General features: G+C 70.1%; 42 protein-coding genes (1 of these 42 only partly in view). 19 read left to right on the top strand and 23 right to left on the bottom strand.

The genetic code is table 11. The features are described 5' to 3' along the window. Window positions 1-440: 440 nt before the first annotated feature. The gene (locus ABT001_RS19875; RefSeq protein ID WP_351279056.1) at window positions 441-1,079 is read right to left on the bottom strand and encodes a DNA-3-methyladenine glycosylase; all 639 of its coding nucleotides are present in this window, start codon (window positions 1,077-1,079) and stop codon (window positions 441-443) included. Window positions 1,080-1,166: 87 nt separating this feature from the next. On the opposite strand from ABT001_RS19875, the gene ABT001_RS19870 reads away from it, so the two are divergent. From ABT001_RS19870 to ABT001_RS19860, 3 genes are all read left to right on the top strand, one after another. After that, window positions 1,167-1,949 (top strand): sporulation protein, encoded by a 783-nt coding sequence (locus tag ABT001_RS19870; protein ID WP_351279054.1) that lies wholly within the window; start codon window positions 1,167-1,169, stop codon window positions 1,947-1,949. Window positions 1,950-2,004: 55 nt separating this feature from the next. Next, a complete protein-coding gene (locus ABT001_RS19865) occupies window positions 2,005-2,538 on the top strand; it encodes a YbhB/YbcL family Raf kinase inhibitor-like protein (RefSeq protein ID WP_351279051.1) in 534 nt (177 codons plus the stop codon). A gap of 141 nt (window positions 2,539-2,679) precedes the next feature. After that, window positions 2,680-3,186 (top strand): HNH endonuclease, encoded by a 507-nt coding sequence (locus ABT001_RS19860; protein WP_351279048.1) that lies wholly within the window; start codon window positions 2,680-2,682, stop codon window positions 3,184-3,186. A gap of 60 nt (window positions 3,187-3,246) precedes the next feature. On the opposite strand, the gene ABT001_RS19855 is transcribed toward ABT001_RS19860, so the two are convergent. The 4 genes from ABT001_RS19855 to ABT001_RS19840 all read right to left on the bottom strand — a co-directional run bounded on the left by ABT001_RS19855 (window position 3,247) and on the right by ABT001_RS19840 (window position 6,493). Next, complete coding sequence (locus tag ABT001_RS19855) at window positions 3,247-4,020, bottom strand: sulfite exporter TauE/SafE family protein (RefSeq protein ID WP_351279045.1); 774 nt, start codon at window positions 4,018-4,020, stop codon at window positions 3,247-3,249. Between the two features lie 78 nt (window positions 4,021-4,098). Then, window positions 4,099-5,061 carry an SPFH domain-containing protein gene (locus ABT001_RS19850; RefSeq protein WP_351279042.1) on the bottom strand — a complete coding sequence of 321 codons (963 nt, stop codon included), beginning with the start codon at window positions 5,059-5,061 and terminating at the stop codon, window positions 4,099-4,101. A 137-nt stretch (window positions 5,062-5,198) separates the two neighbouring features. After that, complete coding sequence (locus tag ABT001_RS19845; RefSeq protein WP_351279040.1) at window positions 5,199-5,627, bottom strand: NfeD family protein; 429 nt, start codon at window positions 5,625-5,627, stop codon at window positions 5,199-5,201. 65 nt (window positions 5,628-5,692) lie between these two features. Further along, complete coding sequence (locus tag ABT001_RS19840; RefSeq protein ID WP_351279037.1) at window positions 5,693-6,493, bottom strand: ABC transporter ATP-binding protein; 801 nt, start codon at window positions 6,491-6,493, stop codon at window positions 5,693-5,695. A gap of 120 nt (window positions 6,494-6,613) precedes the next feature. Here ABT001_RS19840 and ABT001_RS19835 point away from each other — a divergent pair, with 120 nt between their 5' ends. Further along, entirely contained in the window at window positions 6,614-7,393 is a 780-nt protein-coding gene (locus tag ABT001_RS19835; RefSeq protein ID WP_351279035.1) for an Rv1486c family protein, read from the top strand. A gap of 135 nt (window positions 7,394-7,528) precedes the next feature. On the opposite strand, the gene ABT001_RS19830 is transcribed toward ABT001_RS19835, so the two are convergent. The 3 genes from ABT001_RS19830 to ABT001_RS19820 form a co-directional block, all read right to left on the bottom strand. After that, window positions 7,529-7,780, bottom strand: coding sequence for a chaplin family protein (locus ABT001_RS19830; protein ID WP_351279032.1), 252 nt, complete (start codon window positions 7,778-7,780; stop codon window positions 7,529-7,531). A gap of 166 nt (window positions 7,781-7,946) precedes the next feature. Further along, entirely contained in the window at window positions 7,947-8,591 is a 645-nt protein-coding gene (locus ABT001_RS19825; protein WP_351279030.1) for a response regulator, read from the bottom strand. Next, window positions 8,584-9,729, bottom strand: a complete 1,146-nt coding sequence (locus tag ABT001_RS19820; RefSeq protein WP_351279027.1) for a GAF domain-containing sensor histidine kinase — start codon at window positions 9,727-9,729, stop codon at window positions 8,584-8,586. Before ABT001_RS19820 ends, ABT001_RS19825 begins: the two co-directional genes overlap by 8 nt. Window positions 9,730-10,152: 423 nt before the next feature. Between ABT001_RS19820 and ABT001_RS19815 the strand changes: the two genes are divergently transcribed. Continuing rightward, window positions 10,153-10,875 carry a transglycosylase SLT domain-containing protein gene (locus tag ABT001_RS19815; RefSeq protein ID WP_351279025.1) on the top strand — a complete coding sequence of 241 codons (723 nt, stop codon included), beginning with the start codon at window positions 10,153-10,155 and terminating at the stop codon, window positions 10,873-10,875. Window positions 10,876-11,009: 134 nt separating this feature from the next. Here the strand turns inward: ABT001_RS19815 and ABT001_RS19810 are convergent, their stop codons facing one another. Then, window positions 11,010-13,592: an ABC transporter ATP-binding protein/permease gene (locus ABT001_RS19810; RefSeq protein WP_351279022.1), complete on the bottom strand. Its 2,583-nt coding sequence runs from the start codon at window positions 13,590-13,592 to the stop codon at window positions 11,010-11,012. A gap of 278 nt (window positions 13,593-13,870) precedes the next feature. Between ABT001_RS19810 and serB the strand changes: the two genes are divergently transcribed. Further along, a complete protein-coding gene (serB, locus tag ABT001_RS19805; RefSeq protein ID WP_351279019.1) occupies window positions 13,871-15,127 on the top strand; it encodes a phosphoserine phosphatase SerB in 1,257 nt (418 codons plus the stop codon). A gap of 69 nt (window positions 15,128-15,196) precedes the next feature. On the opposite strand, the gene ABT001_RS19800 is transcribed toward serB, so the two are convergent. The 4 genes from ABT001_RS19800 to ABT001_RS19785 all read right to left on the bottom strand — a co-directional run bounded on the left by ABT001_RS19800 (window position 15,197) and on the right by ABT001_RS19785 (window position 17,555). After that, window positions 15,197-15,715: a SixA phosphatase family protein gene (locus ABT001_RS19800; RefSeq protein ID WP_351279016.1), complete on the bottom strand. Its 519-nt coding sequence runs from the start codon at window positions 15,713-15,715 to the stop codon at window positions 15,197-15,199. A 99-nt stretch (window positions 15,716-15,814) separates the two neighbouring features. Beyond that, window positions 15,815-16,021 (bottom strand): hypothetical protein, encoded by a 207-nt coding sequence (locus ABT001_RS19795; protein WP_351279013.1) that lies wholly within the window; start codon window positions 16,019-16,021, stop codon window positions 15,815-15,817. A 137-nt stretch (window positions 16,022-16,158) separates the two neighbouring features. Continuing rightward, window positions 16,159-16,275: an SGM_5486 family transporter-associated protein gene (locus tag ABT001_RS19790; protein ID WP_351279011.1), complete on the bottom strand. Its 117-nt coding sequence runs from the start codon at window positions 16,273-16,275 to the stop codon at window positions 16,159-16,161. A gap of 17 nt (window positions 16,276-16,292) precedes the next feature. After that, entirely contained in the window at window positions 16,293-17,555 is a 1,263-nt protein-coding gene (locus tag ABT001_RS19785; RefSeq protein ID WP_351279008.1) for a CynX/NimT family MFS transporter, read from the bottom strand. A gap of 154 nt (window positions 17,556-17,709) precedes the next feature. Between ABT001_RS19785 and ABT001_RS19780 the strand changes: the two genes are divergently transcribed. Next, complete coding sequence (locus tag ABT001_RS19780; RefSeq protein ID WP_351279005.1) at window positions 17,710-18,384, top strand: FadR/GntR family transcriptional regulator; 675 nt, start codon at window positions 17,710-17,712, stop codon at window positions 18,382-18,384. A gap of 8 nt (window positions 18,385-18,392) precedes the next feature. Here the strand turns inward: ABT001_RS19780 and ABT001_RS19775 are convergent, their stop codons facing one another. The 3 genes from ABT001_RS19775 to fabG form a co-directional block, all read right to left on the bottom strand. Continuing rightward, window positions 18,393-18,758 carry a hypothetical protein gene (locus ABT001_RS19775; RefSeq protein ID WP_351279003.1) on the bottom strand — a complete coding sequence of 122 codons (366 nt, stop codon included), beginning with the start codon at window positions 18,756-18,758 and terminating at the stop codon, window positions 18,393-18,395. A gap of 151 nt (window positions 18,759-18,909) precedes the next feature. Then, window positions 18,910-19,677: an enoyl-ACP reductase FabI gene (gene fabI, locus ABT001_RS19770; protein ID WP_351279000.1), complete on the bottom strand. Its 768-nt coding sequence runs from the start codon at window positions 19,675-19,677 to the stop codon at window positions 18,910-18,912. 5 nt (window positions 19,678-19,682) lie between these two features. After that, on the bottom strand, window positions 19,683-20,402 hold the full coding sequence (fabG, locus tag ABT001_RS19765; protein WP_351278997.1) for a 3-oxoacyl-[acyl-carrier-protein] reductase: 720 nt from the start codon (window positions 20,400-20,402) through the stop codon (window positions 19,683-19,685). Between the two features lie 403 nt (window positions 20,403-20,805). Here fabG and ABT001_RS19760 point away from each other — a divergent pair, with 403 nt between their 5' ends. The 3 genes from ABT001_RS19760 to tyrS are packed head-to-tail and all read left to right on the top strand — an operon-like array spanning window position 20,806 to window position 25,042. Further along, window positions 20,806-22,329 (top strand): TldD/PmbA family protein, encoded by a 1,524-nt coding sequence (locus ABT001_RS19760; protein ID WP_351278994.1) that lies wholly within the window; start codon window positions 20,806-20,808, stop codon window positions 22,327-22,329. Further along, the gene (locus ABT001_RS19755; protein ID WP_351278991.1) at window positions 22,326-23,720 is read left to right on the top strand and encodes a metallopeptidase TldD-related protein; all 1,395 of its coding nucleotides are present in this window, start codon (window positions 22,326-22,328) and stop codon (window positions 23,718-23,720) included. Before ABT001_RS19760 ends, ABT001_RS19755 begins: the two co-directional genes overlap by 4 nt. Window positions 23,721-23,773: 53 nt before the next feature. Further along, window positions 23,774-25,042 (top strand): tyrosine--tRNA ligase, encoded by a 1,269-nt coding sequence (gene tyrS / locus ABT001_RS19750; RefSeq protein WP_351278989.1) that lies wholly within the window; start codon window positions 23,774-23,776, stop codon window positions 25,040-25,042. A 112-nt stretch (window positions 25,043-25,154) separates the two neighbouring features. Here tyrS and ABT001_RS19745 read toward each other — a convergent pair whose 3' ends face one another. Next, window positions 25,155-25,439: a GlsB/YeaQ/YmgE family stress response membrane protein gene (locus ABT001_RS19745; RefSeq protein WP_351278987.1), complete on the bottom strand. Its 285-nt coding sequence runs from the start codon at window positions 25,437-25,439 to the stop codon at window positions 25,155-25,157. 213 nt (window positions 25,440-25,652) lie between these two features. Here ABT001_RS19745 and ABT001_RS19740 point away from each other — a divergent pair, with 213 nt between their 5' ends. Beyond that, window positions 25,653-26,039 carry a DUF3099 domain-containing protein gene (locus tag ABT001_RS19740; RefSeq protein WP_351278985.1) on the top strand — a complete coding sequence of 129 codons (387 nt, stop codon included), beginning with the start codon at window positions 25,653-25,655 and terminating at the stop codon, window positions 26,037-26,039. Window positions 26,040-26,258: 219 nt separating this feature from the next. Then, complete coding sequence (locus ABT001_RS19735; RefSeq protein ID WP_351278982.1) at window positions 26,259-26,507, top strand: hypothetical protein; 249 nt, start codon at window positions 26,259-26,261, stop codon at window positions 26,505-26,507. Here the strand turns inward: ABT001_RS19735 and moaA are convergent. The 3 genes from moaA to ABT001_RS19720 form a co-directional block, all read right to left on the bottom strand. Further along, window positions 26,490-27,479: a GTP 3',8-cyclase MoaA gene (moaA, locus tag ABT001_RS19730; protein WP_351278980.1), complete on the bottom strand. Its 990-nt coding sequence runs from the start codon at window positions 27,477-27,479 to the stop codon at window positions 26,490-26,492. The genes ABT001_RS19735 and moaA overlap by 18 nt on opposite strands. Window positions 27,480-27,635: 156 nt before the next feature. Continuing rightward, window positions 27,636-29,276 (bottom strand): monocarboxylic acid transporter, encoded by a 1,641-nt coding sequence (locus tag ABT001_RS19725; protein ID WP_351278978.1) that lies wholly within the window; start codon window positions 29,274-29,276, stop codon window positions 27,636-27,638. Next, window positions 29,273-29,638 (bottom strand): DUF485 domain-containing protein, encoded by a 366-nt coding sequence (locus ABT001_RS19720; protein ID WP_147962052.1) that lies wholly within the window; start codon window positions 29,636-29,638, stop codon window positions 29,273-29,275. The genes ABT001_RS19725 and ABT001_RS19720 overlap by 4 nt, the downstream gene beginning before the upstream one ends. A 311-nt stretch (window positions 29,639-29,949) precedes the next feature. Here ABT001_RS19720 and ABT001_RS19715 point away from each other — a divergent pair, with 311 nt between their 5' ends. Continuing rightward, window positions 29,950-31,482 (top strand): S8 family peptidase, encoded by a 1,533-nt coding sequence (locus ABT001_RS19715; RefSeq protein WP_351278975.1) that lies wholly within the window; start codon window positions 29,950-29,952, stop codon window positions 31,480-31,482. Between the two features lie 98 nt (window positions 31,483-31,580). Here ABT001_RS19715 and ABT001_RS19710 read toward each other — a convergent pair whose 3' ends face one another. Genes ABT001_RS19710 through ABT001_RS19700 form a run of 3 tightly spaced genes read right to left on the bottom strand, consistent with a single transcriptional unit; the run spans window position 31,581 to window position 34,204 of the window. Then, window positions 31,581-32,624 (bottom strand): zinc-dependent alcohol dehydrogenase family protein, encoded by a 1,044-nt coding sequence (locus ABT001_RS19710; protein WP_351278972.1) that lies wholly within the window; start codon window positions 32,622-32,624, stop codon window positions 31,581-31,583. Window positions 32,625-32,645: 21 nt separating this feature from the next. Next, window positions 32,646-33,326 carry a lysoplasmalogenase gene (locus ABT001_RS19705; RefSeq protein ID WP_351278969.1) on the bottom strand — a complete coding sequence of 227 codons (681 nt, stop codon included), beginning with the start codon at window positions 33,324-33,326 and terminating at the stop codon, window positions 32,646-32,648. Further along, complete coding sequence (locus tag ABT001_RS19700) at window positions 33,323-34,204, bottom strand: sterol desaturase family protein (protein WP_351278966.1); 882 nt, start codon at window positions 34,202-34,204, stop codon at window positions 33,323-33,325. Before ABT001_RS19700 ends, ABT001_RS19705 begins: the two co-directional genes overlap by 4 nt. A gap of 150 nt (window positions 34,205-34,354) precedes the next feature. Here ABT001_RS19700 and ABT001_RS19695 point away from each other — a divergent pair, with 150 nt between their 5' ends. The 6 genes from ABT001_RS19695 to ABT001_RS19670 form a co-directional block, all read left to right on the top strand. Further along, window positions 34,355-37,450 (top strand): NACHT domain-containing protein, encoded by a 3,096-nt coding sequence (locus ABT001_RS19695; RefSeq protein ID WP_351278964.1) that lies wholly within the window; start codon window positions 34,355-34,357, stop codon window positions 37,448-37,450. A gap of 176 nt (window positions 37,451-37,626) precedes the next feature. Continuing rightward, window positions 37,627-38,640: a DEDDh family exonuclease gene (locus ABT001_RS19690; protein ID WP_351278961.1), complete on the top strand. Its 1,014-nt coding sequence runs from the start codon at window positions 37,627-37,629 to the stop codon at window positions 38,638-38,640. Between the two features lie 63 nt (window positions 38,641-38,703). After that, complete coding sequence (locus ABT001_RS19685) at window positions 38,704-38,937, top strand: metallothionein (RefSeq protein ID WP_351278959.1); 234 nt, start codon at window positions 38,704-38,706, stop codon at window positions 38,935-38,937. A gap of 68 nt (window positions 38,938-39,005) precedes the next feature. Next, on the top strand, window positions 39,006-39,800 hold the full coding sequence (locus ABT001_RS19680) for an SURF1 family cytochrome oxidase biogenesis protein (RefSeq protein ID WP_351278957.1): 795 nt from the start codon (window positions 39,006-39,008) through the stop codon (window positions 39,798-39,800). 34 nt (window positions 39,801-39,834) lie between these two features. Further along, window positions 39,835-41,628 carry a glycoside hydrolase family 15 protein gene (locus ABT001_RS19675; RefSeq protein WP_351278954.1) on the top strand — a complete coding sequence of 598 codons (1,794 nt, stop codon included), beginning with the start codon at window positions 39,835-39,837 and terminating at the stop codon, window positions 41,626-41,628. 4 nt (window positions 41,629-41,632) lie between these two features. Continuing rightward, a protein-coding gene (locus ABT001_RS19670; RefSeq protein WP_351278951.1) for an SDR family oxidoreductase crosses the window boundary here: on the top strand, window positions 41,633-42,359 show its 5' portion. The gene runs 29 nt beyond the window's last position; only the first 727 of its 756 coding nucleotides appear in the window; its start codon is at window positions 41,633-41,635; the stop codon falls past the right edge of the window.

The raw sequence follows: 42,359 nt of genomic DNA, 5'->3' as shown, positions 1-42,359 counted from the left end.
ACCGGGGCCCTCCGGGCGCTTCCCTTCGTTCTTGCGTTTCCGACTCTATCAGACTCTTTCGTGTCCGATTCCCGGCCGAAGCGGGTTCCTGCTCGGCAGTTAATTCACTGCCGCGCTTTCCAGTTCTTCGCTTTCGCGTTTCCCTTTCGGCGTGGTCACTACATTAGCCGATTTCCTCCGCGACTCATAATCGAGTCGACCGGGACAAATTCGGCATGCCGAAATTGCACCCGCCAGGGGTGAATCGTAGGTAGTGGTTGGCCCTCTCACGATGCTTCGGCCCGATCCGATGGACCGTGCCAAGAACAACTGCATCCGTTCAAGCGGCTCGGACTACATTAGGGAAACAGCAGGGGCAAGTCAAGTTGCGTCGCGGCGAGGCGCCTGAGCCCACCTCTGCGCCGGCTCACCGACGGGCCGTGAGTAAGGCGCACGGCGGCTCAGGCTCCGGCGGACGGCTTGGCTCTCGGGCTCAGTCGGTATGCCGAGACCGTTGGATCACCGCGGAGGTAGAAGCGGTGCTGCCAGTCGTGGGCCTTGCTCACGCCTACCCGAGGACCAGCCTGGACGAGCGCGGCAGGTACCGGCTCCCCCGCGGACAGCATGACCGAGGTACCCGCCAGGAGGTCCGCGCCATCGTGCTCCGCCGTGATGCCGAGTGCCTGGCAGAAATTCCCCGGGCCTCGGGCGAGCCGTGGACTCTCCACCCTCTCCCCTCGCCGCCCGCGTGCCAGGTCTTCCCCCTCGATGACCCTGCCTGCCCGGATGAGGACAGCAGAGGCGACGCCGTCCGTCCCGGTGACGACGTTGGCGCACCAGTGGAGTCCGTGGGACCGGTAGACGTACAGGCGTCCCGCGGGTCCGAACATGACGGCGTTACGGGGCGTCCGACCTCGGTAGGCATGGGAAGCCGGGTCGGCCGAACCGGAGTACGCCTCGGTCTCCGTGATGGCGATGCTCACGGTCCCCTCGGGGGCCCTGCGGGTGATGACGCTCCCGAGAAGCTCGGGGGCGACTTCTTCGGCGGGCCTGTCGAAGAAGTCCCGCGTCAGCGGCGTGCGGTCCGTGCCCTCGTTCATGGCGTCCGAGGGTACCGGCCTGGGCGGGCTGGGAACCGGCTACGGTCATGGCGCGTATGTAGAGGTCAGGACCAAGGGAGGAAAGACATGGGCTTCAAGCGGTTGCTCGCGAGCATGGGTGCCGGCGGTGCTTCGGTCGAGACCGAGCTCACCGAACTCAACGTCGTCCCGGGCGGAGTCGTCCAGGGCGAGGTGCGGATCCAGGGCGGATCCGTGGACCAGCAGATCGAGGGCCTCTCGGTCGGTCTGCAGGCACGGGTGGAGGTCGAGGGTGGGGACCAGGAGACCAAGCAGGACATCGAGTTCACCAAGCTGCGCCTGGGCGGTGCCTTCGCGGTGCAGGCCGGAGCGGTGCACGTCGTTCCCTTCGGGCTGGAGATCCCCTGGGAGACGCCGATCACGATGTTCGCCGGGCAGCAGCTGCGCGGCATGAACATCGGGGTCACCACGGAGCTGGAGATCGCCCGTGCCGTGGACTCGGGTGACCTCGACGCGATCAACGTGCACCCGCTGCCCGCGCAGCAGGCGATCCTGGACGCCTTCGGGCAGCTGGGCTTCGGTTTCCGCAGCGCCGACATGGAGCGCGGCCACATCCGCGGCACCCGCCAGCGCCTGCCGTTCTACCAGGAGATCGAGTTCGTCCCGCCGCAGCAGTACCGGGGGCTGAACCAGGTCGAGCTGACGTTCGTGGCGGACGACCGCGAGATGGACGTCATCCTGGAGATGGACAAGAAGCCGGGGCTCTTCAGCGAGGGCAGCGACTCCTACCGCGCCTTCAAGGTGGGTCTCACCGACTTCCAGGGCACGGACTGGGCCGCATACCTCAACCAGTGGCTCGCCCAGGTCGGTGGCCAGCGCAACTGGCTCTGACGCCCCTTAGGGTCGGTGGGAAGACACCGCACAGCCGATCATGAGAGGTGCTGACGTGACCGAGCCGAAGAGGGCGCCGCTGCCGCACGACTTCCATCCCGAGGTTCCCTCGTTCACCGTGGTGAGCGAGGACCTCGCGCCGGGCGCCGTACTGGCGGACGCCCAGGTGTTCGCGGCGGGGAACACCTCGCCTCAGCTGCGGTGGGAAGGGTTCCCCGCGGAGACGAAGAGCTTCGCCGTGACGTGCTTCGACCCGGACGCCCCCACCGGCAGCGGGTTCTGGCACTGGGTGCTCTTCGACATCCCCGCGTCCGTCACCGAGCTCCCCGCCGGTGCGGGCAGCGGGTCGTTCGCCGGACTGCCGGAGGGTGCGGTACAGGCGCGCAACGACTACGGCGCGAAGGAGTTCGGCGGCGCCGCGCCTCCTGCCGGGGAGAACCACCGCTACGTCTTCACCGTGTACGCGGTGGACACGGAGAAGCTCGGTCCGGACAGCGACGCCTCACCCGCCGTGGTCGGGTTCAATCTGCGGTTCCACACGCTGGGCCGCGCCCAGCTGATCGGGGAGTACGCCGCCCCCGAAAGCTGAAGGTTCGCCTGCCGTTTGCCCTGCCCTGGTCTTGGAGAGATCAGGGCAGGGCACTTTTTATTGCGTTGTCCGTCACGGCTCACCCGGACAGAGTTGATCCGGGCCCGCCGACAGACGGGCGGCACAGGGGAGGTGGGCGGGATGCGGGACACGCTTGTACTCAACGCGAGCTTCGAGCCACTGTCGACGGTGACTCTCAACCGTGCGGTGATTCTGGTCCTTCAGGACAAGGCCGTCGTCGAGCAGTCGCATCCCGAGCTCCGTATGCGGGGTGCCGCCGTGGACATCCCGGTCCCGAGGGTGATCAGGCTCTGCAGGTACGTACGGGTGCCGTTCCGAAGACACGCGCCCTGGTCCAGAAGGGGTGTGCTCATACGGGACCAGCACCGGTGCGCGTACTGCGGGCGGCGGGCGAGCACCGTGGACCATGTGGTGCCGCGGGCCCAGGGCGGCCAGGACACCTGGCTGAACACCGTGGCCTCGTGCGCGGAGGACAACCACCGCAAGGCGGCCCGTACGCCGGAGCAGGCGGGCATGCCGCTGCTGCGTCAGCCGTTCGTGCCCTCGCCGGCGGACGCGATGCTGCTCGCGCTGGGGGCCGGAGACCGGTCGGCGCTGCCGGAGTGGCTGGCGCGCTCCGCCGCGTGACATCCGTGGGCACGGCCGCGAGCCCGCTCCCCCGCACCGGAGGGAGCGGGCTCGTGGCCGTCAGCGCAGCAGCAGTTGGACGATGGCCGCGGTGCCGACGACCACGATCAGGATGCGCAGGAAGCCCGGGCTGAGCCGGCGGCCGACCTTGGCCCCTATCTGGCCGCCGATCGCCGAACCCACCGCGATGAGCACGACGGCCGTCCAGTCGAAGTCCGCCACGAAGAGGAAGAAGAGCGCGGCGACGCTGTTGACGACGGCGGCGAGGACGTTCTTGACGGCGTTGAGGCGCTGCATCGTGTCGTCGAGCAGCATGCCCATCAGGGAGAGGTAGATGATGCCCTGGGCCGCCGTGAAGTAGCCGCCGTAGACGCTGGCGAGCATCAGGCCGGTGAACAGGAGCGGCCCGCCGTCGGCTCTGGCGGGGGTGCCGGTGCGCTCGCGGCGGCGCTGGACCGCTCTGCTGATGCGGGGCTGCAGAATCACCAGTACGAGCGCGAGGGCCACCAGGACGGGGACGATCGTCTCGAACGCCGTCGAGGGCAGGGCGAGCAGGAGGGTGGCCCCGGCCAGCCCGCCGATCAGTGCGCCGACGCTCAGTTTGAGTATGCGGCGGCGCTGGCCGGCGAGTTCCTTGCGGTAGCCGATGGCTCCGCTGATGGAACCCGGGATCAGACCGAGCGCGTTGGACACGGTGGCGGTGACCGGCGGCAGGCCGGTGGCGAGCAGCACGGGAAAGGTGATCAACGTGCCGGAGCCGACGATGGTGTTGATCGTGCCCGCGCCGACCCCGGCCGCGAAGACCGCGAGAATCTCCCAGATGGACAAGGCCATCTCCTTCGATGGTCAGTGATGCCTCCCCGCCATGAAGGTCGAGGGGCCTCACTGATCATGCCCGAAGGTGTGTTCCGGTCAGTCGAGCGGGGGCTGTTCCCGGCGCTCCACGTTGTTGCCGGCGTTGCCGTTGTTGCCGTTGTTTCCGGTGTTGAAGCCGGGGACGCCACCGCCGAGGTTGCCGAAGGCGCCGCTGAGGCCCTTGAGGGCGTCGCCGATCTCGCTGGGCACGATCCAGAGCTTGTTGGCGTCGCCCTCGGCGATCTTGGGGAGCATCTGGAGGTACTGGTACGAGAGGAGCTTCTGGTCCGGGTCTCCGGCGTGGATGGACTCGAAGACCGTACGGATGGCCTGTGCCTCACCCTCGGCGCGCAGGGCGGATGCCTTCGCCTCACCCTCGGCGCGCAGGATCGCGGACTGCTTCTCGCCCTCGGCGGTGAGGATCGCGGACTGCCTGATGCCCTCCGCGGTGAGGATGGCGGCGCGCTTGTCACGGTCGGCGCGCATCTGCTTCTCCATCGAGTCCTGGATGGAGGTGGGCGGCTCGATGGCCTTGAGCTCGACGCGGTTGACGCGGATGCCCCACTTGCCGGTGGCCTCGTCGAGGACTCCGCGGAGCGCGGCGTTGATCTCCTCGCGGGAGGTCAGGGTCCGCTCGAGGTCCATGCCGCCGATGATGTTGCGGAGCGTGGTGACGGTGAGCTGCTCGATCGCCTGGATGTAGCTGGCGACCTCGTAGGTCGCGGCGCGGGCATCGGTCACCTGGTAGTAGATGACGGTGTCGATGTTGACGACGAGGTTGTCCTGGGTGATCACCGGCTGCGGCGGGAAGGGGACGACCTGTTCGCGGAGGTCGATGCGGTTACGGATCGAGTCGATGAACGGGACGACGATGTTCAGCCCGGCGTTGAGCGTGCGGGTGTAGCGGCCGAAGCGCTCCACGATGGCGGCACTGGCCTGCGGGATGACCTGGATCGTCTTGATCAGGGCGATGAAGACGAGCACCACCAGAATGATCAGGACGATGATGATCGGTTGCATCGTGTGCCTCGTGCCCTTCGGTTGCCGGCGGATCGCGGTGATCGAGGTCTAACTTCCGTGGGGGTCACGGCCGTTGCGCTCTCATGATGATCGACTTCGAGTGTGTCAGACTGCGGGCTGCCCCGTAACCGGTTCGCTCACATGACCACGGCCGTCGCACCGTCGATGTCGACGACGTCCACCTGTCGGCCGGGTTCGAAGACCAGGTCGCCGTCGAGCGCGCGGGCGGACCAGACCTCGCCGGCGAGCTTGATGCGCCCGCCACTGCCGTCCACCCGTTCCAGCACGACGGCCTGACGGCCCTTCAACGCCTCGATGCCGGTGGCCTCCCCCGGCCGGCTCGCACGGTGTCTGGCCGCGATCGGGCGGACGACGGCGATCAGCGCCACCGACACCACGACGAAGACCAGGACCTGTGCGACGATGCCACCGCCGAGGGCCGCGACGACGGCAGCGGCCACCGCCCCCACGGCGAACATCCCGAATTCGGGCATCGCGGTCAGGACGAGGGGAATACCCAGTCCCACCGCTCCGATCAGCCACCACACCCACGCGTCGATGTCCACGGGGTCATCGTAGGACCGCGAGTGCACTCCCCGACAGGGCGCCGGAGAGGTTGGCCGTGGTCCGACTATCCACCGAGGGGCAGTCCGCGGGCGGTGTAGCGGTCGCCGTGGTGCTCGACGACGAGCGGCAGACCGAAGCAGAGGGAGAGATTCCGGGAGCTGAGCTCGGTCTCCATGGGACCGGCTGCGAGCACCTTGCCCTGACGGATCATCAGGACGTGGGTGAAGCCGGGCGCGATCTCCTCGACGTGGTGGGTGACCATGACCATGGAGGGGGCGTACGGGTCACGGGCCAGCCTGCCGAGGCGGCGCACCAGGTCCTCACGTCCGCCGAGGTCGAGCCCTGCGGCGGGCTCGTCGAGGAGGAGCAGCTCGGGGTCGGTCATCATGGCGCGGGCGATGAGGGTGCGCTTGCGCTCACCCTCGGAGAGCGTGCCGAACTTCCGGTCGAGGAACCCGGTCATGCCGAGACGGTCGAGGAAGGCGCGGGCGCGCTCCTCGTCGACGGCTTCGTAGTCCTCGTGCCAGGTGGCGGTCATGCCGTACGCGGCGGTGAGCACCGTCTGCAGCACGGTCTGGCGCTTGGGGAGCTTTTCGGCCATGGCCACACCGGCGATGCCGATGCGGGGCCGGAGCTCGAAGACGTCGGTGCCGACCCCGCCGAGCCGCTCGCCGAGGACCGTGGCCGTACCGGTGCTCGGGAAGAGGTAGCTGGAGGCGAGGTTGAGGAGGGTGGTCTTGCCCGCGCCGTTCGGCCCGAGGATGACCCAGCGCTCCCCCTCCTTGACCGACCAGGAGACGTCGTCCACCAGAGCGCGTCCGTCGCGGACCACGGATACGTCCACCAGCTCCAGTACATCGCTCATGGCGCGTTGTCTCCCCATACAGTGTCGAGATCGTCGCGTGCCTGTGGGCACAGCTCCCGGATAAAACCTACGCCACCCGAGGAGTGCTCAGGCCCTGGGGCCGTTCCCTAGGCTGTTCCCATGCTTTCGGAACCACGCTCAGGGCGGCTTGCCGCATGGGGAAACGCGCTTTTGGCCGGACATGTGTCACCGGACGACGCGGCGCTCGCGATCGTCGGCGAGGACGCGGTGCACCGCGTCGAAGGGTTGCCGGGTGAGGCGGGGCCCGTCGGGCTGACGCTGGCGCTCGGCCGGTTGAGGGGTCTCGGTGCGACCGGCTACCGGGTCGCGCTGCCGGTACCCGGGCATCCGCTGGGGCTCAGCGGGCCGCCGGGCTTCAACGCCCGGGCGTTGGAGGCCGAGGAGGCGGTGATCACGTCCGGGGCGCCGTACGGGCTCGTACCGGAGGTGAGTGAGGTGGGGCCCGGCGGTGATCTGCATGTCGAGGTGGTCTGGCGCTGCCTGCCTGTCCGGGAGGCGCCTCCGGCCGATGTGCCGTCGCTGGGCGAGGCGGAGCGGGAGCTCGCCGAGGCCTTGCGGGACGCGACGGCGGTGCTGTCGCGGCTGGACGTCGCCGGGTCCGGGCCGGTCGCGGAGGCCGCGGTGGATGCCTACCGGGCGCGGGCGGAGCGGGGACGGGAGGTGCTTGCGCCGGGCTATCCCCCGAGGGCGGTCCGGGTGCTGGAGCTCGCCCAGCGGGTGGGGCTGCTGGTGTCGGTGGCCCATGAGAACGGCCACGGCGGCGCGGTGAGCGCTTCCGAGATCGCGGCCAGGAGCGAGGCGCTGCGGCCGGTGGAGCGGGTGGCCCGGCGGGCGCAGGTCGCGGCGTACAACGCGTACGTGGAGGAGCGGGGGCGGTGAATCCCCGGTCGCCGGTCCCCCTCGGCTGATCCCCGGAGGTGGGGTCCCGGTCGGCTGGTTCACCCGGCCGGTTGGTCCACCCGGCCGCCGGAGGGCTCGCGGGAGCCCGCCCGGCGGCGAGGTACGAGGCGTGGGTCAGCCGTTCAGGCCGAGGTTGCCGAAGGCCGGGTTGAGCAGGCCGACCACGTCGACCGTGTTGCCGACCACGTTCACCGGGACGTTCACCGGGACCTGTACGACGTTGCCCGAGACGACGCCCGGGGAGCCGACGGCCGTGCCGTGGGCACCGGCGCCGCCGTGTCCCGTGGCTGAGGCGGCTCCGGCACCGGCGGCGATGATTCCGCCCGCGATCATGGTGACGGCTGCGGCCTTCTTCAGGTTCTTCACTTCAGGATCCTCCTCGCGTCGCTGCGGCCGACCGCCGCAGCACGCATGGAGAACGCCGGTACGCCGTCGAGGATGCGCCGTACGGGTGACATCCACCCGACAGTATGAATCTCGGACTGGAGTGAACCCATCCGCTTGTCCTACAAGCACCCCGTCCGGCGGCCTGTCAGCCCGCCGCTCCGTGCCGGACCGCCCACAGCGCGGCCTGGGTCCTGTCGGACAGGTCGAGCTTCATGAGGATGTTCGAGACATGGGTCTTCACGGTCTTCTCCGACAGGACGAGCGCCCGGGCGATCTCCCGGTTGGAGCGGCCGTCCGCGATCAGCCCGAGGACCTCCCGCTCCCGCTCGGTCAGAGTGCTCCCCCGCCCGGTGCCGTTGCCCGTGTCGTCCTGGGCGAGCAGTGCGCCGGCGACCTCCGGCTGGAGCAGGACGTGGCCCGCGTGGACCGAGCGGATGGCGCCGGCCAGGGCGTCCGGGTCCACGTCCTTGTAGACGTAGCCCGAGGCACCCGCGCGCAGGGCGGGCACGACCGTGCGCTGCTCGGTGAAGCTGGTGACGATCAGGACCTTGGCCGGATTCTCCAGTTCCCTCAGCCTGCGCAGCGCCTCGATGCCGTCCGTGCCCGGCATCTTGATGTCCATCAGGACCACGTCGGGCCTCAGCTCCTCGGTCCTGGCGACACCCTCGGCCCCGTCGGACGCCTCGCCGACGACCTCTATGTCGTCCTGGACCTCGAGGAACGTACGCAGCCCCCGGCGGACCACTTGGTGGTCGTCGACGAGAAGCACCTTGATGATCTTGTCAGCCACTGGGGATCTCCATCTGGATGGTGGTGCCCTTGCCGGGCTCCGAAGCGACGGTGAGCCGGCCACCGACGCCACCGGCACGGTGCCGCATGGAGACGAGGCCCAGATGGCGTCCGGCGCGGCGGACGGCGTGGGCGTCGAAGCCGCAGCCGTCGTCGGTGATGCGCAGCACCGTCGTGGTGGTCTGCCTGGCGAGCGTGACGGCGACCTCTCCGGCGCCGGAGTGGCGCAGGGCGTTGTGCAGGGCTTCCTGGGTGACCCGGAGCATCGCCTCCTCCTGGGCGGCGGGCAGGGCTCTCACCCCCGCGCTCTCGAAGGTGACCCGGGCGCTGTGGGCGCGGTCCAGGACCTGGATCTGGGTACGGAGGGTCGCGACGAGGCCGTCCTCGTCCAGGGCCGCGGGGCGCAGTTCGACGACGGCCGCCCGCAGCTCGTCCACGGCTTCCCCGGCCAGGGCGGCGACCTGCTGGAGCTCTCCCTTGGCGCGCGCCGGGTCGCGGTCTACGAGGGCCGCGGCGGCCTGGGCGGTGAGCCGGAGCGAGAAGAGCTTCTGGCTGACGGCGTCGTGCAGCTCATGGGCGAGCCGTGAGCGTTCCTCGGCGATGGTGAGCTCACGGCTGCGTTCGTAGAGCCGGGCGTTGGTGAGGGCGATGGCCGCGTGCTGGGCGAGGATCCCCAGGAGTGCCTCGTCCTCCTCCGTGAAGTTGCAGCCGCCCGACGGCCTGGGACCGCGCTTGTTGGCGAGGAACAGGGCGCCGATGGTCTCGTCCCCGTCCTGGATGGGCAGGCCGAGGAAGTCGGACATGTCGGGGTGGGCGTCGGGCCACCCCTCGAAGCGGGGGTCCTCGCGGACGTCGGCGAGCCGCTGGGGCTTCGCCTCGTGGAGCATCGCCGCGAGGATCCCGTGCTGGCGGGGCAGCGGCCCGATGGCCTTCCACTGCTCGTCGCTGACCCCGTCGACGACGAACTGGGCGAAGCCCCCGTGATCGTCCGGCACGCCCAGTGCGGCGTACTCGGCGTCCAGCAGTTCGCGGGCCGAGGACACGATCGTCTTGAGGACGTCCCTCATCTCGAGGTGCCGGCTCATGGCGAGCAGCGCGGCGCTTACCGCGGCGAGACCCGACGGTGGGGGATGGCTCATGCGCTCACCGTACCGGCGGGGGTGTCGCCGCCGTATCGGGCTGTGGGCCGCTGCCGCATGGGGCCCGAGTCCTAGGGCTCGGCGTTCCGGGGAGGCCCGCCCCCTGCCCGGAAAGCCCCTTACGCTCCGCATTACAGGAGCAACTTTTCGTGAGCGTGAAGCGCGTCCCGTGTGAGCCCAGGCATAGGACTCACGTCACTTACGAAGAGGGATAGTTGACTCAAAACGGGCAACTCGGCGTGCCCCAAACCGGACAAGAGGGAAGGAACAAGACCCCCGCCCACTATCTGGCTTCGTACGTCACACCTTTGCCAGGCCATTTTGCTGGCGCTAAGAATTGCATCTGTCCCCGACGGAGATGCCTCGGCTCTTCCGTCTGCGTCCTCGCCGAGGACCCCCTGCAATTCGAAGAGGTACGACTGTATGTCCGTGTCCCGAATCTCCAGCCGTAGCCGTCGCCTGAACAAGGCGCAGAAGCTCTCCGTCGCGGGGGTCTCCGCCCTGACAGCCGCCGCTCTCGCCTTCTCGCTCGCCCCCGACGACGCCGCGGCCACGGCCGAGCCGCAGGCCGCCTCGGCCGCCGCACCGGTCGCGTTCACCGGCTCGCAGACGAAGAGCATCCAGGCCAGTGGCATCGAGCAGAACTCGACGGCCGAGCAGCTCGTGAAGGCCGCCGACGCCGCGAAGGCCAAGGAGGCCGACGCGAAGAAGAAGGCCGCCGCCAAGGCCGAGGCGAAGGCCAAGGCCGTCGCCGAGGCCAAGGCCGACGCGAAGAAGCGTTCCGCCAAGAAGGCCAGCCGCGCGGCCGACCGCAAGCCGGTCTACGCCAACAACCTGGACGGCTGGATCCGTGAGGCTCTCGCCATCATGGACAAGAAGAACATCCCCGGCACGTACGAGGGCCTGCACCGCAACATCATCCGTGAGTCCAGCGGTAACCCGCGCGCCATCAACAACTGGGACATCAACGCGATCAACGGCGTCCCGTCGAAGGGCCTGCTGCAGGTCATCAAGCCGACCTTCGACTTCTACCACGTCAAGGGCACCAAGAAGGACCAGTACGACCCGGTCGCCAACATCACCGCTGCCGCCAACTACGCCGCGGACAAGTACGGCTCGATCGACAACGTCGACAGCGCGTACTGAGCCACGCACCGAGCAGAACCCGGCGGAGCCGGTCCGCAGCGTCGCGTGACCGGCCGGCACATGCCGAAGGGCGGCACCCCACGGGGTTGCCGCCCTCGGGCGTTTCCGGGTCCGGTGCGGCCCCGGGGGGCGCGCTACTTGCGCATCACCTCGGGCTCGTGGCGGCGCAGCATCCGCGAGACCGCGAAGAAGAGCACGGCGCTCATGACGAGCATCACCGTGATGTTGACCCCCCACTGCCCGGTCGAGTGCTCCCAGAGCGGATCCAGGTCGGTCGGGTGCTCCGGGTCCCACGGCGGCATGAGATGGGCGAGGTCCAGCGTGGTGCCCGCCGCGGCCACCGCCCAGCGCGACGGCATCAGCCAGGCGAACTGCTCCAGGCCCGGGGACCCGTAGACCTGGAAGAGCACGCCGGTGAAGACGACCTGGACGATGGCGAACATGACGAGCAGCGGCATGGTCTTCTCGGCGGTCTTCACCAGTGCGGAGATCAGCAGGCCGACCATCATCGAGGTGAAGCCGAGCACGGTGATCGACAGGCACATCTCCACGGCGGGGGGCATGAACAGACCCTCCTCCGGCAGCCGGCGGGTGGAGAAGCCGATCCCGCAGATGATCACGCCCTGGAAGGCCGTGATCACGCCGAGGACGATCACCTTGGACAGCAGGTAGGCGGAACGGGAGAGACCGGTGGCCCGTTCCCGCTCGTAGATCACCCGTTCCTTGATCAGCTCTCGTACGGAGTTGGCCGCGGCGGCGAAGCACATACCGACCGCGAGGATCAGCATGATGGTTCCGGCCTTGGCGTTGAACTGCTTGTTGGGTACATCGGGTTTCGCCAGGCCGAACTCCGCCGGGATGACCACGCTGACCACGCCGAGCACCGCCGGAAGGATCACCATCAGGGCGAGGAAGCCCTTGTCGGACGCGATCACCGAGACGTAGCGGCGCATCAGCGTCCACAGCTGGGCCGCCCAGCCCGACGGCTTCGGCGGACGCATCTGCTGCGCCGGCGGCATGTGTACGGACTGTGCGGCGACGGCGTCGATGTCCGCGGCGTACATCTGGTAGTGCTGCGAGCCGCGCCAGCGGCCCGCCCAGTCGTACTCGCGGTAGTTCTCGAACGCGGAGAACACGTCGGCCCAGCTGGTGTAGCCGAAGAAGTTCAGCGCCTCCTCGGGAGGGCCGAAGTAGGCGACGGCTCCGCCGGGCGCCATCACCAGGAGCTTGTCGCAGATGGCCAGCTCGGCCACGGAGTGCGTGACGACCAGGACCGTACGGCCGTCGTCGGCGAGGCCGCGCAGCAGCTGCATGACGTCGCGGTCCATGCCCGGGTCGAGACCCGAGGTCGGCTCGTCCAGGAAGATCAGCGACGGCTTGGTCAGCAGCTCCAGGGCGACCGACACGCGCTTGCGCTGGCCGCCGGAGAGCGAGGTGATCTTCTTGTCCCGGTGGATGTCGAGCTTGAGCTCGGCGAGGACCTCGTGGATCCGGGCGGTGCGCTCGGCCTCGGTGGTGTCCGCGGGGAAGCGCAGCTTGGCCGCGTACCGCAGGGCCCTCGTGACCGTGAGTTCCTTGTGCAGGATGTCGTCCTGCGGGACCAGGCCGATGCGCTGGCGCAGCTCGGCGAACTGCTTGTACAGGTTCCGGTTGTCGTAGAGGACGTCGCCCTGGTTGGCGGGCCGGTAGCCGGTGAGCGCCTTGAGCAGGGTGGACTTGCCGGAGCCCGACGGGCCGATGACGGCGACCAGTGACTTCTCCGGTACGCCGAAGGAGACGTCCTTGAGGATGTCCTTGCCGCCGTCGACCGTCACCGTGAGGTGGCGGGCCGAGAAGGAGACCTCACCGGTGTCGACGAACTCTTCCAGCCGGTCCCCGACCAGCCGGAAGGTCGAGTGGCCGACGCCGACGATGTCGTTCGGTCCGATGAGAGCCGTGCCGGACTTGCTGAGCGGCTGGCCGTTGACGTAGGTGCCGTTGTGCGAACCGAGGTCGCGGATCTCGAAGCGGCCGTCGGGCGTCGCCCGGAATTCGGCGTGCAGGCGTGAGACCTGCAGGTCGGAGACGACCAGTTCGTTCTCCAGCGCACGGCCGATGCGCATGACACGGCCGAGGTCCAGCTGGTGGAACGTGGTGGGACTGCGGTCGCCGTAGACCGGCGGCGCCCCCGCCGCGCCACCGGCGCCACCCGCCCCGTGCCCCTGCTGGTGCGGGACCGGAGGCTGCTGCATCTGGGGAGCCTGCTGCGCCTGCTGCCAGGCTGCCTGCTGCGGCTGCGCGGGACCGCCACCGGCCCAGCCGGCGGCACCCTGCGGCGGCTGCTGTTGTACCGGGGCCTGCTGCCCTTGCCCCACGGGAGCCGCGGGTGCTTTCTGCCCGCCCGCCGCCTGCCCGCCGTGGACTCCGGCACCCGCCGGGGCGGTGAGGCTCAGCCGCGGCCCGTCGGTGGCGTTGCCCAGGTGGACCGAAGTCCCCGGGGCGATCTCCATCTGCTGGATACGCCGGCCCTGTACATAGGTGCCGTTCGTGCTGCCGTGGTCCTCTATGGACCAGCTACGACCGTTCCAGCTGATCGTGGCATGCCGCCACGACACCCTGGCGTCGTCGATCATCAGGTCGCCCTGCGGATCACGTCCGAGGGTGTACGGCCTGGACGGATCGAGCGCCCAGGTCCTTCCATTCAATTCCAGTACGAGTTCCGGCACTCCGCGCCCCACTAGTTGTCCCCCGAGTCGCCCCCGTCGCAGGAGGCCTAGGGATGCTGAACATCGTGGGGAACTATTCCAGGAGCGGTCCCGTAACGGAAAGCCGGGCGGTGTGAAGACGGCGCGGAAGCTCTGCGCCCCCTCCCCCGACTCGGGAGGAATGGGTCCGGAGCATCCCATCCGAGGCGCCCGTACCCTGTCCGTCGCTCCCGCGGCGGCCCGGCCGACGGCTGTCCGCCACTCGGGACGGCTTCAGGGCCCGCCCCGCGGCCCTATACGGTGGGAGCACCATGAGCGCACCTCAGCCACCTCGGTCACCCCGGTCTCCTGAGCCCCCCGAGTCCCCTCGGGACACGGACGCCCCCACGCTTCTCGTCAAGATCTTCGGAAAGGACCGGCCAGGCATCACCGCCGGTCTTTTCGACACCCTCGCCGCCTACGCCGTCGATGTCGTGGACATCGAGCAGGTCGTCACCCGGGGCCGCATCGTCCTGTGCGCCCTGGTGACCTCGCCGGACCCGGGCGGCACCACCGAGGGCGACCTCCGGGCGACCGTGCACAGCTGGGCGGAGTCCCTGAAACTGCAGGCCGAGATCATCTCGGGCACGGGCGACAACCGTCCGCGCGGCTACGGCCGTTCCCATGTGACCGTGCTGGGACACCCGCTGACGGCGGAGTCCACCGCGGCCATAGCGGCCAGGATCACCTCCACCGGCGGCAACATCGACCGGATCTTCCGTCTGGCGAAGTACCCCGTCACCGCTGTCGAGTTCGCGGTGTCCGGAACCGGCACCGAGGAGCTGCGGACGGCGCTGGCGCCCGAGGCGGCCGGTATCGGCGTCGACATCGCCGTGGTCTCGGCCGGGCTGAGCCGCAGGGCACAGCGGCTGGTTGTCATGGACGTGGACTCGACGCTCATCCAGGACGAGGTCATCGAGCTCTTCGCGGCCCATGCCGGCTGCGAGGCCGAGGTCGCGGCGGTGACCGAGCAGGCGATGCGCGGCGAGCTCGACTTCGAGCAGTCCCTGCACGCGCGCGTCGCGCTGCTGGCCGGGCTCGACGTGTCGGTCGTGGAGAAGGTGCGGGCGGAGGTCCGGCTGACCCCTGGTGCCCGCACCCTGATCCGGACGCTGAAACGTCTCGGCTACCAGGTGGGCGTGGTCTCAGGGGGCTTCACCCAGGTCACGGACGACCTCAAGGAGCGGCTCGGGCTCGACTTCGCCTCCGCCAACACGCTGGAGGTCGTCGACGGCAGGCTCACCGGCCGGGTCGTGGGCGACATCGTGGACCGGGCGGGCAAGGCCCGGCTGTTGCGCAGCTTCGCGGAGCAGGCGGGGGTGCCGCTGGCGCAGACGGTGGCGATCGGCGACGGCGCGAACGATCTGGACATGCTGAACACCGCGGGCCTGGGCGTCGCCTTCAACGCCAAGCCGGTCGTCCGCGAGGCGGCCCACACGGCGGTGAACGTCCCGTTCCTGGACACCGTGCTGTATCTGCTCGGGATCACCCGCGAAGAGGTCGAGGCCGCCGACGGCCTGGTGGACTGACCTCGCGGGGTCACGCACGAAGCACGGAGGGGCGCCGGCACATCATGTGTGCCGGCGCCCCGTCGTAGGTCAGTCGTTCGGTGTCCAGTACTCGACGAGCTTGCCCACGCCGTGCTCCAGGCTCTTCCAGGGGCCTGAGAACTCGACGACGGCATAGGCCGCGGTCGGGAAGCCGTCCCTGGTCATGCGGGCGAGCGCATCGCCCTCGGCCCCTCCGGAGAGCGCGTCCGCGGCGCCGTGCATGCCGGGATTGTGGCCGATGACCAACAGATTCCGCACGTCGTCGGGGGTCTCTCCGAACAGGGCGATCAGTTCGCCGAGGGAGGCCTCGTACAGCCTCTCCTCGTACACGGTCCTGGGGCGCTGTGCGAATTCGTGGACCGCGTGCTTCCAGGTCTCGCGGGTCCGGGTGGCGGTCGAACACAGAGCCAGGTCGAAGACGGTTCCCGAATCGGCCAGCTTGCGTCCGGCGACGGGGGCGTCCTTCCTGCCTCGTTCCGCCAGTGGCCGCTCATGGTCGGACTCCTGTGACCATTCCGCCTTTGCGTGCCTGAGAAGGACGATCCTGCGAGGTGTGTCGGCGCTCATACACCTCAGCTTCGCACGAAACGCGCCTCCGGGCGCAGGGTGTTGACGTGCTCGTCCGCTGAGGGTGACCGGCGGGTGGCGGGGTGTGTACGGGGCCGGTCAGGCGGGCATGAGGCCGAGGATGTGCCCGAGCAGACGCCCGATCGCGGGGTCACCGGCCGCCGCGTGCGCCTGGCCGGGTTCCACGATCAGCAGGAGGAGCGCGGCGAAGGCGAGGGCGGGCAGCACGACGGCCCACCAGGGCAGCCGGGCGTCGGCGGTGGCCTGGGACGGGCGATGGGTCCGGGTGTTCGTACGGGCCGACATGTCCGCCTCCGTGGGTCCTCGGCTGTGTTACCCAGAACCTACGGGCCGGCCTGCGGCGGTCCCATCCGGTGACCCACCCACTCGACCCTGAACCTGACCCCCTAGGGGATGGTGGGGCAAGCCCCACCATCGGGCGGTCAGGGGGAGGCGATCGTGGCGATCACGCCGATGACCACGGAGATGAGGATCATGGTCCCGAAGACGAGGAGGAGCTTCTTCTGACCGTTCTGGGGGTTCGGATCGAGCACTGGCATGCGCTCAGTGTCGCATCTCAGCATTCGTCCTCGATCTTCCGGTCCCGCCCGGCGAGCACTCCCGCCACGGTCTGGGGCACGAGGAGGGCGGCCATCAGCGCGAGGGGCAGCCCCCAGCCGCCGCTGTGCTGGTAGAGCACGCCGACCAGCAGGGGGCCGGGGATCGAGAGCAGGTAACCGGTGGACTGGGCGAAGGCGGACAGCCTGACGACTCCCGCGCCGGAGCGCGAACGCATCCCGATCATGGTGAGGGCCAGCGGGAAGGCGCAGTTGGCGACGCCCAGCAGCAGCGCCCAGAGCCAGGCGCCGCCGGCCGGGGCGAGGTAGAGGCCCGCGTAGCCGAGGAGGCCGCACCCGCTGAGCACCAGGACGATCGGGCCCTGGGTCCGCAGCCGGGTGGCGACCCGGGGGATGACGAAGGCCAGGGGTACGCCCATGGCCATGATCACGGCGAGCAGGACGCCGGCGGTGCCCGCCGGGAGCCCCGCGTCACGGAAGATCTGCGGGATCCAGCCCATCGTGATGTACGCGGCGGTGGCCTGGAGGCCGAAGAAGCAGGCGAGCGCCCAGGACGTGCGGCTGCGGGTGATCCGGAGCGCGGGGGGAGCCGTGGCCCCGGCGGCCGGCCCGGACGCGTCACCGCGGTCCTTCACGAACGGGAGCCAGGGCAGGATCGCGACCGCTGCCAGGGCCGCCCAGACCATGAGCCCCGTCTTCCAGCTGCCCCCCAGGGCGTCCGTCAGGGGCACGGTGAGGGCGGCCGCGAGGGCGGTGCCGAGGGCCAGGGCCATCGAATAGAGCCCGGTGACGGTGCCGACGCGGTCGGGGAACCAGCGCTTGACGATGACCGGCATCAGGATGTTGCTGACCGCGATGCCCATCAGGGCGAGGGCACTGGCGGCGAGGAACCCGGCGGTGCCGCCCACGAAGGGGCGCAGCAGCAGACCGGCGGTGATGGCCACCATGCCCGCGCAGACGACGGCGCCGGGGCCGAACCTGCGGGCGAGCCTGGGCGCCATGAAGCCGAACACGGCGAAGCAGAGCGGCGGCACGGAGGTGAGGACTCCGGCGACGCTGCCGCTCATGTGCAGTCCGTCCCTGACCTCTTCGAGGAGGGGGCCGAGACTGGTGATGGCGGGCCGGAGGTTGAGCGCGGCGAGGACCAGGCCGAGGGTGACGATCCGCAGTACCCAGGGGGAGGGTCCGGGCCTGGACGTGCCGGATGTCGGGGCGCCTGGGGCGGTGGAAGGGCGCAGGGTCGGGGTCTCGTCGTGACGCATGGGGCCCATCATAGAATCATGGGATGATTGACTGTCCACTCCCGCGCTCTCCCTGAGACGATCGGGACGACGGTCCGACGGGCCCGCACCCCCTGACCACCTCCGGAACACTTCTCCTCCGGACCATCCCTCCGGAACACGAGCAAGGAGCACCATGGCGCTGACGTCCACGCGGCGTTCGGCTCTCGCCGATCAGGTGATTGCCCAGCTGAGGAACCAGATCACCGCGGGCGAGTGGCCGGTGGGCTCGCGCATCCCCACCGAGCCCGAACTGGTCGAGCAGCTCGGGGTCGCCCGCAACACGGTGCGCGAGGCGGTGCGCGCCCTGGCGCACAACGGGCTTCTGGACATCCGCCAGGGCTCCGGCACCTACGTGGTGGCGACCAGCGAGCTGGCCGGGGTGATGCAGCGCCGCTTCGCGGACGCCGACCCCCGGCACGTCGCCGAGCTGCGCTCCACTCTGGAGTCCTCGGCGGCCCGGCTCGCCGCCGCGCGGCGTACGGACCGGGACCTGCGGCAGTTGGACACGCTGATGGCGCGGCGCGAGGAGACCTGGGCGTCGGGTGACGCGGAGGCGTTCGTGGCCGCCGACGCGACCCTGCACCTCGCCGTGGTCGCCGCGTCGCACAACGACGTACTGACGGAGCTCTACGCCGACCTCAACGACCTGCTCCGCGACTACCTGCGCGACGACGTGGGCTCGAAGCTCGGGCCGCAGGAGCTCATGGACCACGCCCGTCTCGTCGAGGCGATTCGGGCGGGCGACGCGGAGACGGCCGCCGCCGAGGCCGCGGCCCACGCTCTGGACTGTCTGCGGGAGCGGGTCTGACACGGGCCTCAGCCCACCGAGTGACTGATCCAGGCCGAGCCGACCTCTTTCCAGCAGCGGTCCTCCAGCTTGACCGTCCGGCCCGGCTGCACCGCGACCGCGCCGCCGTCGGCGTCAACGTCCCACCAGCGCGCGCACTCGGTGTGGAGCCGCACGAGATCGGTCGTGGGGTACGGGTTGTGGCAGTAGGCGATCACCCGGGAGCCCTCGACCGACGTACGGCATTCGGAACCCGAGGGCTCCGGTTCCGGAGCGAGAGGCGCCGTTCGGCTCCCCGCCCGGTTGGCGGCGCTCACGGCCACCGGGGCCAGGAGCCCCGTGACCACGGCCGCCGCTGCGAGCAGGGCCCAGGTTCGGCGACGTGTGGAGCGCACAGCGATCTCCTCCCCACAGCCTGACCAAAAGTCCGGTTCCACCACATTCTGCGGTGGGGCCGCCATCTTTTCGACTTGAGCACCGGAGGACACGCGCGACGGCCGCGTACCCGGGCGAGGGGTACGCGGCCGTCGGTGATCCGCGGGTGGGTCAGGCACCCATCATGTGCACGCCGCCGTCGACGTGGATGATCTCGCCCGTGGTCTTCGGGAAGAAGTCCGAGAGCAGCGCGACGACACCGCGGCCGGCCGGCTCGGGGTCGGCCATGTCCCAGGCCAGCGGCGACCGGGTGTTCCAGACCTCCGCGAGGTCACCGAAGCCCGGGATGGACTTGGCGGCCATCGAGCCGATGGGGCCCGCCGAGATCAGGTTGCAGCGGATGCTGTCGCCGCCGAGGTCACGGGCGAGGTAGCGGGAGGTGGCCTCCAGCGCCGCCTTCGCCGGGCCCATCCAGTCGTACTGCGGCCAGGCGAACTGCGCGTCGAAGGTGAGGCCGACGATCGAGCCGCCTTCGCTCATGAGCGGCTTGCAGGCCATGGCGAGCGACTTCAGCGAGAACGCCGAGACGTGCATCGCGGTGGCGACCGACTCGAAGGGCGTGTTCAGGAAGTTGCCGCCGAGCGCGTCCTGCGGCGCGAAGCCGATGGAGTGCACGACGCCGTCGAGCGAGCCGAGCTCGTCCTTGACGAGGCCCGCGAGCCGGTCGAGGTGCTCGTCGTTGGTCACGTCGAGCTCGATGACCTTGGCGGGCTTCGGAAGCTTCTTGGCGATGCGCTCGGTCAGCGTCGGCCGGGGGAAGGCCGTCAGGATGACCTCGGCGCCCTGCTCCTGGGCCACCTTCGCGGTGTGGAAGGCGATGGACGACTCCATCAGCACCCCCGTGATGAGGATGCGCTTGCCGTCGAGAATTCCGCTCATGGTGATCAGTGACCCATGCCCAATCCGCCGTCAACGGGAATGACGGCTCCAGTGATGTACGACGCGTCGTCGGACGCGAGGAAGCGCACCGCGGCGGCGATCTCGGCGGGCTGCGCGTAGCGGCCGAGCGGCACCTGCGACACGATGCCCTTGCGCTGCTCGTCGGTGAGCACCTGGGTCATGTCGGTGTCGACGAAACCGGGTGCGACGACGTTGAACGTGATGTTCCGCGAGCCGAGCTCACGGGCCAGCGACCGGGCGAAGCCGACCAGGCCCGCCTTGGACGCCGCGTAGTTGGCCTGTCCGGCCGAGCCGAGGAGGCCGACGACGGAGGAGATCAGGACGACACGGCCCTTCTTGGCGCGCAGCATCCCGCGGTTGGCGCGCTTGACCACGCGGAAGGTGCCGGTGAGGTTGGTGTCGAGCACCGACGTGAAGTCGTCCTCGGACATCCGCATCAGCAACTGGTCCTTGGTGATACCGGCGTTGGCGACCAGCACCTCCACGGGACCGTGCTTCTCCTCGATCTCCTTGTAGGCCTGCTCCACCTGCTCGGCGTCGGTGATGTCGCACCGGACCGCGAGAACGCCCGCTTCGGTGAGCGCCTGCGGCGGCTCCCCCGAGCGGTAGGTGACGGCGACCTTGTCGCCGTTGTCGGCGAAGGCGCGGGCGATGGCGAGGCCGATGCCCCGGTTTCCTCCGGTGACGAGAACCGAGCGGCTCAACGGATCACCCTTTCCTTGGCGGTCTGGTACATCGAAAACCTATCGGTACCACTCCACATCCAGGGAATCGGCCTCTGACAGCGCCGCCGGGCCGCGACTGTCGGGTTCCCACAGTCGCGGCGGCTGTCTCAGTCCGCCGTGCCCGGCGCGAGTGCGACCAGCCCCGTCTCACGGGCGCCCGATCCGACAGCGAACCACGCCCCGGCGGACGGTGATCACGCACCGTTCCCACCTTGCGCTCCCGCTCTTCGTGTAGATGTCGCTGGATCTCGCGGCCTCCCCGCTCCACCGCGTCGCCCCCGCCTGTACCGCTGCCGGCCGCCGGTCATGCAAACCGGTAGCCACCCGGTGACCGTCCGCACCATGATTCACTGCCAGGACTGTCAAAGGAGGGGAGCCCTTCGTGGCCCACGAGGTAGATCAGTCGTTCCTGGCCCTGCCACTGCGCGCCCTCGCCGACGCGGCGCTCGCCCGCGCCCGGGCGCTCGGCGCCGCGCACGCGGACTTCCGGTTCGAGCGGGTGCGTGGCGCGTCCTGGCGGCTGCGCGACGCCCGGCCGTCCGGGACGTCGGACACCACCGACACCGGGTACGCGGTCCGGGTGGTGCACGGCGGGGCCTGGGGGTTCGCTTCCGGGGTGGACCTGACGATGGACGCGGCGGCGAAGGTGGCCTCGCGGGCGGTCGCCATGGCCAAGCTGTCCGCGAAGGTCATCGCGGCGGCCGGTTCCGACGAGCGCGTGGAGCTGGCGGACGAGCCGGTGCACGGTGAGCGGACCTGGGTGTCGGCGTACGAGGTCGACCCCTTCGACGTACCGGACGCGGAGAAGTCGGGGCTGCTCGCCGAGTGGAGCTCCCGGCTGCTGGCGGCCGACGGGGTCGCGCACGTGGACGCCTCTCTGATGACCGTCCACGAGAACAAGTTCTACGCCGACACCGCAGGAACCGTCACCACCCAGCAGCGGGTGCGGGTGCATCCGCAGCTCACCGCGGTGGCCGTGGACGGTACGACCGGTGAGTTCGACTCGATGCGGACGATCGCTCCGCCGGTGGGCCGTGGCTGGGAGTACCTCACGGGCACCGGCTGGGACTGGGACGTCGAACTGGAGCGCATCCCGGGGCTGCTGGCCGAGAAGATGCGGGCGCCGAGCGTCGAGGCGGGGACGTACGACCTGGTGGTCGACCCGTCCAACCTCTGGCTGACCATCCACGAGTCGATCGGCCACGCGACCGAGCTGGACCGGGCGCTGGGCTACGAGGCGGCGTACGCCGGCACCTCGTTCGCCACGTTCGACCAGCTGGGCAAGCTGACGTACGGCTCCCCCGTGATGAACGTGACCGGTGACCGCACCGCCGAGCACGGGCTGGCGACCATCGGGTACGACGACGAGGGCGTCGAGGCGCAGTCCTGGGACCTCGTCAAGGACGGGACCCTGGTGGGCTACCAGACGGACCGGCGGATCGCGAAGCTGACGGGCCTGGGCCGGTCCAACGGGTGCGCGTACGCCGACTCGCCGGAGCACGTCCCCGTGCAGCGCATGGCGAACGTCTCGCTGCGGCCGGATCCGGGCGGGCTCTCCACGGAGGACCTGATCGGCGGGGTGGAGCGCGGGATCTACGTGGTCGGCGACCGGTCCTGGTCCATCGACATGCAGAGGTACAACTTCCAGTTCACCGGGCAGCGGTTCTTCAGGATCGAGAACGGCAGGCTGGCGGGTCAGTTGCGCGACGTGGCGTACCAGGCGACGACGACGGACTTCTGGGGCTCGATGGAGAAGGTCGGCGGTCCGCAGACCTATGTCCTGGGCGGCGCGTTCAACTGCGGCAAGGCCCAGCCGGGCCAGGTCGCGGCTGTCTCGCACGGCTGTCCCTCCGCCCTCTTCCGAGGCGTGAACATCCTCAACACGACGCAGGAGGGCGGGCGATGAGCCGCGTCAGCAAGCCGTACGAGATCGTCGAGCGCGCACTGGAGCTGTCCACCGCCGACGGCTGCGTGGTCATCGCGGACGAGAACTCCTCCGCCAATCTGCGCTGGGCCGGGAACGCGCTCACCACGAACGGGGTGACGCGGGGGCGGACCCTGACCGTGATCGCCACCGTGGACGGTACCGAGGGCACGGCCTCCGGTGTGGTGTCCCGGTCGGCCGTCACCGCGGACGACCTGGAACCTCTGGTGCGGGCCGCCGAGGCCGCCGCACGCGGTGCCGGGCCGGCCGAGGACGCCCAGCCGCTGGTCTCCGGGATCCCGGCGTCGGCCGACTTCACGGAGCCGCCGGCCGAGACCGGCTCCGACGTCTTCGCCGACTTCGCCCCGGCGCTCGGCGACGCCTTCGCCCGGGCACGCTCGGGCGGGCGTGAGCTGTACGGCTTCGCCCACCACCAGCTGAACTCGACGTACCTGGGTACGTCGACGGGACTGCGGCTGCGCCACGACCAGCCGAACGGGACGCTGGAACTGAACGCCAAGTCCCCCGACCGGACCCGTTCCGCCTGGGCCGGCCGGGCCACCCGGGACTTCAAGGACGTCGACCCGGCGGCCCTGGACGCGGAGCTGGCGCGGCGCCTCGGCTGGGCGGAGCGCAGGATCGAGCTGCCGGCCGGACGCTACGAGACGCTGCTGCCGCCCACCGCGGTGGCCGACCTGCTGATCTACCAGTACTGGTCGGCGGGCGCCCGGGACGCCGCGGAGGGCCGGACGGTCTTCTCCCGGCCGGGAGGCGGTACGCGGATCGGCGAGACGCTCTCCGAGCTGCCGCTGACCCTGCGCAGCGATCCGCACGCCCCGGGGCTGGAGGCCGCCCCCTTCGTCATCGCGCACTCCTCGGGGGACGGCTCCTCGGTCTTCGACAACGGGCTGCCGCTGGCCCCGACGGACTGGATCAAGGACGGCCGGCTGGACCGGCTGACCACGACCCGGCACTCGGCCGGGCTGACGGGACTGCCGGTGGCCCCGTCGATGGACAACCTCGTCCTGGACGGCGGCGGTGAGCGGTCCCTGGAGGAGATGGTCGCGGCGACGACCGGCCGGGCCCTGCTGCTGACCTGCCTCTGGTACATCCGGGAGGTGGATCCGGCGACGCTGCTGCTGACCGGTCTGACCCGGGACGGGGTCTATCTGGTGGAGGACGGCGAGGTCGTCGGTGAGGTGAACAACTTCCGGTTCAACGAGTCGCCGGTCGGGCTGCTGTCCCGGGCCTCGGAGGCCGGCCGTACGGAGAAGACGCTGCCGCGCGAGTGGGGCGACTACTTCACCCGGGCCGCGATGCCCGCGCTGCGCATCCCCGACTTCCACATGAGCTCGGTCAGCCGGGGGGTGTGACCCCCATAGACTGGCCGGACGACTGATCGACCCCTCAGAGGAGAGAAACGACCGTGACGGACATCGTCGACGAGCTGAAGTGGCGCGGGCTGTTCGCCCAGTCCACCGACGAGGACGCATTGCGCAAGGCTCTCGCGGACGGCCCGGTCACCTTCTATTGCGGCTTCGACCCGACGGCGGCGAGCCTGCACGTGGGCCACCTGGTGCAGGTGCTCACCATGCGCCGGCTCCAGCTCGCCGGGCTGAAGCCGCTCGCCCTGGTCGGCGGGGCCACCGGCCAGATCGGTGACCCGCGGCCGACGGCGGAACGCACGCTGAACGACCCGGAGACCATCGCCGCGTGGGTCCAGCGGCTGCGTGGGCAGATCGAGCCCTTCCTCACCTTCGAGGGCCCGAACGCCGCCACGATGGTGAACAACCTGGACTGGACCGCGGGCCTGTCCGCGATCGAGTTCCTCCGGGACATCGGCAAGCACTTCCGGGTCAACAAGATGCTCACCAAGGACTCGGTGGCCCGTCGGCTGGAGTCCCAGGAGGGCATCAGCTACACGGAGTTCAGCTACCAGCTCCTCCAGGGCATGGACTTCCTGGAGCTGTACCGGCGCCACGGCTGCACCCTCCAGCAGGGCGGCAGCGACCAGTGGGGCAACCTCACGGCCGGGATCGACCTGATCCACCGCCTGGAGCCGGGGGCCGCCGTGCACGCGCTGGCCACGCCGCTGATGGTGAAGGCCGACGGCACCAAGTTCGGCAAGTCCGAGAGCGGGGCCGTCTGGCTCGACCCGGAGATGACGACGCCGTACGCGTTCTACCAGTTCTGGCTAAATGTGGACGACCGGGACATCTCGACGTACATGCGCATCCTGAGCTTCAAGAGCCGCGAGGAGCTCGAGGAGCTGGAGCAGCTCACCCAGGAGCGCCCGCAGGCGCGTTCGGCGCAGCGGTCGCTGGCCGAGGAGCTGACGACGCTGGTCCACGGCGGGGCACAGTGCGCGGCGGTCATCGCCGCGTCGAAGGCACTGTTCGGCCAGGGTGAGCTCGGCGAGCTGGACGAGGCGACGCTCGGCGCCGCCCTGTCCGAGGTGCCGCACGCCCAGGTCACCGAGCTGGGCCCGGTGGTGGATCTCCTGGTCGAGGTCGGGCTGTCCGCCAGCAAGTCGGCCGCCCGCCGCACGGTCAAGGAGGGCGGGGCCTACGTGAACAACGCGAAGGTCACGGACGGCGAGAGCGCTCCCGCGCTCGCGGAGCTGCTGCACGGGCGCTGGCTGGTCCTGCGCCGGGGCAAGAAGAACCTGGCCGCCGTCGAGGTCACGGCCGGCTGACGCCGGAGAGCGTCGCACCCGGCCGACCCCCGGGAGCACAGCACCGCGGCCGGTCACGCGTGACGCGTGGCCGGCCGCGGTGCTGCTCACACACCCAGGTGTCGCCCCTGGATCAGGTTCTCTGCCTCTTGCCCCGGTTGCCCCGGATGGACTGCCAGAGCATGTCTCCTACCCCGACGACGACCACGGCACCGATCAGCTGCAGCAGGTGGCGGATCCAGTCGATCCCCTTAGTGTCGTTGACACCGATCCAGGTCGCGACGGCATTGCCGAGGATGCTGCCCAGAATGCCGAACACCACCGTCAGCCAGAGGGGGATGCTCTGCTTCCCCGGCAGGATCGCCCGTGCGAGCAGGCCCAGGATCAGACCTACGATGATTGCCCACAACCAGCTCATATCGCCTCCTCGTGCGGCGCGGTGTGCGCACGTTCGCCCAGTCTGGGCGCAACGGACGTACGGCGCATGCCGGACAGGGCCGTACGGGGAAGCGTGGTCCGGACCCGCTCGAACGGGACTCGCCCCGGCCTCGAAGGAGGCGGGCGCCGGGCGTACCGTAGGAGCCGCGCCGTCCGGGGAAGTCCGGCACAGAGATCTGGTGGTGGAATCACTATGCGGAAGCAGAGCGGCACGGAGGTCTTCCGGATCACGGGCGCCCGGCAGAGCCTTGCCGACGATGTGCGTGGCAGGCAGCGCCGCTACATCATCTCCATGTCCGTGCGCACCGTCGCCGTGGTCCTGGCCGCGACTCTGTGGAACGTCGAGAGGCATGTGGCCGTGGTGGCGCTCGCGTTGGGGGTTCTGCTCCCTTATGTCGCGGTGGTCATCGCCAACGCCGGCCGGGAGAACGCCCCTTCGCTCCCTTCGACGTTCGTGCCCGCACCCACGCGGCCCGCTCTCGGCGCGCCCGTCGCAGGTGCGCCGGCCGAGCCCGCTCCGGAGCCCGTCGCGGAGCCCGGGACCACCGGCCACGGGGGCGGTACGCACCCCGCGGGCTGAGCGGGAGTGCCCGTGAAGCTCCGGAAGAGCATCAGATCAATCGTGCCGTTCCGGTGCACCGGAGCCCGGCCCCCGTGCCATACTTCGTGTGCGCTCCGCATCCCCCGTCGGAGTGACGGACCGACGCCGGGCAGCTCCCCCCGTGGCTGCTCGGCGTCGCCGTTCTCCGGCGGGGATGCGCCGCAGAGGTCCCGGACGGGAGCGCTTAGGGTTGAGGCCGTGAACCTCCTCGACATCTCCGCCGAGAGCACCACCGGCGCACCGGTCTGTTCCGCCAAGGGCTGCCGTGCCGATGCCGTGTGGGTGCTCGCCTGGAACAACCCGAAGCTGCACACGCCGGAGCGCCGCAAGACCTGGCTGGCCTGCGACGAGCACCGGGAGCACCTCTCCTCGTTCCTCGGTGTGCGCGGCTTCCTGAAGGACGTCGTGCCGCTGGAGGAGTGGGAGTCCTCAGCCACCGATCGCTGACATCGGGCGGTCGGGCTGCAGGAAGGTGGGTTCGTCGAGTCCGGAGCCAGCCTTCTTGCCCCACATCGCGAGCTTCCAGATCCTGGCGATCTCCTCGTCCGGTGCGCCGGAGCGCAGTGCGCCGCGCAGGTCCGTCTCCTCCTGCGCGAACAGGCAGGTGCGGACCTGTCCGTCGGCGGTGAGCCGGGTGCGGTCGCAGGCGCCGCAGAAGGGCCTGGTCACGGAGGCGATGACGCCGACGCGGTGCGGGCCGCCGTCGACGGTCCAGCGCTCCGCGGGGGCGGAACCGCGCTCCTCGTCCCCTTCCGCGGTGAGGGTGAAGCGGGTGCGCAGCGAGGTGAGGATGTCCCCTGCCGTGATCATGCCGTCGCGCTTCCAGCCGTGCTGTGCGTCGAGCGGCATCTGCTCGATGAAGCGGAGCTCGTAGGCGTTGTCGACGGCCCAGGCGAGCAGGTCGGGGGCCTCGTCCTCGTTGAGTCCCGGCATGAGGACGGAGTTGACCTTGACCGGGGTGAGTCCCGCTTCGCGGGCGGCCTGGAGTCCTTCCAGGACGTCCTTGTGCCGGTCGCGGCGGGTGAGCGTCTTGAAGACGTCGGGGCGCAGGGTGTCCAGGGATACGTTGACCCGGTCCAGGCCCGCCGCCTTCAGGGCTGCGGCGGTGCGCTTGAGCCCGATGCCGTTGGTGGTGAGCGACATCCTGGGGCGGGGCTCCAGGGCGGCGCACTGCTCGACGACGGAGACGAGCCCGGGGCGCAGCAGTGGCTCGCCGCCGGTGAAACGGACCTCCGTGATGCCGAGATCGGTGACGGCGATACGGATGAGCCGGACGATCTCGTCGTCGCTGAGCAGCTCGGTCTTGGCGAGCCACTGCAGGCCTTCTTCGGGCATGCAGTACGTGCAGCGGAGATTGCACTTGTCGGTCAGGGAAACACGCAGGTCCGTGGCGACCCGGCCGTAGGTGTCGATGAGCACTGTGGCCCCCTCCCCCCTGTGATGTCCGCGCGGTCGCGGTCTGACTCCTCCGAGACTACGCGAGACCGGTGACATCCAGGGGGCTCGGTCGGCACGAGGTGGAGCGGGGCCCCCTCGTAGGTCTCTACGAGGGGGCCCCGCGGCGCCGCGGACGGGTCAGTGGGCCCCGGTGCCGGTGAGGGACTTGACCTCGAGTTCGGCGTACTTGCCCTCGTCCGGCTTCTCCTTGGAGATGACCGACCCGACCCAGCCGAGCAGGAAGCCCAGCGGGATGGAGATGAGGCCGGGGTTCTCCAGGGGGAACCAGGCGAAGTCGACGCCCGGGAACATCGAGCTGGCCTTGCCGGAGACGACCGGGGAGAACAGCACGAGGAAGACGGACGAGGCGAGACCGCCGTAGATGGACCAGAGGGCGCCCTGAGTGGTGAAGCGCTTCCAGAAGAGGCTGTAGAGGATGGTGGGCAGGTTGGCCGACGCGGCGACGGCGAAGGCCAGGGCCACGAGTCCCGCGACGTTCAGGTCGCGGGCCATCGCGCCGAGTGCGATGGAGACGACGCCGATGGCGACGGTGGCCCACTTCGCGGCGCGCATCTCCTCCTTCTCCGTGGCCTTCCCCTTCCGGATGACGTTGGCGTAGATGTCATGGGCGAAGGAGGACGAGGAGGCGAGGGTGAGGCCCGCGACGACGGCGAGGATCGTGGCGAAGGCGACGGCCGAGATGACGGCGAGCATGATGGCGCCGCCCGTGGTGCCCACTCCGCCGAGGTATTCGGCGAGCTGTGGTGCCGCCGCGTTGCCCGCCGGGTTCTTGGCCTTGATCTCCTCCGGGCCGATCAGGGCCGCGGCGCCGAAGCCGAGGGCGATCGTCATCAGGTAGAAGGCACCGATGATGCCGATGGCCCAGTTGACCGACTTACGGGCGGCCTTGGCGGTCGGCACGGTGTAGAAGCGGATCAGGATGTGCGGCAGGCCGGCGGTGCCCAGGACGAGCGCGATGCCGAGGGAGATGAAGTCCAGCTTCGAGATGTCGGTGACGCCGTACTTGAGGCCCGGTTCCAGGAACGCGGCACCCTGGCCGCTCTTCTCGGCTGCGGTGCCCAGCAGGTCGGAGACGTTGAAGTCGAACTTCCAGAGGACCATGAACGTCATCAGCAGCGCGCCCGCGATCAGCAGCACGGCCTTGACCATCTGCACCCAGGTGGTGCCCTTCATCCCGCCGATGGTGACGTAGACGATCATCAGGACGCCGACCAGCGCCACGATGAGGATCTTTCCGGCGTCGCTGGTGATGCCGAGCAGCAGCGAGACGAGGACGCCCGCGCCCGCCATCTGGGCCAGCAGGTAGAAGATCGACACGACGATGGTGGAGACACCCGCGGCGGTGCGTACGGGCCTCTGCCGCATCCGGTAGGCGAGGACGTCGCCCATGGTGTAGCGGCCCGAGTTCCGCAGGGGTTCGGCGACGAGCAGCAGGGCGACGAGCCAGGCGACGAGGAAGCCGATGGAGTAGAGGAAGCCGTCGTAGCCGAAGAGTGCGATGGCACCGGCGATCCCGAGGAAGGACGCCGCCGACATGTAGTCGCCGGAGACGGCGAGGCCGTTCTGGAAGGCGGTGAACTGCCGCCCGCCCGCATAGAAGTCCGACGCGCTCTTGGTCTGCCGGCCGGCCCAGACGGTGATCGCCAGCGTCGCCGCGACGAAGACCGCGAAGAGGCTGATGATCAGCGGCCGGTGCTCGGTCGTCGACGACGACGCGGCGAGCTGGACCACGGTGTGCGATGTGTACCCGGCGCTCATGCGTCGGCCTCCAGACGGGACTTGATGGCCGCCGCCTGCGGATCGAGCTTGTTCGTGGCGTGGCGCGAGTAGAACCAGGCGATGAGGAACGTGGTGGCGAACTGGGCGAGGCCGAACACGAAGGCGACGTTGAAGTTCGCGAAAACGATCTTGCTCATGAAGTCGTCGGCATAGCTGGACAGCAGTACGTACAGCAGGTACCAGGCGATGAAGCCGACGGTCAGCGGAAAGGCGAACGAGCGGTGCGACCGGCGCAGCTCGGCGAACTCCGCACTGTTCTGCGCCTCGAGGAACGCTTCGGTCGTGGGCTGGACGGGACTGCCGTCCTCAGGGCTCTGGGGCGGCGGTGCTTCGGTGGCCACGGATTCTCCTCGCGACGCGGGTGCGGTAGTGGGAACGGTGGATTTCACGGGGAGTCCTCTGCGGTGCGGGGTGACAGGGGCTGGATGCACGACTCCCTGTGCAACGGCACGGAGACCGTGACGAAGCGGTTCACCGAGGTTCGGTCTTCTCCGGCCGAGTCATGCGGACGCGACTCCCCGAGGTCACACCTCGAACTCACTTGCCCATATCCGTTGATGTGTCGGGAAGATCAGCGATAGCTTCACTGGTCATGTACCGGACCGGACGCGCCTGTGTCCGGCTCCACCGGCACGGATGATGTGGAGAACCCATGGCTCATCTGGCATCCAGACGGACTCGTGCACTCACGCTGCCCGTCGGACTCGCGCTCACGGCCTCGCTCGGCTTCCTCCCGACGGGGACCGCTGCCGCCGCCCCCGCGGACGCGCCGACGGCGGCGGTTCGCACGGACGGCCCCCAGCTGTCGTACGTGGTGAACACGCGGGCGGGTCACGGCACCGTCAAGCAGGTGCGGAAGGCCATATCCGCGGCCGGCGGGACCGTCGTGACGTCGTACGACAAGATCGGCGTCATCGTCGTCCACTCGAAGAACCCGGACTTCGGCGCGACAATCCGCAAGGCCAAGGGCGTGCAGTCGGCCGGAGCCACCCGCACCAACCCGATCGTTCCGCAGGCGACGAAGGACATCGGCGTCGAGCAGCCCCTGACCGCCGCGCAGGCGCGGGCGGCCTCCGAGGACGCGGTGGCCGGCCAGGACCCGCTGGAGCCCCTGCAGTGGGACCTGCCCGCCATCAAGGCGGACAAGGCTCACGAGAAGTCGCTCGGCAGCAGCAAGGTCACGGTCGCCGTCATCGACACGGGCGTGGACGACACACACCCGGACCTGGCCCCGAACTTCGACCGCGCCGCCTCGGTGAACTGCGTGTCCGGTGCCCCGGACACCACGGACGGCGCCTGGCGGCCCGCCGCCGGTGAGAGCGACCACGGCACGCACGTCGCGGGCACCATAGCCGCGGCGAAGAACGGTACCGGGATCACCGGCGTCGCGCCCGGCGTGAAGGTCTCGGGCATCAAGGTGTCCACGCCGGCCGGATTCTTCTACGCCGAGGCAGTCGTCTGCGGCTTCGTCTGGGCCGCCGAGCACGGTGTCGACGTGACCAACAACAGCTATTACACCGACCCGTGGCTGTTCAACTGCAAGAACGACCCGGACCAGGGCGCCCTGGTCGAGGCGGTCACCCGCGCCACCCGTTACGCGGAGGGCAAGGGCGTCGTCAACGTCGCCGCGGCCGGCAACTCCGACCACGACCTCGCCCTCGACGCCATCGAGGACACGACGAGCCCCAACGACACGACGACGGTCACGCGCACGGTCGACCCGAGCGCCTGCCCCGACATCCCGACCATGCTGCCGGGTGTCGTGACGGTCTCCGCGACCGGTGCGAAGAACCTCAAGTCCTCGTACTCGAACTACGGTCTCGGAGTCGTCGACGTGGCCGCCCCTGGCGGTGACTCGACGCGCTACCAGGCGCCCGAGGCGCCGGCCGACAACGGTCTGATCCTGTCCACGCTGCCCGGCGGCGGATTCGGCTACAAGGCCGGTACGTCGATGGCGTCGCCGCACGTCGCGGGTGTCGCCGCCCTGATCAGGTCGACCCACCCGCGTGCCTCGGCCGCCGGGGTGAAGGCGCTGCTGACGCACCAGGCCGACGCCACCGCGTGCGGGGCGCCGTACGACATCGACGGTGACGGCACCGTCGACGCGGTCTGCGAGGGCGGCACGCGGTACAACGGCTTCTACGGAGCCGGTGTCGTGGACGCGCTGGACGCGGTCCGCAGGTGACACCTCCCCCGCGCTGTCGCGGGTGAGGCCGTGTGCCAGGACGAGGGGCCGGGGACGGCTGGGCTGTCCCCGGCCCCTCCCCTGTGCGGGAGTGAGGGTTACGGCTTGATGAGGACCTTGAGCGCGGTGCGCTCGTCCATCGCCTTGTAACCGCCCGGCACCCCGTCCAGCCCGACCGAGAGGTCGAAGACCGGCGACGGGTCGATCGTGCCGTCCAGCACGTCGGGGAGCAGTTCCGGGATGTACGTACGCACGGGGGCGACGCCGCCCCGCAGCGAGATGTTCCGGCCGAACATCACACCGAGGTCGACGCCGGTGCCGCTGCCGTGCGGGACCCCGACGTATCCGACGGAACCGCCGTCCCGGACGATGCCCAGGGCCGTGCGCATCGACTGCTCCGTGCCGACGGCCTCGATCACCCCGTGGGTTCCCTCACCCCGCGTCAGCTCCCGTACGGCCGCGAGTGCCTCCTCGCCGCGCCCGGCGACGACGTCCGTGGCACCGAAGGCGCGGGCGATGTCGGTACGGTCCTGATGGCGGCCCAGTGCGATGATCCGCTCGGCGCCGAGCCGCTTGGCCGCCAGGACACCGCACAGGCCGACCGCGCCGTCACCGACGACCGCGACGGTGCTGCCCGGCCTCACCCCCGCGCCGATCGCCGCGTGGTGTCCGGTGCCCAGGACGTCGGAGAGCGCCAGGAGCGCGGTGAGCAGCCGGTCGTCGGACGCGGCCGCCGACGGGAGCTTGACCAGGGTGCCGTCGGCGAACGGGACGCGGACGGCCTCACCCTGGCCTCCGTCGGAGCCGGCCGATCCCCAGAAGCCGCCCCGGGGGCAGGAGGTGGTGAGCCCTTCGGCGCAGTACGTGCAGGTGCCGTCGGACCAGACGAAGGGGGCGACGACGAGATCGCCGACGGCGAAGCCGTTGACCTCGGGACCGGCCTCCTCGACGACCCCGAGGAATTCGTGGCCGATGCGCTGCCCCGGCTGCCGGACCGATTCGCCTCGGTAGGCCCACAGGTCACTGCCGCAGATGCAGGCCCTCAGGACCCGCAGGACCACGTCGGTGGGCTGCTGGACCGTGGCGTCGGGCACCTCCTCCACACGGATGTCGTGGGGGGCACGGATCACGGTGGCGCGCATGTCTGGGGGTCCTCGCTCGTCTCAGATTCTGATACTCCTTTCACGGTACGCGCCAGGGGCGGCGCCGGTGGAATCCACCGGTCCACCGAGCGCCCCTCGCGTGAGCAGGTACTGCGCCGCCAGATAGGTCAGCATGATCCAGAAGTCATGGGCAGGGAGCTGCGGCCGGTCGGCGATGCCGGTGGCGATGAGCGCGTCGGAGAGCAGGAAGAGTGCGCCGCCGATCGCCGCGCACCGGCCGAGGGCGCCCGCACGCCAGGCCATGGCCGAGAGCAGCAGGCCGTATCCGGTCAGCGGGATCCGCAGGTCTCCCGGCAGGCCGGGCCACAGGAACACCAGGAAGGCCACGAGGACGGCGGCGTACGCGAGGCCTGTGACCGGCCTGAGCCCGGCGCGGCCGAAGAGCAGGAGGTAGCAGACGTGGCCCGCGGCGAAGCAGCCCATCCCGGCGAGGAACGCGACCTCCGAGTCGGGCATCAGCAGCACGTCGCCGCCCCAGCCGCACAGCAGCGCGACGACGAGCAGCCCGGGCCCGCCCCGCACCGCCACGCAGGCTGCGAGCAGGGGCATCAGCAGCGGCTTGGCGACGAGGTGGGCCGTCTGCACCCCGGCCAGGAGCCCGGCCAGGTCGACGGCGGCCACGACGAGGAAGGCGACGAGCAGCGGGCGTACGAGCCGGGGCGCACCGGCGCGGGCCGTCATCCGGTGCGCTCGGCGGCCAGGTGCGGCTGCTCGGCGGGGGTCGCGACGGCCGGCTGCCAGCCCGGCCCCCGGAAGACCCGGCCGGCCCGCTCGCCCCAGGTCGTAGCGGCCCGCACGTCGCGGGCGATGGCGGCGTACTCGTGGGTGGCGACGCGGAACGGGTTGTGGGTGGCGATGTTCTTGGTGAGGCCGAAGACGGGACGCTCGGTCTCGGCGGTGAAGGAACCGAAGAGCCGGTCCCAGACGATGAGGATCCCGCCGAAGTTCCGGTCGAGGTAGCCACCTTGCGAGGCATGGTGCACCCGGTGGTGGGAGGGCGTGTTGAGGACGTACTCGAAGGGCCGGGGAAGCGTACCGACCCGCTCGGTGTGCACCCAGAACTGGTAGACGAGGTTCGCCGACGAGCAGAAGGCGAGGGCCGCCGGGTGGACCCCGCAGGCGATGAGCGGGACGTAGAACGGCCAGACGGTCAGCGAGGTCCAGGGCTGGCGCAGTGCCGTCGTGAGGTTGAACTTCCGGCTGGAGTGGTGGACCACGTGGCAGGCCCAGAGGATCCGGACGACGTGGTGCCCCCGGTGGGACCAGTAGTAGAAGAAGTCCTGGGCGAGCAGCATCAGCGGGATCGTCCACCACAGGACGGGGACGCGCAGCGGGGTCAGCTCGTACACGGCCGCGTAGATCGCGACGATGGGTATCTTCCACAGCAGGTCGAAGACGAGGCTTCCGATCCCCATCGTGACGCTGGTGGCGGCGTCCCTGGCGTCGTATCCGGCGGCCTCCTCGTCGGGATGGAGCCGGTGGGCCGCCATTTCGACGACGGTGAGCAGGACGAAGGCCGGGATCGACCACAGCACGACATCGGGCAGGTTCGGCTCCATGCGAGCACCGTAGGGCCGCCGGGGGTGCCGGGCATAGACGTTGTTACCGACAAGTATGTGAGACGTGACGTCATCAGTAGTTGGCGGGTTCCGCCAACTCCTTCGTCGTAGGATTTTCGGCATGCGCACCGTCAAGGGGGAGGAACGCATGTGAGCGGTACGGAAGTCGCGTTGATCCGTCTGGCCACCACGGTCATCGGAAGTGTCGCCAAGTCATTGCTGACCCCCAGGCCAGGCGCGGGGCTGGTCCCTGATCCTGTCCGGCCGCTCCCCCGCCCCGCGAAGCCGGACCGGCTGGTGGAGGTCCTCGGCGGCCGGCTCACCGAGCGCTTCGCGGACCTGCCCGAGCACGAGCGCCTGGCCGCCCTGGACTCCGTGGCTGACACCTTCGCCAGGACGGGCGAGCTGACCGCCGAGCGGCTCTTCGCGCTCGATCTGGACGAGGGGCGGCTGCACTCGGAGCTCGCTGATCCGGCCGCAGGCCTTTCCCGCCGAGCGGCGGAGCTGTACGGCGAGCTGCTGCGCCGGTGCTGTGCCCACGTACTGGAGCAGTTCACCGCCCATCCGTCGTTCGCGGCGCGTGCGGCTGTGGAGCAGACCCGGGCGGGGGCCCGCACGCGGGAACTGGTGGAGGACGTACGCGTCCGGGTCGGCCCGCGGCCGGACGCCGCGGCGCTCGCCTTCGAGCAGCGGTACGCCGACTTCATGGCCACGGCGAACAGCCGGATGGGGCTGTTCGGCCTGACGCTCGGGCGGTCGGCGAGCGAATGGCCACTGGAGACGGCCTACATCAGTCTGAGCGTGAGCGGTGGCACTCCCGGGCAGGACGGGCTGGAGCACACCGCCACAGTCACGGCCTCCGTGGAACAGGCGCTGGCCGGCGCGGAGCGGCTACTGCTCCGAGGCCCGGCGGGCTCGGGCAAGAGCACGCTCGTCCAGTGGCTGGCTCTGAACACGGCACGCCGCACCTTCGGCAGCGACCTCGGGACCTGGAACCGCTGTGTGCCCTTCGTCCTGCGGCTGCGTGCCTTCACCTCGCTCGGGACGCTGCCCACGCCCGAGGAGTTCCTGCGGGCGGCCGGTATCCCGTTGCACGGCGCGGCACCGGCGGGCTGGGTGGACGGCCTGCTGTCCGAGGGCCGGGGCCTGGTGCTGGTGGACGGAGTCGACGAGGTCCCGACGCGCCTTCGTCAGCGCACCGAGAAGTGGCTGAAGGACCTGATCGCGGCCTACCCGAGGTCCCGCTACGTGGTGACGACCCGGCCGTCTGCCGTCCCCGAGAACTGGCTGTCCGGCTCCGGCTTCGAGACGCATTCCCTGCTGGCGATGGACAGGAAGGACATCCACGCTTTCGTCGGTCACTGGCACGAGACCGCCCGGTCCGAGTGCGGGTCCGATGAGCTGCGCGGACAGCTCGATGTGTACGAGACCTCGTTGCGCCGGGCCGTGACGACCCGCCCCGACCTGGGACGGCTCGCCACGAACCCGTTGATGTGCGCGCTGCTCTGCGCGCTGAACCGGGACCGCCGGATGCAGTTGCCCCGTGCCCGGAAGGAGCTCTACGACGCCGCGCTGGACATGCTGCTCGTGCGGCGTGACACAGAGCGCGAGATCGTCGGGGTCGAGGGCGTCGACCTGACCCGGGAGGAGCAGACGGCGCTGCTGCAACGGCTGGCGTACTGGCTGATCCGCAACGGCCAGGCGGAGGCGGACCGCGACGAGGCCACGTCCATGGTGGCCGAGTGGATGACAGCGATGCCACAGGTCCGGGGCACGGCAGAGGAGGTCTTCTCCCACCTGCTGATCAGGAGCGGTCTGCTCTGCGAACCCACCCCTGGAGCAGTGGGTTTCGTGCACCGGACGTTCCAGGACTACCTCGGCGCGAAGGCCGCCGTGGAGTCCCGCGACTTCGGTGTGCTGGTCCAGCACGCGCATGACGACCAGTGGCACGACGTGATCCAGATGGCGGTGGGCCATGCCCGCGCCGACGAACGGGCCCGGCTGCTCCGCCAGTTGCTGAAGCGGGCGGACCGTGCCCGCAAACACCGGAACCGGCTGGTGCTGCTGGCCACGGCGAGCCTCGAACACGCACCGGAGCTGGATCCGGCCGTGCGGGCCGAGGTGCAGCACCAGACGTCGGACCTGCTGCCGCCCCGCTCCTGGGCGGAGGCGGAGGAGCTGGCCGGGGTCGGCGAACTGGTCCTCGAACTGCTGCCGGGGCCGGAGGAGGGGGCGAGCAGGGGAGCTGCGGGCTGGGCCGTACGTACAGCGGCCCTGGTCGGCGGGGACGCCGCGTACGAGCTGGTCACACGCTACCGGGACGACGACCGGGATGCGGTGTCCGCGCAACTGAGCCACGCATGGAGCTCCTTCGACACCGAGCTCTACGCCCGGGAGATTCTCGCGCCCCGGACCTGGGACGACGTCCACCTGTCCGTGGCCGACGCAGGCCAGATGGCGGCCCTGCGACACGTGCCCGACGCCGAGGCGATCCGGCTGCAGGGCGACCACAAGGATCTCTCTCCGCTGGTCTCCCGCCACGGGCTGAAGAAGCTCTTCGTCTACGACAACAGGTCACTGACCGACATCGCCCCCATGGCCTCGATGCGCTCACTCACCGAAGTGGGTCTCAGCATGTGCCCCGACGTCCGCGATCTGAGTCCGCTCTCGGAGCTCCCGCTGACCTGGCTCTCGCTGGTGCAACTGCATCCCGACGTCCCGAGCCATCAGCTGGAGCAGCTCACGGACATTCGCTACCTCAACCTGGGTCACCGTTTCCCCGTCGACAGCATCGGCGAGCTCGCCCTCAGCCCTCACCTCAGCTCTCTCACCCTGTCCAGGGAAACCGGGGACATGAGCCTGGAGGGCCTGGAACGATGGCCAGGCCTGGAGGAACTCGGTCTGTACGACCGTCGACACCTGCCCCAGGTGACGAACAGCCCACTCCTGCACAACCTCAACCGCCTCGTGCTCGGCTGGCAGGTCCTCCCGGATCTGGGGGCCCTCGCCGGCTACGCCGGGCTGCGCACCCTGATCCTCAATCGTTGCCGCCTACCGACCGGTCTTGCGCCTCTGCGGGAGCTGGAGGCCCTGACACACCTGTATCTGTACGGACAGCCCGACGACGATCCTCTGGATCTCGCACCTCTGGCAGGGCTCGAAGGGCTCACCGTCCACATCGGATTCGGGACACGATCCACCGGCGTCGAGCTCTTCCCGCCCGAACGGATCGTGCACAACGATTAAGACCGTCCTGACACCGCCGCTGCCCCAGCAACACCCCAACACCCTGGGCCACCGCCACGGGCACCGTTCTCCCGGGCCCACGCTTCCGCAGCCATGGGCAACCGCTCGGCACCCGCTCCGGGTTCACGGAGGAGGACGCCCGGATAGGTCGCTGTCGGTCCCGGCCCGTATTCTCTGTGACCATGCTCGACGACCGTCAGACCGCAGCGCCGTGGCCGGCCGCGTATCCCCAGGGGTACGCGGTCGTCGACGTGGAGACCACCGGACTCGCCCGCGACGACCGGATAGTGTCCGCTGCCGTGTACCGGCTGGACGCGAGAGGTGAGGTCGAGGACCACTGGTACACGCTGGTGAACCCCGAGCGGGATCCCGGTCCGGTCTGGATCCACGGGCTGACCAGCGAGGTCCTGGAGGGTGCGCCGCTCTTCCCGGAGGTTGCCGCACAGTTGTCCGAGCGGCTTGCCGGACGGGTGCTCGTCGCGCACAACGCCGCGTTCGACTGGTCGATGATCGCCCGGGAGTACGCGCGGGCGGCGGTCACCGCGCCCGTGGAACAGCGGCTGTGCACCATCGCGCTCGCCAAGGAACTGCGGCTCCCCCTGCCCAACCACAAGCTGGAGTCACTGGCCGCGCACTTCGGCGTGGTCCAGCAGCACGCGCACCACGCCCTGGACGACGCGCGGGTGCTGGCCGAGGCCTTCCGGCCGAGTCTGCACGCGGCCGCCGGCAGCGGGGTGCGGCTGCCGCTGCTGGAGTGCCGGCCGCTGACGGAGTGGTACGACTCCCCGGTCACCCCGCGCACCGGATACCGGCCGTCGCAGGGTCAGGGCCAGGGCAGCTGGCGTCCCTCCCGCAAGCGGCCCGCGTGCCCGTACCTCAACCCCGGGCGCTACGAGTCGGACAAACCTCTCATGCAGGGCATGCGGGTGGCCTTCTCCGGGGACACCTCGATCGAGCGGGAACTCCTGGAGGACCGCGCCGTGGAGGCCGGCCTGCACGTGGCGACCAGCGTGTCGCGGCTCACGAGCCTGCTCGTCACCAACGACCCCGACTCGGCCACGTCCAAGACGGTGAAGGCGAAGTCCTTCGGCACCCCGATCCTGGAGGAGAGCGCCTTCACCCATCTGCTGAGGGACGTGGCACCGGCCAGGACGGTCGCCGTGCCGAAGCCGTCACCGTCATCGGAGTGAACCGGCGGCGACTCGCCCCGCGCCGGCTCGCCCGCCGCCTCCCCGCGTCCCACCCTGTGGCGCATGGCACGTTGTGAGGTTTGCGGAAACGACTACGGGATGTCCTTCGAGGTCCACGCGCAGGGCGCGATCCATGTCTTCGACTGCTTCTCGTGCGCCATTCACCGCATGGCGCCCATCTGTGAGCACTGCCGGGTCCAGGTCATCGGCCAGGGTGTCGAGGCCGACGGCCACTGGTACTGCGGCGGCCACTGCGCCCGCGCCGAGGGAAGGGCGGGCATCGTGGACAAAGTATGACGGGGTCTCCCGCCCGCACGGGGGACCCTCCGTGCCGCACCCCATGACCCCGGTTGTACGGTCATGGGGTGTACCGCTTCCTGTTGACCCGGCAGTGGGTGATTCTCACCCTCCTCGTCCTCGCCATGATTCCCACGATGGTGGAGCTGGGTTTCTGGCAGTTCCACCGGCATGAACACCGGGTCGAGCAGAACGCGCTGATCACACGGAACCTCGACGCGGACCCGGTCCCCGTCACCCGTCTCACCTCTCCCGGACACACGGTCCCCCGCTCCGACTACTGGCGTGCCGTGACGGCCACCGGGACGTTCGACACGGAGCACGAGGTGGTCGTACGCCGCCGCACCTCCCAGGACGAGCGCATCGGCGTGCTGGTCCTGACGCCCCTGGACCTCAAGGGCGGCGGCACCGTCCTGGTCAACCGCGGCTGGGTGCCGGCCGCTGCCGACCAGCAGTCCTTCCCCGAGGTCCCCGCCCCGCCGAGCGGCGAGGTCACCGTCACGGGCCGGCTCAAGGCCGACGAGACGACGGGCACCAGCGGCATCAAGGACCTCGCGGGGCTGCCGGACCGCCAGGTGATGCTGATGAACAGCTCCCAGCAGGCAGAGCTGATCGGGCGTCCGGTGCTGGGCGGATACCTCGAACTGACCGACCCGGAACCCGCCGACGACAGCCCCGAGACGATCGCCGCCCCCGACGACGGCTCCATCGGTCCCCACATGGCGTACGCCGTCCAGTGGTGGCTCTTCGCCGCCGGGGTCCCGGTCGGCTGGGTCATTCTCGTACGCCGTGAGAAGCGCGACCGCGAACAGGACGCCGAGGACGCCGAGACCACGCGGCAGCCGGAGCCGGCCACCACCTGATTGGTGGGGCCCGGGTCCGGGAAGACGGCACTGCGTGACCCCACTCATCGAGGACTACGCCGTCATCGGCGATCTCCAGACGGCCGCCCTGGTCGGCAGGAACGGTTCCATCGACTGGCTGTGCCTGCCCCGCTTCGACTCGGGCGCCTGCTTCGCGGCCCTGCTCGGTGACGAGGAGAACGGCCACTGGCGCATCGCCCCCCAGGGCACGGACAGCACGGACACCTGCACCCGGCGCGCCTACGTGGCCGACTCCCTGGTCCTGGAGACCTTCTGGGAGACCAGGACCGGGACCGTCAAGGTCATCGACTTCATGCCCCAGCGCGACAAGGCCCCCGACATCATGCGGATCGTCGAGGGGGTCAGCGGCAGTGTCGACATGAGCTCCGTCCTGCGGCTCCGGTTCGACTTCGGCTCCGTGGTCCCGTGGATGCGCCGCTCGCACGGTCACCGGGTGGCCGTCGCGGGCCCCGACTCCGTCTGGCTGCGCAGCGAGCCACCGGTCAAGACGTGGGGGCAGCAGTTCAGCACGTGCTCCTCCTTCACCGTCGCCGAGGGCGAGTCCGTGGCGTTCGTCTTCACCTGGCACCCCTCGCACTCCCCCCGCCCGAAACTGATCGACCCTCACAGATCCCTGCGGCACACCCTCGCCGACTGGGCGAAGTGGTCGGCCCGGTGCACCTACCGTGGCAGGCACCGGGAGGCGGTGCTCCGCTCCCTGATCACTCTGAAGGCTCTCACCTACGCCCCCACCGGCGGGATCGTGGCGGCCCTCACGACCTCGCTGCCGGAGGAGATCGGGGGCGTACGGAACTGGGACTACCGCTACTGCTGGCTGCGGGACTCGACGCTCACCCTGGGCGCGATGATCTCCGGCGGGTACGTGGAGGAGGCGGCCGCGTGGCGGGACTGGCTGCTGCGGGCCGTGGCCGGTGACCCCGCCGACCTCCAGATCATGTACGGGCTGGCGGGCGAGCGCAGACTCCCCGAGACGGAGTTGCCGTGGCTCAGCGGCTACGAGAACTCCCTGCCCGTCCGCACGGGCAACGCGGCGGTGCGGCAACGCCAGCTCGACGTGTACGGAGAGGTCATCGACTCGCTCAGAGTGGCCCGCGAGGCCGGGCTCGACGACAAGCCGCACGCCTGGAACCTGCAGCTCAGTCTGCTCGGCTTCCTCGAATCCACCTGGCGCGAGCCGGACGAGGGCCTGTGGGAGGTCCGCGGGCAGCGCCGGCACTTCGTGCACTCCAAGGTGATGGCCTGGGTCGCGGCCGACCGCGCGGTACGCACCCTGGAGGAGAACCCGGAGCTGCCGGGCGACGCCGACCGGTGGCGGGCGATGCGGGACGCCGTGCACACGGAGGTCTGCGACAAGGGTTACGACCCCGTGCGCAACACCTTCACCCAGTACTACGGCTCCCGGGAACTCGACGCCTCGACCCTGCTCATCGTGCGCACCGGCTTCCTGCCGCCCGACGACCCCCGGGTGATCGGGACGGTCGACGCGGTGCGCGAGGAACTCGCCCACGACGGCCTGATCCGCCGCTACAGCACCGAGGGGGTGTCGGTGGACGGACTCCCCGGCGACGAGGGCGCGTTCCTCGCCTGCTCGTTCTGGCTCGTCGACGCCCTGCTGCGGACGGGCCGGAGGGACGAGGCGGAGGCGCTGTTCGACCGGCTGCTGGACCTGCGCAACGACGTGGGACTGCTGGCCGAGGAGTACGACCCTGTCGTGGGCCGCCAGCTCGGCAACTACCCGCAGGCGTTCAGCCACATCGGTCTGGTGAACAGCGCGGTCGACCTCGCCCGGGAGGACTTGGCAGGATAGGGCCATGGATCTTGGACTGAAGGACCGCGTCTACATCGTCACCGGTGCGACCCGCGGGCTGGGCAACGCCACCGCACGCGCCCTCGCCGCCGACGGAGCGAAGGTGATCATCTCCGGCCGTGACGAGAAGGGTGCAGTCGAGGCCGCCGCCGAACTGGGCCCCGACGCGGTCGGGCTCGCCGCGGACAACGCCGACCCGCTGGCCGCCCGGCGGCTGGTGGACGCGGCGAAGGAACGCTTCGGCCGGCTGGACGGCATTCTCATCAGCGTCGGCGGCCCGGCACCGGGCTTCCTGGCCGACAACACGGACGACCAGTGGCAGGCGGCCTTCGAGTCGGTCTTCCTCGGCGCCGTGCGTCTGGCCCGCACGGCGGCCGAGGCCCTCGGTGAGGGCGGTGTCATCGGCTTCGTCCTGTCGGGATCGGTACACGAGCCGATCGCCGGTCTGACGATCTCCAACGGGCTGCGCCCGGGCCTCGCCGGCTTCGCCAAGTCCCTCGCCGACGAGCTGGGCCCGCGCGGCATCCGGGTCGTCGGGGTGCTGCCGTCCCGGATCGACACGGACCGGGTGCGCGAGCTCGACGCCCTGTCGGGCGACGCCGAGGCGTCCCGCACGGCCAACGAGGCGCACATCCCGCTGCGCCGCTACGGCACCCCGGAGGAGTTCGGGAAGACCGCGGCCTTCCTGCTCTCCCCGGCCGCCTCCTATCTGACCGGCATCATGGTGCCTG

The sequence above is a fragment of the Streptomyces sp. NPDC002793 genome, assembly GCF_040295485.1.
Lineage (GTDB): Bacteria > Actinomycetota > Actinomycetes > Streptomycetales > Streptomycetaceae > Streptomyces.
The sequence above is the reverse complement of the archived record's forward strand: the minus strand, read 5'-3'. Positions and strand labels throughout refer to the sequence as shown.

Excerpts from the sequence above, each read along its gene's own strand:
- ABT001_RS19815 (WP_351279025.1), top strand. The coding sequence starts at position 10,153 with ATGTCCGTGTCCCGAATCTCCAGCCGTAGCCGTCGCCTGAACAAGGCG.
- ABT001_RS19785 (WP_351279008.1), bottom strand. The coding sequence starts at position 17,555 with ATGCGTCACGACGAGACCCCGACCCTGCGCCCTTCCACCGCCCCAGGC.
- serB (WP_351279019.1), top strand. The coding sequence starts at position 13,871 with ATGAGCGCACCTCAGCCACCTCGGTCACCCCGGTCTCCTGAGCCCCCC.
- ABT001_RS19795 (WP_351279013.1), bottom strand. The coding sequence starts at position 16,021 with ATGTCGGCCCGTACGAACACCCGGACCCATCGCCCGTCCCAGGCCACC.
- ABT001_RS19870 (WP_351279054.1), top strand. The coding sequence starts at position 1,167 with ATGGGCTTCAAGCGGTTGCTCGCGAGCATGGGTGCCGGCGGTGCTTCG.
- ABT001_RS19745 (WP_351278987.1), bottom strand. The coding sequence starts at position 25,439 with ATGAGCTGGTTGTGGGCAATCATCGTAGGTCTGATCCTGGGCCTGCTC.
- ABT001_RS19820 (WP_351279027.1), bottom strand. The coding sequence starts at position 9,729 with ATGAGCCATCCCCCACCGTCGGGTCTCGCCGCGGTAAGCGCCGCGCTG.
- ABT001_RS19725 (WP_351278978.1), bottom strand. The coding sequence starts at position 29,276 with ATGAGCGCCGGGTACACATCGCACACCGTGGTCCAGCTCGCCGCGTCG.
- ABT001_RS19790 (WP_351279011.1), bottom strand. The coding sequence starts at position 16,275 with ATGCCAGTGCTCGATCCGAACCCCCAGAACGGTCAGAAGAAGCTCCTC.
- ABT001_RS19860 (WP_351279048.1), top strand. The coding sequence starts at position 2,680 with ATGCGGGACACGCTTGTACTCAACGCGAGCTTCGAGCCACTGTCGACG.
- ABT001_RS19700 (WP_351278966.1), bottom strand. The coding sequence starts at position 34,204 with ATGGAGCCGAACCTGCCCGATGTCGTGCTGTGGTCGATCCCGGCCTTC.
- ABT001_RS19855 (WP_351279045.1), bottom strand. The coding sequence starts at position 4,020 with ATGGCCTTGTCCATCTGGGAGATTCTCGCGGTCTTCGCGGCCGGGGTC.
- ABT001_RS19710 (WP_351278972.1), bottom strand. The coding sequence starts at position 32,624 with ATGCGCGCCACCGTGATCCGTGCCCCCCACGACATCCGTGTGGAGGAG.
- ABT001_RS19705 (WP_351278969.1), bottom strand. The coding sequence starts at position 33,326 with ATGACGGCCCGCGCCGGTGCGCCCCGGCTCGTACGCCCGCTGCTCGTC.
- fabI (WP_351279000.1), bottom strand. The coding sequence starts at position 19,677 with ATGAGCGGAATTCTCGACGGCAAGCGCATCCTCATCACGGGGGTGCTG.
- ABT001_RS19800 (WP_351279016.1), bottom strand. The coding sequence starts at position 15,715 with ATGAGCGCCGACACACCTCGCAGGATCGTCCTTCTCAGGCACGCAAAG.
- ABT001_RS19840 (WP_351279037.1), bottom strand. The coding sequence starts at position 6,493 with ATGAGCGATGTACTGGAGCTGGTGGACGTATCCGTGGTCCGCGACGGA.
- ABT001_RS19755 (WP_351278991.1), top strand. The coding sequence starts at position 22,326 with ATGAGCCGCGTCAGCAAGCCGTACGAGATCGTCGAGCGCGCACTGGAG.
- ABT001_RS19715 (WP_351278975.1), top strand. The coding sequence starts at position 29,950 with ATGGCTCATCTGGCATCCAGACGGACTCGTGCACTCACGCTGCCCGTC.
- ABT001_RS19835 (WP_351279035.1), top strand. The coding sequence starts at position 6,614 with ATGCTTTCGGAACCACGCTCAGGGCGGCTTGCCGCATGGGGAAACGCG.
- ABT001_RS19685 (WP_351278959.1), top strand. The coding sequence starts at position 38,704 with ATGGCACGTTGTGAGGTTTGCGGAAACGACTACGGGATGTCCTTCGAG.
- ABT001_RS19780 (WP_351279005.1), top strand. The coding sequence starts at position 17,710 with ATGGCGCTGACGTCCACGCGGCGTTCGGCTCTCGCCGATCAGGTGATT.
- ABT001_RS19875 (WP_351279056.1), bottom strand. The coding sequence starts at position 1,079 with ATGAACGAGGGCACGGACCGCACGCCGCTGACGCGGGACTTCTTCGAC.
- ABT001_RS19850 (WP_351279042.1), bottom strand. The coding sequence starts at position 5,061 with ATGCAACCGATCATCATCGTCCTGATCATTCTGGTGGTGCTCGTCTTC.
- ABT001_RS19740 (WP_351278985.1), top strand. The coding sequence starts at position 25,653 with ATGCGGAAGCAGAGCGGCACGGAGGTCTTCCGGATCACGGGCGCCCGG.